This window comes from Alteromonas sp. MmMcT2-2, assembly GCF_022348305.1.
Taxonomy (GTDB): Bacteria; Pseudomonadota; Gammaproteobacteria; order Enterobacterales; family Alteromonadaceae; genus Alteromonas; species Alteromonas macleodii.
Genome location: NZ_JAKRFA010000001.1, coordinates 230,687 through 288,357, shown reverse-complemented (window position 1 = coordinate 288,357; position 57,671 = coordinate 230,687). Strand labels below are relative to the sequence as shown.

Genomic DNA, 57,671 nt, shown 5'->3' with positions numbered 1-57,671 from the left:
AATCTACCGTCTATGGCGCTTCCCGAGCCCGCGTTGACTGGTGTTAAAAACAAAAAAGCTAATGATGTAGAGCTAGTTGAAACTGCGACAACCCTAATCTTAAAACTCAATAATATTGCAGCGCATGTTGATAAGGCGACGCACGTTATCAGTTACTCGGTAAACGGCAAAGTAGTAGCAAAAGAACAAGATGGGCTAAACATTTCTGATAACGGCGTCAGCCTGTCGTTTGCGTTAGATAAAAACGAAAAACTCTATGGTGGCGGCCAGCGCGTCTTAGGTATGGATCGTCGTGGTCATAGCATGCCGCTATATAACAAAGCACACTATGGCTACACCACGTCTTCAAATCAGATGTACTTTGGTTTGTCGGCTGTGATGTCGTCAAAAAATTACAGCGTATTGTTCGATAACACCGCTTCTGGAGAGCTAGATATTGGCAAAACGAACAGCGACGAGTTGCTATTTAAGGCACAAGGCGGCCGTGCAAGCTACATCATGGTGTTAGGTGAAAATTTAGAAGATACAGTAAGGTCTACCGTTGCAGTAACGGGAAAACAGCCGCTTCCTCCACGCTGGCTGCTGGGTAACTTTGCATCTCGATTTGGCTATAAATCACAAAATGAAGTGATGGATGTTGTTGATGCCTTTAACACGCAAGATATTCCCGTTGATGCCGTAGTGCTCGATTTATATTGGTTTGGTAAAGACATTAAGGGGCACATGGGGAACTTAAGTTGGGACGCCGCCACTTTCCCTGAGCCCGAGAAAATGATTAGTGAGCTACGCGCTCAAGACGTGAAAACCGTGCTGATAACCGAGCCTTTTATTCTTACGACGTCAAAGCAATGGGATAGTGCCGTTGCCAGTAATGCCCTTGCTCAAAACGATGATGGTGCGCCGTATACTTTCGATTTCTATTTTGGCAATACCGGCCTTGTCGATGTGTTCAGTGAAGCGGGTCAAAATTGGTTTTGGCAATATTATGAAAAGCTTGCTGCACAGGGTGTTGCCGGCTGGTGGGGCGACTTGGGCGAGCCTGAAGTGCACCCTGATGATATTCAGCACATGTGGCAGTCTACAAAAGTAAGCGGCGCAGAAGTGCACAATGCCTATGGTCACCAGTGGGCTAAAACCGTATATAACAACCTAACAGAGCTTCAGCCTGATACGCGCCCCTTTGTGCTGATGCGTTCAGGCTTTTTGGGCAGTCAACGGTACGGAATGGTGCCGTGGACAGGCGATGTGAGTCGAAGCTGGGGCGGACTTAAACCTCAGGTAGAGTTGGCACTTCAAATGAGTGTTTTTGGAATGGCGTATACCCATTCCGACTTAGGTGGGTTTGCTGGAGGCGAAACCTTTGATCCCGAGCTTTATACAAGATGGCTTCAGTTCGGTACCTTTTCACCGGTATTTAGGCCTCATGCTCAAGACAATATTGCGCCGGAGCCAATTTTCCACGCCGACCCCGTAAAGTCTATTGCGCGCAAGTTTATCCAACTTCGCTATGACATGCTGCCTTATAACTATTCATTGGCCTTTGAAAATGCGCTTTACGGTACGCCATTAATGCGTCCGTTAGCTATGGCGTACGGTGAAAGCGATTGGTTTGAAAATGCAGACAGTTATCTGTGGGGCGATGGTCTGTTAGTTTCGCCTGTGACGAGCGCTAACCAAACGGTGTGGCCGACCAAGTTACCCGAAGGCGTATGGTTTGATTTTTTCTCTGATACGAAATACCAAGGTGGTCAAACCGTTAACTACCCGCTAAGCCAAGATAATTACCCAGTGTGGGTAAAAGCGGGAAGCTTTATGCCAATGACTAAAGGGCTTAGCCGCACAGAGCAGTTTGATGCCCGTAAAATAGAAATGCATTACTGGCATGACAATTCAGTGAATTCATCTTCATATACTTATTACGAGGATGACGGCAAAAATCCAGCGTCTGTCAAAAAAGGCTTGTACACCAAACTACTGCTCAGTGCGTCATTAGACGAAAAGGCCGCATTAACCCTGACGCTTGATAGCGAAGGCAGCTATATAGGTATGCCTAAGCAGCGAGACATCACTTACGTCGTGCACGGTTTAAGCGAAAAACCACAGAGTGTTTCACTTGATGGCAGGAGCGTGCCTGTAATGTGGGATGAAAAAGGGAAAACGCTTTCACTTGCAATTTCTTGCGATTATCAGCAATCTGTAAAGGTAGTGATTATGTGATAATTAAGGGCTGCTGTTCTTTCTTGCACAGTAAAGGTCAGCGCCCTCAAAAGGTTCACTTTGTGGTCAAGGGCATAACTACGCTGTGCCCTCACGCCTAAATCGGATGTCTTTCTACTGATATCAGCCATGGAGCCTAAATGAGCCGACTTCCTGCCACCATCGTTATTTTCGCTGGTTTTTTTCTAATTGGTAAATTGTTTCTCTTGTGGGGAATATTACTGCCAGATATTGCAGCCGATTTGCAAATGTCTGAAGTAGTCAGTGGCGCACTTTTTTCGCTCTTCTCTGTAGGCATGATGTTAGGCGCTGTGATTGGTGGCAAGTATGCCAGTCGCTTTGAGTATATGCCGCTATTAGCCACGTTATTCAGTATGAATACGACGCTGTTGCTGCTTGTGTCAGTACTTACCGCTTGGCAGTGGTTTTTGGTGTTAGCGGTATTAATCGGTGTGGTGAGCTCAACAATATTTACTATTGGCCACACGCTTATTGCACGAATGTACGCAGAAAAGCGTTTTACTATGATGGGCTTAATGGACTTTATGTTCAGTTTAGGTACGTTTGCGGCGTCGTTCTTTGTAACACTGTTATACCTTGTTGAGCACAACTGGCGTTTACCTATTCAGGTGTTGGCAGGCGTTATGATTGTGCTTTCGTGCTATGCATTTATTGCGGCGCGTTCTCAGGCAAAAGTGCTTAAAGGTCAGCCTAAAGCGCCTAAAAAGACCTTGGCATTTGGGGTCATTATTAAGCAGCCTGTTTTCATATTTCTCACTTTGCTTACCTTTGGCTATGGTGCTGTAGAATTTGGTAACGCGAACTGGTTTGTGAGCTATGCGCAAAACGGCTTAGGCTTTACCGGCGAACAGTCGAGAAACTTACTGGCATTTTTTACCGCTGGCATGGTGATTAGCCGCCTTACCTTCCCGTTTTTACTGCGATTTGTATCGGTGCACCGCATGATTGTAATCATGGCAACAGCCTCGCTAGCGGGTGTATTTGCACTGAAACTAATGCCTTCATTTTATGGGATTGGCGCTGGTAACTTACTGCTTGGCTTAGGGCTAGGTGGGCTCTTCCCGTTAGCACTTTCTGCGGCAATGAATATCGACAGTGACAACGGCCCAGTACTTTCTGGTATTTCTATTATCGGTAACTCTACTGGCGTGCAAGTGGCATCGTTTTCTACCGGACTATGGGCGAACTTCGCGCCACTTACTACGGCGTTTTGGGTGATCCCACTTGGCGGCTGCGTGCTGTGGTTGGCGTCTTATGGATACAGCCGAAAAATTAAGTACCACAGAAGTTAATACCAATCCGTGTAGTGTTTTTGGGCTTAATGGGTTTGATAGGGTAAATAAAACTCTGCGACCAAGCCCTGCTGAGGATGATTTCGCAACGTCACCTCACCATCGTGAGCTTCTACAATTCGCCTTATTATGGCAAGGCCAAGGCCTGAACCTGACGAATTGCGGGCTTTGTCGCCTTGTGCAAACGGCATGAATACACCGTCGAGCTCCGCTTCCGGTATTCCCGGGCCAAAGTCGCGTACTTTGCAATACACGCGCTTTTCGTGACGATTGTAAAAGCTGCTAATTGCAATATCGTCCGAGCCGTACTTGAAAGCATTTTCGATGAGGTTGTCGATCACGCGTTTCATTGCAATTCGCCGAAGTGACAGCGGAGGAATGGCGTTGAGTTTGAGTTCGATGTGGTGCTTGTCGTCTAAATGTCTGGCTTGTACCAGCTCTGCAATAATCGCGTTTAAATCAGTTTCTTGAGTGACTTCTTCGGTGTCGTAGCGCGCATAGTCAATGAACTGATCGATGATGGCGTTCATGTCTTCTATGTCATTTACAATACCGTCTTTTATCCAATCTTGATCTTCCGGTAGCATTTCTGAGGCTAGGCGAATACGGGTAAGCGGTGTGCGCAAGTCGTGAGAAATACCTGCTGTCATAATATTTCGGTCATTCTCAAGCTGCTTAATACCCTGATTCATACGGTTAAACGCCCGAGTAACCTGAATCATTTCGGTGCTGCCTTGTTCGCGAAGCGGCGCCGGGTGCTCGCCTTTACCCACCGCTATTGCTGCTTTTTGCAGGGCTGACAACGGGCGAGTCATGCGTCTTACAAACAACCAGCCCCCGGCCACACTCAATATGCCAATTACCATCAAGTACATAGTCAGAGGGGATATATTTGCTTCGTTAAGTCCTGAAATAGGAATAGAGATCCACGTATCTGGGTAGCGGTTCAGAGATATCCAAACAATGTATGGTGCATTTTCGTCGCTGGCCTGCGTGGTGGTGCTAATGCGCACATCTGCAAGCTGCTGGAGCTGCTCGCTAACCTGAGAAGAAATATAGCTATAGTATACGGCGCTCTCTAATCCATTCTGTTTGGCAACGCTTTCGTCAAAGACCTGTACCTGGGTTTTTTGAAAATAGCGGTCGCGGGTTTCTTGGTTAGTCACCAACAAGTCGTTGGCGAGCACAGATTTCACTTGGGTGGCCAATAAGCTGTTAATTTGTTGGTAGCTGGGCTGAATAAAGTAATAGGTAACAGAGATGTAGGACACAATCTGATTAATAAGCAACAGCACGCCAATAAGCATGACGGTTTGGCCAAATGCACTTTTGGGAATTAAACGCATAACATGCCGTCGCTTTGAATCATAAGCCAGTGTTTGGAATGGCAGTAGGTAAACGCATAATTAGGGGTCATGAGTAAACATACTTCACTTGCGCACTGGCCAGGACGGTAGAGCCCGCCGTATCAGTCATAGGTGCTAAACTTGTTCGCCATCAGGCACGAATACGTAGCCCAATCCCCATACAGTCTGTATATAACGAGGGTTGGCAGGGTCTTCTTCAAGCATTCTTCGTAAGCGTGAAACCTGAACGTCAATACTGCGTTCTAAGGCGCTGTAGTCACGACCACGCGCTAGGTTCATCAGTTTGTCTCGTGACAAAGGCTCACGTGGATGAGTAACCAAAGATTTTAATACCGCAAACTCGCCGCTTGTCAGGGTTAAAGGTGTATCACCAGCTGTCATCTCGCGGGTGGCGAGGTTCAGCTTGTAATTGCCAAATTCCACAATTTGCACGTCTTTAGACGGCGCGCCCGGCGCTTCGCTGCTGCGTCTGCGCAATACCGCTTTAGCACGTGCTAGTAGCTCGCGTGGGTTAAATGGCTTAGGCAAATAATCGTCTGCACCCATTTCAAGGCCGATAATGCGGTCAACTTCATCGCCTTTTGCAGTAAGCATAATAATGGGCATGTCGTTTTCTTGCTGGCGCAATCTGCGGCATATAGATAAGCCGTCTTCACCAGGTAGCATAAGGTCCAAAACCATAAGGTGAAAATTCTCGCGCTCTAGCAGTCTGTCCATTTGTTCTGCGTTAGCCGCACTGCGAACTTGATAGCCCTGCTCAAGCAAATAGCGCTCTAATAGGCTGCGCAGACGCATGTCATCATCAACAACGAGAATTTTAGAGGTTTCCTGACCCATACTCATACCTTTCGTTTTACTTTTGTTTCACTATAACCACAAGATGTGAAATACAAAAGCGAGAAAAGCGTAAAAGGCTGGGGATGTTTGTTACAAATAGTGTCTAGGCCTGTCGAACTTGCATGTAAAGAAAGTTCCAGAAAGAGCCAGCAAGGTCTAGTAAAAGCCCAGCAGACTCCAACGAGGAGGCAGCCATTACGCTTTTCTCCCCACTGAGCTTATAGTGAACTACGTATTGGTGAGAAGCGTTATAACGTAGGCAGTGCAACAACACACCAGCAGTTCAAGTTGTAATCCTTAAGAGGCGCTAATCAAAAGTGACGACGTTAAGGGCTTTTGTTTGCGCCGAGCCATTAAGCGTTTCTAAATATAACTGCGTTATAGCATCAGCTCCGCGGTGCGATTGCTCATAAAACTGATCGCTCATTTTCTCTGCGAAGCGTTTCCATGCACTGGCGTATTTTGCCAAAAAGGCCTCGTGCCCCCATTCATGTTGGCGCAGTTTCACGCGAGCTGGCGCGAAGAATATCTCTGCATTGAGCAGTTTGGGGTTGGGCTTCTCTCGGGCTTTCCAATCTGTCGCACCAATGAGTGTAACGTCGCTCAGGCTGTCGCCAAGCTGCTTGGTAAGGTCATTAATCAACGTACCGTTGGCAGCGAAATCAAGCAGCCAGTAGCGCGCATCGCTGCTTTTACTGCTATTGCCTTCGCTACTTAGGGCTGAGAGTTCGTCATAACTATACACTTCATCGTAGCAGCCGGTCGCTTTTACCAAATCCACGTTTTGTTTCGAGGTTAGCCCAACCACCTTGTAGCTTGCGTTTCGAGAGGCCTTTTGGTCTTTAAGTAGTTGCGCTGTACCCAGTGCGGTTTTACTCGAAGCGCTCGACAACAGTAAGGTTTCATTGTTTGCTTTCTCTGCCACATAGTCATCGAGCACAAACGAAGTCATATAAAGGGGTCTAAAATTAAGCTGCCATGCTTCGCGGTTTTTGTCGTAGCCGGGGTCGGCGGCACAGCGAAGATATTGATCGTAAACAGGGCTAATGCTTTTCCGTTTTTCGTGGATGTCTGAAAAGCCGTGAGGGGCAACTTTGCCAGCTTTTATCACCCAATGGCTAGCCATAGGCAGGTAGCCGAACACCTTTTCACCTACTTTGATATCGCTATGACAAGATGCCTTAACGGTAGCAAAGCCCCAAACGGGCACAATGCCGAAGCCATGTGCTTCATCAACGTCATTATCACTCTTTGCAGGGAAAAAGCCCCAATAGCCCATTTTAAAACCCAGTGCAGCATAGGTGATGTTGTTGGCAGAAAAGCCAAAGCTGTCTGTCTCAAGCAATACTTCGTCTTGCTGTAAGTCGCTGATGTTTATATCGCGGGTAACAACGTTAGTGTTGGCAAGGTTTTGCTGGTCTACCCAAATTTGTTGGCTTTTAATTGTGGTCATAATAGGAGCCTGCTGTGTCAAAAACTAGGTCGAGAAACTAAATCAAGAAACTAAATCAAGAAAGTTTCCGAATAGAACCTAGATTGACGCAGGGCATGAGCCATTACGACTTACTGTTTTAAATATATGCCTATAGAAGCGATGTATATTGGGCTCACTCGTCGCTGCTCAACCAATCCATCTGATGACCAGCTCTACGCTTTTTATTTAAGATGTCTTCAAGGAGCGGAGTTAAAATGAGCTCCATGGCTAAGCCCATCTTTCCGCCGGGTACAACCAAGGTGTTGATGCGAGACATAAACGCGCCGTCGATCATTTGAAGGAGGTAGGGGTAGTCCACAGTCTTCATTTCCCGTCTAAAGCGCACAACCACAAAGCTTTCATCTTGGGTTGGAATTTCCCGTGCACTGAAGGGGTTGGAGGTATCAACGGTTGGTACGCGCTGGAAGTTAACGTGGGTGCGTGAAAATTGTGGCGTGATGTAGTGGAAATAGTCGTCCAGTCCTCGCACTATGCTGCTCATTACCGCTTCACGAGAATGTCCTCGGTCAGTGGTGTCGCGTACAATTTTTTGAATCCACTCTAAGTTTACAATCGGCACCATGCCGACCAGTAAATCTACATGTTTTGCTACGTCATTTTCTTCCGTTTTTACACCGCCATGTAAACCTTCATAGAACAGCAAGTCAGTGTTTTTGGGTAAATCTTGCCAAGGTGTAAAGGTGCCGGGCATTTGATTAAAAGGCACGGCTTCATCGAATGTGTGAAGGTATTGTCTAAACTGTCCTGTACCCGAGCTGCCGTATTCCCTAAACAGGGATTCCAGTAGCTCAAAGTCGTTGGCTTTAGGGCCAAAGTAGCTGATATGTCTGCCTTGTTCTTGGGCTTTGCGAATTTCCACTTCCATTTCCGGGCGGGTAAAACGGTGAAAACTATCGCCTCCTACAACCGCAGCATTAACACTTAAGTTCCTGAAAATATGGCGTATAGCGTTGGTCGTGGTAGTAGTACCCGCGCCAGAAGAACCTGTTATAGCAATAATAGGGTGTTTGACAGACATAGGAATTCTTTTTGGAAATGACGGGTACTAGTTATAAGCTGATGTGAGCTAAGAATCAAGGGGAGGTATAAGCGCTTATCACTCGATTCTTAGAAGTTGCTTTCGCTCCAGCCTGCGTATAATCAATCATCTAGCCGTTTGTGATGGTGCTGCAATAGGCGCACAATTAGCTTTGCCTCTTCTTCATCTAAATCAAGAAGTGCGCGAACATGTTCTAGGTGATGCACATCGTGCTCACTCAACTTTCCGTCGTCCAAAACGCTTCTTACTGTGTCTTTAAACCTATTGCGTTTTAGCTGCATCTGTGACGTGTAGCTAGAAGATAAAATACCCGCTGGTAAGGCGTAAAAACAGATACCCATAATAGTTATGAGGCCGCCAAATATTTTACCCAATGCAGTTATAGGAACGGCGTCACCATAGCCCACTGTGGTCAGCGTGACGAGTGCCCACCACAATGAGGCAGGAATACTGCTGAAAACATCCGGCTGAGCAGCATGTTCAATGTAGTAAATACAGGTGGCGGCAATAATCGTGAACAACAAAAGTACGCTTAATGCCGCAATAAGGCTGTGAGACTCGTTGCGCAATACGGTAATGAGAGTTTGCATAGAGCGTGAATAGCGCCCGATTTTTAGAATTCGCATTACCCGAAATATTCGCAAAATACGTAAATCGAACGCCACGAAAACGCTTAAGTAAAAAGGCAGAATTGCCATTAGGTCGACGAGCGCCATGGGACTTTTCAAATAGGACCAGCGCTTTTGCCATGTCGTTGTACGTTCGTGATTAGGGCGGTTTGGGGCCGATGCGCTGCCGTATAAACGAAGAAAGTACTCAACGGTAAATATCAGTACTGAAACCACTTCGATTATATGAAGTTCGTACTGCCAAATGGCAGGGATACCCGGCACTGTTTCCAGCATCATAGCGACAACATTTACAATAATTAACGCGATGAGAAATACATCAAATATTTTGCTGAGCTTTTTGTACTCGTGAGCCTCGCTAGCAGGCGCAAGGATGTGATAGCACGCGTTTTGAAATGACATAGCCATAGTAGTGAGGGAACGAATGTCCTTTTTATACCAATTACCGTTGCAAATTGGTAATGCTTCTAAAAAAGAAGAGGGTGTTTGGCGCTATTTTCAAGCGCGGATGGGGTCAAAACATGGTAGTTTAAAATACAAATAAGCAAATAAAGAGCGTATCCAATTGAAAAGTACAAAACATTTAGGGGCAGCACTAACCTCGGCACTGCTTGTGGCTATGTCTGTGCCCACAGCACAAGCTAAGTCTGACAGCGTACTTTTTTCATCAACGCCACCTGTTATAGATGGCGTAGCCAACGATGCGGCATGGGAAGAGGGCGACTGGCATGAAATGACGGCTCTTATGTGGGGCTCAGCTCCTGAGTCCGGTGATTTTTCTGGTCGATATAAACTGCGATGGAACAAGGATGCGCTGTATCTGTTGGCAGAAATACAAGACGATCACCTTTCAGATACCTATGCCAATCCCCTTGAACGTTATTGGGACGATGACTGTTTAGAGATTTTCATTGATGCGGATGCCTCTGGTGGCGATCACCTTAATAATTACAATGCGTTTGCCTATCACTTGGCGCTAGATAATCAGGTTATTGATATAGGTCCAAACGAAGCAGGAGAGGCTGTACCACAACTCTACAATGATCACGTAGAGAACAAATGGCAGCGAGATATATCGGCGCCGCATAAGATTCATTGGGAAGCAGCGGTACGTGTATTTGATGATAGCTATCAACACGGAAAAGATAATTCGCCAGTTACCTTAAAAGAAGGTATGACACTGGGCTTTATGCTTGCCTATTGTGATGCGGATGGTGGCGACAGAGAGCACTTTTTAGGCTCTCATGAGATCACCCCAGTAAACGGCGATAAAAACTTGGGGTATAAAGATGCGTCGGTGTTTGGAAAGGTGAAGCTGACAAAGTAGCGAACCATAATTTGTCGCTACTTTAATTGATTGACTTGCTGCGCGTAATTGGAAGGAGTCGCAGAAATGCCACTCCTTTTAACCTGCAAACACTCTCCTTGGCTAAAAGCCATGGCATTTGGCGATAAGAAAATGTGCAACAGAGCTCGTCACGCTCTAGCTGGTTGAGTTAATTGGCTTCGCCCTCCTGCTTACTCAGATCTAACTTGTCCAGCACTGCAAGTTTATTAAAACTGATCATCTCACGTATTTCTTTTCCATATTCATCGCCACGCTCAGAATACTTCCCTAAGCCATAGCTAAGCGCAACCCCAGTGACAGCCTTGTCGTCTTCACGTAAGGATTGGCGAATGTTACGCAATGGTTTGTAAGCATCGTGGGTGTTTAAATTTAGCATGTAGCTTTCTACTGAGTCGGCAGGCGAACGGAAATCAGCAACTTCATGATTTTTATCAGCGTCCCGCGATTTTGGAACGATACCGCAGCCCTTAGAGAAACACCACTGACCAAAAAAGTTGTTCCCTAATTTTGCAAAACGAGAGGTGCCCCATGCACTTTCATTCGCTGCTTGTGCAATAGCTAACGACGCAGGAACAATGTCGGCACGTCTTAACAAAACCTCGCAGGCTGACTCTTGTTCAAGGTCTGCATCGTCAACACGAAACTTTGTTAGGAACTGGTCTAGATTGTCTGCTTCATCCGCGTTGCATGAACTTTGAATTTGCTCCCTGTCGGTGGCTAGCTCTTTGTTCACCTCGACTACAATAGGAGTGAAATACTCAAAAAATGCCGCTTTTCGGTCAGGGCCTGCGGCATAAGCAGTAAAGTCTGGAGCAGATTCTTTGGCAAAAAAGGCGAACCACGCTGCGGTACTCGCCACTACTGCTACAAGCAACACAGCAATAAGTTTAGTGTTCGACATCAGGTGATACCTCTTTTATTAGAATGAAATAATACGCTTTTTAAGCAGACTACCTGAGCTTATTAAATCTCGCTAAGTGGTTAATCATCTATGCGGATTGATATTAATACCATACAGGTTCTTGTATGTGCTGCAACATATGGAGAGGGTCAGTAAATTAAAGATTTATAATGTATACAGTACTATCGGCAAGTACCAAATCAGACTCAATGTGAAATTCAATACCTTATTGCTTATGTACTGAGCGCGAGTTTTCTTTTGTGTTGAGCGTTAGTATAAGGTTAAACAGTGATATGTAGCTGGGAAAATTACAATTTATGCGTTTACTGCACGTTAGCATGGTGAGTAAGTGGTAAGTGGTAAGTGTAGAAGTGGGGGGTGAAGAATTCACACCCTGGCTTTATGTAATTATGTAAGAACGCAGCATTAAGCTGCGTTCATTTAGCACTTTCTATGAGGCTTTCGGCTACTTGGCCTCAGCTTCACGCGCAATCGCACGGTGCGCAATATCAGTGCGGTAGTACACATCTTTAAACTGAATGGCTTTAAGTAGCTCGTAGGCTTTTTGCTGCGCTTCGGTAACGTTGTTACCCAAAGCTGTAGCGCAAAGTACGCGGCCACCTGCGGTTACCACTTCGCCATCTTGAAGGGCGGTGCCTGCATGGAAAACCTTTCCGTCTAACTTAGCGGCTTCTTCGAAACCAGTAATCACGTCGCCTTTATCATAGCTGCCTGGATAGCCGCCAGCGGCAAGCACAACACCTACCGACGCGCGCTCATCAAACTCAATCGTTTTGCCAGCAAGTTCGCCTTTGCACGCTGCTTGGCAAAGTGGAACCAAGTCAGACTTTAAGCGCAGCATGATTGGCTGAGTTTCCGGATCGCCAAAGCGGCAGTTGTACTCAATTACCTTTGGAGTGCCATCGGCCATAATCATAAGGCCAGCATATAGAAAGCCCACATAGTCGTTACCTTCAGCAGCCATACCGTTAACTGTTGGCATAATCACTTCTTGCATAATACGGTCGTGAATGTCTGGCGTTACAACCGGAGCCGGAGAATATGCACCCATTCCGCCTGTGTTCGGCCCTTTGTCACCGTCAGCAGCACGCTTGTGGTCTTGGCTGGTGGCAAAAGGTAGTACGTTCTTACCGTCCACCATAACAATAAACGACGCTTCTTCACCGTCTAAGAACTCTTCAATAACTACGCGGCTGCCGGCTTCGCCAAACGCGTTACCTGCCAGCATGTCGCGGATAGCGTCTTCCGCTTCTTCAAGGGTCATCGCAACAATAACACCTTTACCCGCAGCAAGACCGTCAGCCTTTACTACAATCGGCGCGCCTTTCTCACGCACATAGGCAATAGCTGGGTCAATTTCTGTGAAGTTTTGATACTCGGCCGTTGGAATGTTGTGGCGAGCCAAAAAGTCTTTGGTAAAAGCTTTAGAGCCCTCAAGCTGCGCGGCAGCTTGAGTGGGGCCAAAAATCATTAAACCAGCGTTTGTGAACGCATCAACAACACCTGCAACTAGCGGCGCTTCTGGGCCTACAATAGTAAGCTCAACATCGTTACCCTGAGCAAAAGAAACCAAGCCAGCAATATCATTTACATCGATAGCTACGTTCTCAAGCTTAGGTTCTGTAGCTGTGCCGGCATTGCCAGGTGCTACAAATACTGTTGAAACATCAGAAGACTGCGCTGCTTTAAACGCTAGCGCGTGTTCGCGGCCACCGCCGCCAATTACAAGTACGTTCATTAACTGTTCCGTTTTGAGTGTTTAATTTTATGATTTTGGTTTGGTGAATTTTAGCGTCATGCGATTGCTCTCGCCAATCGCCATGTATTTTTCGCGATCTTGATCATCTAGCGCCAAACGTGGAGGTAGCGTCCACACACCTTTCGGGTGGTCGGCAGTATCCATTGGGTTAGCGTTGACATCGCTGCTTGCTTCAAGCACAAAGCCTGCTTTTTCGGCGGCAGCCACAACGTAAGAACGCTTCATGTAGCCACTTTTCTTCATTGCTTCATCATCTGCGCTTTCAGGAAGCTCATGTTCCACTACGCCCAGTACGCCACCTGGCTTAAGCGCTTTGAAAAATGCGCCAAATGCATTGTCGATACCCTCGTCACCGTGACGCATATACCAGTTGTGTACGTTGCGAAACGTCAGCACCATATCGGCACTACCTGCGTCGCTAATATCTAACGCTTTGATTGGGTCGAATGCAGTAAGCTCAGCACCTTCGTACTTCATGCCCGGCTTCATTTTTTCTTTGAAGCCTTCTACCGACTTTTTGTAATAGCCGCTGGTTTCATCGTCAACATAGAAGTGAGCAGCTACATACTTACCGTTATCTTTTACAACAGAATAAAGGATGTCGGCGTACCAACCACCACCGGGAGAGATTTCTACCACAGTCATGTCTGGGGTAAGGCCAAAAAAGCGCAGTGTTTGCTGAGGATTACGGTACTCATCGCGTACTTTTGCACTAGCAGAGCGGATATCGCTCATTGCGGCATCAGAAATCGCATCTGCGCTGGCATAAGTAGCACTTACACCTAGGGTTGCGGCTAACACATATTGGGCTAACTTTTTCATTCTTATTTCCTTTTTCTGTCGAGGGTAGGCGAATAACATAACACTATTACTACAAATTACCACGGGTCAGATCAAGCCTATCAGCTAACCCCTATTTGCACTTACGCCTTAGCAGAATAATTCGCAACTCTGTCGCTTCGATGAGATTTCATTACAACCAAGCAAATGACCTCGAGTCTGCGTATTTAAAAGGGTTAAGGAAAAATAACAAACACACAGTAAAGCCACTAAATGCCACTTTACTGCGTGTTTAACTTAGGTGTTGGTGTCCCTCACTAAGCCTGCACTAAAAGGTATTGCGTAAATACTTATTAGTGACGGAAGTGGCGCATACCTGTGAACACCATAGCAATGCCGTGCTCGTCAGCGGCATCAATGACTTCTTGGTCGCGCATAGAGCCGCCTGGCTGAATGACTGCTTTAATACCTGCTTCAGCCGCAGCGTCGATACCGTCGCGGAATGGGAAGAATGCATCAGACGCCATTACAGAGCCTGCAACTTCAAGGTTCTCATCAGCTGCTTTAATACCCGCAATTTTTGCAGAGTAAACACGGCTCATTTGGCCTGCGCCCACGCCTACCGTCATACCGTCTTTGCAGTAAACAATCGCGTTAGACTTCACGTACTTTGCTACCTTCCAGCAGAACATAAGGTCGCGTAGTTCATCTTCGCTTGGCTTACGCTTAGTCACAACTTCTAGGTCTTCCATTTCAACCATGCCGAAGTCGCGCTCTTGTACTAATAAACCGCCGTTTACGCGCTTAAAGTCATAACCTTCAGTTAGCTGACCAGCCCAATCGCCACACGCTAGAAGACGTACGTTTTTCTTCGCACTTACTACTTCTTTCGCTTCATCGCTTACTGTCGGCGCAATAATTACTTCCACAAATTGACGGTCAACAATCGCTTGCGCTGTTTTCGCATCAAGCTCGCGGTTAAATGCGATAATGCCGCCAAATGCAGACGTAGGGTCAGTTTTAAACGCGCGGTCATAGGCACTTAAAATATCTTCGCCAATCGCTACACCACATGGGTTAGCGTGCTTAACGATTACACATGCTGGCTCTTCGAATTCTTTCACGCACTCTAGCGCCGCATCGGTATCAGCGATATTGTTAAACGAAAGTTCTTTACCTTGAAGCTGGGTAGCAGTGGCAACAGACGCTTCTTGAATGTTGTTTTCAACATAGAAAGCCGCTTCCTGGTGGCTGTTTTCACCGTAGCGAAGGTCTTGCTTCTTGGTCAGCTGCATGTTGTAGGTACGTGGGAATTCACTATGCTGATGATCACAGTCTGCTTCACAACCTGTGCTATCTAAACGGGCACCAAAGTAGTTTGCAATCATGCCGTCGTATTCAGCTGTGTGTTCAAACGCCTTAATCGCAAGGTCAAAACGGGTGTTGTACGTTAATGAGCTGTTGTTGTCGTTCATTTCAGCAAGTACGCGAGAGTAGTCAGACGCATTAACCACAATAGTCACATCTTTATGGTTTTTTGCAGCAGCGCGCACCATCGTTGGGCCACCGATATCAATATTTTCAATTGCATCTTCTAGCGTACAGTCTTCGTTTGCCACGGTAGCAGCAAACGGGTAAAGGTTAACCACCACAAGGTCGATAGGCGCAATGCTGTGTTCTTCCATCACTGCTTCATCGGTACCGCGACGACCAAGGATACCGCCATGAATTTTCGGGTGAAGGGTTTTAACGCGGCCAGCCATAATTTCTGGGTGACCTGTGTGATCCGACACTTCTTTAACAGGTAAGCCAGCGTCAGCGAGAAGTTTAGCAGTACCGCCCGTCGACAGAAGTTCTACGCCAGCGTTATGCAGCGCTGTCGCGAAATCGAGGATACCGGTTTTATCAGAGACACTAAGGAGAGCACGTTTAATTGGTTTTGGTGTTTGCATAAATTTTAAGTTTCTAATGTTGTAGTGTTGAAACAAAAAGAGCACCGATTGGTGCTCTTTGGTGGGCAAAGCCCTTGGAATCTTAGTTCATGCCGTATTGCTTAAGCTTCTTGCGAAGTGTGCCACGGTTGATGCCCATCATGATGGCAGCGCGGGTTTGATTGCCGCGTGTGTAAGTCATGACTTCTTCTAGCAGCGGCGCTTCAACTTCAGCCAGTACCATTTCGTACAGGTTATCGATGTTTGCGTTATCCAATTGCTTAAGGTACTTATTAACCGCTTGCTTTACAGAGTCACGCAGTGGCTTTTGAGCTTGCGTTTGTGAAGGCGTAGTTACTGTAGTAGTAAAAGGTGAAGTCACGTTTTGATCGAACATAATACTGTGTTGCTCTTAAGTTAGTCATCACTATGCTGCGGGAGAAATCTGTCGGGTTTCTCGTGTCTGCAGCGCTTGAAAATATGCATTTAGTGCATCGAGTTGCTCATTCGCATCATCGATAGCGTTAAACGTTTTACGAAACTGACGATCCGTATCGTGCTCCGCGAGATACCAGCCCACGTGCTTACGGGCAATTCTCACACCGGCTATGTCGCCATAAAAGTCCTGCACATTGGCTACGTGCTCATGCAAGAGTTCATATAACTCTGACAGCGGCGGTGCTGGTAGGTTCTCGCCCGTTTCAAGATAATGTTGGATTTGCTTAAATATCCAAGGTTTACCTTGCGCGCCGCGACCTATCATTACGCCATCTGCACCGGTGTAATTCAGCACCTCTTGTGCTTTCTCTGGAGAAGTAATATCACCATTTGCAATAACAGGAATTGAAATTGCCGCCTTTATTTGACGTATGGTGCTGTATTCAGCTTCTCCTTTATACATACAAGCTCGTGTTCTGCCGTGAACAGCAAGCGACTGTATGCCGTTTTGCTCTGCAATGCGGGCAATCTCTACCCCATTGCGATTTTCTGGGTTCCAGCCGGTACGAATTTTTAGTGTCACGGGTACATCAACAGCATTAACTACTGCTTTAATAATCGCTTCCACTGTGTCTGGGTATTGAAGCAATGCAGAACCTGCTAGCTTCTTATTAACCTTTTTAGCAGGACAACCCATGTTGATATCGATGATTTGCGCACCGTTCTCAACATTAAATTGTGCTGCTTGAGCCATAAGCTCAGGATCAGCCCCAGCTATCTGTACAGAGCGAATGCCTTCTTCACCCTCATGATTCATACGCGCTTGTGATTTAGCTGTGTTCCAAACTTTCGGGTTACTCGAAAGCATTTCTGAAACAACAAGCCCTGCACCTAAGCGCTTACAAAGTTGGCGAAACGGTCTGTCTGTTACGCCAGCCATGGGGGCCAACATCAAATTGTTTTCTAACTCGTAAGGTCCAATTCGCATTGTAAAATGTATAGCTCGCCATCTAAAACTGCACAGAAAATATACACCCGGCTAAAACGGGGCGCTAAGTGTACGTGTTTTCGCAAGGCTTGAAAAGGCTAAAAATCGCACAAAATTTCACTCCGTGGTCTTGACAGTGAAAAAAATCTGTCACATTAGTAAGCTAACGTCGATTTTTAGTTTAAATATTGTACGAAAGTCTTACAGCCCCCGATTTGAAAGGGCTGTAATGTGAAAAAAATTAACAATTAATTAGGCGGTAACGTGCTTTTTCGTACAAATTTTCGTCGCAATTTTGAGGTGGTTGACCGAAAACACACTATTCTGACTGGGCGTAATATTCACCGACTGGTCGGTTTATCGCTCAAACTTATTGTTTTTTGCCCGACACTCTCGCCCATTCACCATCAATGGCACTGGGTTCAAGAGTAATATCGTTAGCGTACGCTTCTTCTATGCGCGTAACTTGCTCCGCCAAAATGCCAGAAAGGACTAACAAACCGCCTGATTTGCAGTAGTTTGTAATAACGCTTTGAAGTTCTAGTAATGGACCTGACAAGATGTTCGCCATCACCACATCGGCTTCAAGCTCAGGCTGGTCTTCAGGAAGGTATACATCCAAACGGTCTTCGACGCCGTTGCGTCGTGCATTTTCTTTTGTTGCTTGTAGCGCTTGTGGGTCGATATCAATGCCGATGACGCGTTTAGCACCCAACTTCAGCGCAGCCAGCGCTAATATTCCAGAGCCACAGCCAAAATCGACAACGGTTTTATCTGTCATATCTATGCCGTCAAGCCAGCGCAAGCAAAGCGCTGTGGTAGGGTGCGTGCCAGTACCAAAGGCAAGCCCAGGATCTAGCATTACGTTAACGGCGTTTGGATCGGGAACATCGCGCCAGCTTGGGCATATCCACAAGCGCTCGCCAAATTGCATGGGATGGAAGTTATCCATCCACTCTCGCTCCCAGTCTTTGTCTTCAAGTGGCTCAAGCTTATATTTAAAATCAGGGCCTAAGATTTTGGCTTTACCCAAGCGCTGAAGGATGCCTTTCATATCGGCATCAGCTTCAAATAAGCCGACGACTTGTGTATCGGGCCACAGTAACACTTCACCCGGCTTGGGCTCGTACATAGGGGTGTCTTTCGCATCCACATAGGTCACTGCTTGTGAGCCGTTGGCCGTTAGCATGTCGCCTATTGATTCTGCATGTTCAGAGGAGGTATTAATTCGAAGTTGTAGCCAAGCCATATTTATCAATCGTTGAGACCTTTACTCATTATTGTACCTTTGCTTGGCAGTAAACAAAATGCAGGCAAGCGAAAAGCTTTCAGTAAATGAGAACGCGATGCTTACAGAGGCATGATCAAATCTAACCACTTTGGTTCTCAACAGGCTCTCAAGTACCCAATAAAACTTGGCTGCTCAATTGATTACGTAAGCCTCGAGAAAAACTAACCTTTTGTCGACTGGTGAAATTCTAATATAAGTTTATATTATGAGAAGGGTATCGTTTAATTTATAGTTTGGTTCATCTGTTGTATGCGCGCACCTTTATCTGCTGTTTGTTTACTGTGTTTTATCATACCGCTTAGCGCGAAAGAGCTAGATGTGGTTGTGGGCTGGAACAAGCCTCCATACGTTATTTCACAAGAACACACCGGCTTTGAAGTTGACTTGGTGCGGGCGATCCTTGCTGAAATGGGATATGGATTGTCGCCTATTTATGTTCCTTTCGGGCGTACGGCAAGGTTATTAAAAGATGACGCCGTTGACATTGGACTTACCCTTAATCCTGCACACATAGTCGATCAAAGCATTTTATCTGAGCCATATATTATCTATCAGAACGTCGTGGTAACACGCGCAGACAGAGAACTGACGATAGACAGTATCGACGATTTGAAAGGTAAAAGCGTCATTGCTTTTCAAACCGCTCAATCGGTATTAGGTGAGGACTTTGGGCGAACTCTCGCATCGCAAACTACCTATATAGAAATGGCACGACAAGATCGTCAAGTGGACATGCTGATGCGCGGCAGCGTCGATGTTGCCATTCTCGATAGAAATATTTTCAACTACTTCAAATCTGCAAACAGTGCTTATGCCGAAGACGCAACCGTCTTTCATGAGCTTTTTCCTATATCGCCTTACAGTGCTGCAATCCCCGACCCAGCGCTAAGAGCCAAGTTTAACGCCACCCTTCGGCTATTTATTGAAGATGGGCGGTATCAGTTACTGCTTGATGAATATAAGCTTGATAACCTCCTTCATAAGCTTCCCGTTGCGGAAACGGCAAAATAATTCTTAGACAGTGAACTATTTCTGATTCAACGTATAAGAAACTAACATTACGTTACCTTCTATTGCCGTCAAACGCTGCATAATAAGAAGGAGTAACAGGCGCTAGGATCATACGTTAAGGAAAGGTTTATGTTGAAACAGGGTTTTTTGCTGGCCGTAGTCGTGCTTTGCACTGCATGCGTGTCTCAAGCAAATCATACAGATAAGATTGAGCAATGGTTAGATAAGCCTGCTCACGTTCAGGCGCAAGCTATTGCGAGTGGCGACACGACATCTGCTGAGCTCGTTAACGGTTATCTTGCGCGAATCGAACGGCTAGATGAAAAGGTAAATAGCGTTTTAGCGTTGAACCCTAACGCGCTGACCGAAGCGAAGGCCATCGATAAACGACTAGCGAACGGCGAGACGCTTGGCCCTCTGGCAGGTATTCCCGTGCTGCTAAAAGATAATATAGAAAGTAAAGAGATGCCCACCACAGCTGGCTCAATGGCGCTTATTACTAATGACACTGGTCGCGATGCGCCTATCGTAGAAAAACTGAAAGCGGCAGGGGCAATTATTTTGGGTAAAACCAATTTGTCTGAATGGGCAAACTTTCGCTCTGAATCCTCTATCAGCGGCTGGAGTGCAGTTGGCGGGCTTACCCGAAACCCCCATATGCTATCAAGAAGTGCTTGTGGCTCGTCATCGGGCTCGGGCGCTGCCATGTCACTTCGCCTCGCGTCACTTGCCGTGGGCACCGAAACCAATGGCTCTATTATTTGTCCGGCATCCATAAACGGGGTAGTCGGCTTTAAACCAACCGTGGGCTTGCTTTCCAGAACTCACATAGTGCCTATTTCTTTCAGTCAGGACACCGCAGGACCAATGACGTCTAACGTTCAAGACGCCTGGCTGATGACGGCAATAATGGCGGGCCCTGATGCGGGCGATAACGCGACACTAGACGCTGAGTCTCACCGTCCAGCTATGCCCGCATCGTCCATGCTTGCTACCGATTTAAAAGGCAAGCGTATTGGTGTGGTTAGGTACCGCCAAGGCGATAACCCTCATGTGCTGGCTGTTTATGAAAGCGCGTTAAAGCAGCTTAAAGCGGCGGGCGCGACGCTGGTGGACATCAGTGACTTCTCTCAGCCAGATTCATTTTGGGCCGACTCTTATAATGTTCTGCTGAGCGAGTTCCATCATAGTATTAACGAATATTTATCGGGGTCGCCGGCAGAGCTTCCTGCAAGGAACTTGTCTGAGCTTATCGATTTCAATAACAAAACAGAGCGCGAGTTAGCGCTATTCAATCAAGACATTTTCGAAAAATCGCTCGCGTCGGCAGCCATTGAAAGCGAAAAGTATCAAAATGCACTGCGCCTTATCCAAGACACAGCGGGCAAAAATGGTATTGATACGTTGTTAGCAAAGCACAATGTTGATGTACTAGTTGCGCCCTCAAACAGCCCTTCTTTTTTAATAGATGGCGTATATGGTGACCATTCGCCTGTCGGTTTTATCGGTATCGGGTATTTGGCCGCAATTGCAGGATATCCGCATCTCACAGTGCCCGCTGGACAGGTGAAAGATCTTCCTGTGGGAATTAGCTTCATTGGCGGTAAATGGCAAGACGAAAGCGTGTTGAAAATAGGTAGAGTTTTTGAAGCAAAACACGGCTTCTTCATTAAGCCTGGCCTTCTGCCTACACGTTTTGACAACCCAGCGCTAAAAGGTATCGAAGACGGAATTGACGTAGTTCGCTAGCGGGAAATGAGGATACATAATCGTATTTCGCCTCAACAGAAACGAAAAAAGCCCTTGGTTTAACTCAAGGGCTTTTGAACGTCTTTTCTTTCGATTGGTTAGCCAGGCTTTTTCACCCAAGCGCTACACCAGCCATCAGCGTTAACAAGCTTATTAGGGAAAATGTTACAAGGGCGGTGTTGTTCGCCATCGGCGCCCTGCACGTACATGCAGTTTGCGCATTTTGCACCTTCAACAGTTGACGACGGTGTGTAGTTCAGTGCTTTTGCAGTAGGGTCATCAGCGCTCAATTGTTCTTGAGCCTGAGCACGTAACGCTACACCACCTAATGTAAGACCGATAACTGTCGAGCCAGAAAGCTTTAAAAAGTCACGGCGATTTACAGATTTCATAACATTCTCCTTAAGAGATAGAAACGATAATGATTCTTTTTTATTCAGTGCCTTAAACGCAAAAACCTGCCCAAAGAGGCAGGTTTTGTTTCATGCTTAAATACTATCTCTTTTTGAAAAAAGATCGAACGAAATCTCGCTTTTTCGCTTGATCCAGATTAAATAAACTTCAGAGTTACAACCTTAAGTATTGAATGTAAGACCGCTGGACAGTTTATTAGTTCATTTCACGGTTAACTTTACATCGGGCTTTGCATACGCAAATTGTGCAATTCGTTGTGTGCTGTGGTAGCTGTCTAGGCCTGAGATACAGGCCGTTTGCGCTTGTTCTATATCAGCATAGCCGTCGGAATCTATTATTTGCTCAGGAACGTAGAGCTCTTGGATTTCGCCGATAACCATTTCGGTTTCATTAAGCAAAGTAAAATGCTGTGCTACTTTTAAGCCCATTTTAATTTTACTTTCTTTGACATACGGCGCACTGAAGGACTCACTGATCTGCGCGGTTAACCCAACGGCTTCAAATTCACTTTCTTCTGGCGCATAGCGGGCTGATGTTTGGTGGGCTTTGTCGACCCAGTCAACAGCCACGTGATTTAGCGTATAAAAGCCCTGCTGTTTTATATTGCTTAACGTATCTCGCGTGACGGTATGTGGACGCATGATCATGCCAATGAGAGGCGGGTTTGCACCGACATGAACAATTGAGCTCACTATAGCCAAATTATTTGTAACGCCGTTTGTTGTACCCACCAAAGTCGCCGATTTAAAACCAGACAAACTATTAATTAGGTTTGCGCGGTAGCGCTGTGCAAGGGCGTCTATATCACCGCGGGTAAACTGCTTAGTCATTCTCTCTTTCTGCCTCTATCTGAATGTCATCACCGTGCTGATAAGCAGTAAGCTCAATGGGCTGACAACACACTTGGCAGTCGAGCACCTGTACTTGGCCAACATCGTTAATTTCATCTATTTCAACATCATTTGGGGCCATACAGTAAGGACAGGAAAAGCCCATGGAACGAGTTAAACTCATATTTAAATGCCTTTGTAATCACTAATGCTATTTGTTACGTAATGCAAAGACGAGTGGATTTTCTTTTAGACACGCCCCTTGTATCTGATTTTAAGAGAAAAGGACAAGACTGCCATTTGACGCTTATGAGTAATCAGAAAACTGGGTGCACAAATAATAGATGTGATAGACGAAAAAGGTGACCTTGTGGCAAATAAAGTCGGTCAATGCCCGTGCTGTAATAGAGAAACTCGCCTTACTTACCATCATCTTATACCGCGAAAAATGCACAGGCGTACCTATTTTAAAAAGCACTTTAGCAAATCGGAGCTTCAGGACGGCATTTACATTTGCAGACAATGTCACAGCGGTATACATCGATTTTATGATGAGATGACGTTGGCCAAACACTACTTCAATTTGCAGCGTTTATTGGCAGATGCGCAGCTTTCTTCGTTCTTTCATTGGGTGTCTAAACAGCGCGTACGCGTGTAAAAGTACACGCTATGCACTATTAGCAGCAGATGTGATAACCAATCGCGGAGGATTTAATTTGATTCGCGTGGCTGTATAAATATACACTGCTGGTGTTTTCATAGCCAAAGATACCTCATGCGAAAAGATTTACCGCCACGTTATTACCTTACACACTTTCACGAGTTCCTTGGGTTCTTTGAGGGTGCTAGCAGGGCGCTTCTAAGTGACGAAGCCACTGACTTTGTTAGGCGTTTTAAAGCGTTAGACGATGACAAACAGTGTATTGTTGTGCGCGCTGCAAATCGCAAGTACGCAGTGATTGACAGGACGCAGTTCAATTATAGCGAAATCGCTGTGCCACAAGAGCAAATAGATTGGCTTACCAACAACGGCTGGTTTGGTGACCTTACCCACGCTTCGCTTAATGACATCGCAGGTGTCTTGACCAAGAATGCTCTGCTTGAGCTACTTGCTGAATACGGCAGTATTAAGGGGCTCGCATCTCTCACCAAGCCGAAACTCGTCACGTTACTTAATGAGCATATTGGTGCTAAGGGCTGGCCCGAGAGCTTTTCGCTAGACAATTATTTAGTGTGCTTATTTGACGGTGCACTTCGCTACTTACTTTTTATTTATTTTGGTAACACCAAAAGCCGTCTAAATCAGTTTTCTATGCGTGATTTGGGCGTAATGAGAACCCGCTCTGATTCTGTAACCGATACGGCGCGTTTTGACACTAAAAGCGATGCCCAAGCTTCATGGTTTTACGCTAACCATTACAGTCAATTAGCCTTTTATAACGATGATATGTTGCTTGCCATAGCCGAAGGTGAACTCCCAGCGACTGAGGGGGTGTCGGCCAGCTTTTATCGCGACCAGTTACTGTATGCGTTAGGCCTTAAAGTGTTGGCTTTTAATAGACCGAAAGGACTAGAGGTGTTGAAGCTAGCTCAAAGCGATAAGGCAAAAGAGAAGTGGCTAAGAGAGAGCTACAAAGACGGAGATGAAGATGGCGTTAAGCAAGCACTTGAAGAAATAATTGATAATCCGCCATCGGATACACTATTAGCTTTTGCGGAAGATTTTTACGCCCGCAAATACCATAAAAAGCGCACCAGTACGGTTACTGATATGCTTCGTAATGCTAGCCGTACACTGGATATTGACGTAAGCCAAAACCAACAGGTTGAGCGTGGGGTATTGGCGCACTATGCTCGGCACGGCATTGAAGGCTGGCGCACGGAAAATCGACTATGGCGTAGTTTGTTCGGCCTTACTTTCTGGAAGCAGCTTTATGAAGAAGATACGCTGGTTACAGAGTTTGATCGCAGGCCGTTGTCGCTTAAGCAAAATAACTTTTACGCAAAGTTTGAGCACAGTATTGAGGCATTGTTACAGGCGCTTGATAGCAAAGAAAAACTGCGTTTTCATATTCACAAAATGGCCACGATGCACTATGGCAAAGTGAATAGCCTGTTTATGTGGTCTAGTCATTTGCTTACGCCTATAGAAGCGCTAATTGAGCATGGTTCGCTAGATTCGATTTATGCTTTACTTCGCATGATGTGCAAAGACTTTGAGAGCCTCCGAGATGGCTTCCCCGATATCATGGTATTTGACGGCGCACTTCGCTTTGAAGAAATCAAAGCGCCTGGCGATCAGCTTCGCCGAAATCAGCTGGTTTCAATTCAACGTTTGCAGCAAGCTGGATTTGACGTTGCGGTAACAACAGTGAAATGGATACGCGACCCAGCACAGCCTTATGTTGTGGTAGATATAGAGACCACTGGAGGAAACAGCAGCTACAACCGGATTACCGAAATAGGTATGGTAAAACTTGTTGGTGGGAAAGAGGTAGACAGGTTTCAAACCCTGTTAAATCCGCAGCGCCGCATTCCTAGCAACATTACCCGCCTTACTGGAATTTCGGATGACATGGTGGCAGATGCTCCGCTTTTTGCTGAAGTAGCGGAGCACGTGGCAAATTTCACCGAAGACGCTGTGTTCGTTGCTCACAACGTAAACTTTGACTACGGGTTCATTAAGCAAGAGTTTGCAAGACTAGAGCAGAGTTTCAGGCGACCCAAAATGTGTACCGTTCGCGAAATGCGTCGCACCTATCCTGGGCTGCCTTCTTACTCGCTGGCAAACTTAACAAAGCATTTTCACATAGAAATGGAGCAGCATCACCGTGCGCTGAGCGATGCCAAAGCCGCTGCCGAGTTGTTAAAGCTAGCGTTTGAAAAAGACGATGAGCTGGTGGGTATTTCGTCAAATACGTAATTGTCCTCGTGTTATTTTAGACTGGTGTACTGAACAAAATGCGCGTTAGCTTAGTATCTAAAGGGTTAAAAATGCATATTGAGAAGTAAGAGATGGCATTAACTGAAGAACAAGAATCACGAATAATTGAAATGGCGTGGGAAGACCGCACGCCGTTTGAAGCCATTGAGCGTTTATACGGGCTGCCAGAAAAAGACGTAATAAAGCTTATGCGCAAAAACCTCAAACAGAAAACTTTCAAAAACTGGCGAGAGCGTGTATCGGGCAGAAAAACAAAGCACGCTAGCTTGCGACCTGAAGGTGTAGACAGAGGGTATTGTCCTTCACAGTATAAATACAAAAGTGCCAATAAGTAGTGTACCCAATCAGCGCGTGGGGTCTGTAGAGCCCCTTTAGCGAAGGCTGCACTACATTACTTCTTAGGATGCGTCATTGTTGTTATCGGTAAGAGGAATGCGGTTAGCTGCTGACGTAACGGCGTAGGGAATATGATGGTATTACTAGATTGGGTAATGCTTTTTGCGTGATGGACTTGGCGCAGTAAATTCTGATAGGTTTCATCACTTTGCTGAACGGCTTCCACTTTTTTCATCATTAATTCAATGAATTCTGCTGGTGAAAGGTCATTATGCTGCCTTATTTCAAAGGCCAGCGCCTTGATCACGTACGCTTCCCATTCTTTCCTGTAACTGTCTTTCAGGCGTTCAGGGTAGAGCGTTAAGTCAGATATATCCTGAGCTAAGTCTACTATATCTAGGGGATCATCAAAGAGGACACGAAACGCTAGAAGCGCTTCATCTGAGAGTCGAGAAATGGGAAGTTTTTCTTTGAACTGAGCGTAGCGGCTTGGCACAAAAACACCTTTTCTTAACGGGTAAAACCTTGAAATAAAATGAAGATAATTCCTATCAACACCGCCAAATTGTAATAAAACCTAAATATCGTTGAAAGTTGTTAAGATTAAAAATACGTAATCTGCGATAACTGAACTCTGTTTGTCGATAAACCGTAACTCACTATGCACTGTTAAAGTGTGTACGCGTTCTTGCTGTTTGGCCCATCGTTTGATGGGCCTTTTTTATGTGGTGTAGGCGCTTTGTTTCATTCAACTATCGAAGGAGAGTTTTACTCCTGCCAGTAATCGACTGACACTATCTACCACATCAGCTCTTATAAACCACTCAACATCATGCTTCTCCGATAGCACGCCACTAAATTCCAGAGAGCCGCCGTGACCAGTTCCTAGGAAGTCTTCAATTAATTCAGCGCGCTCACCAAAACTACTGTCTATATAGGAATAGTAAGCAAAATATTCGATAGGATATGATGTGTTAAAAGCGCTTGCAGCGAATTCGCCGCTGGTGCCCACTACTATTTTCGCAGCACTTTCGTCGGTGCGCTGAACCAGTTCAACAAAAGCAGTGTCTTCTTCATTTATTCGGAATCGATATTCAGCGCGGGCGAATGTGCCGTTTAGCATTCGCTCAAAACTGGCTTCATAGCTATGTCGTCCCCCCATCTTTGCCGAATATTCAATCTCAAAGTATTCATCTTCTTCACCAACGTTAAACGCCTCGGAAGCTTCGGCATTCGCCAGTTGCCCCACCACTATTTCAAGAGCAGTGTTGTTTTGCAGCTTTCTCACGTGGCGAATGCCAGTAATCCATCCATCTTTGGACAAGCCTGTTGAAGAAACTCGCCCTTTATAAGTGGGAATAATGCCTAGTTCAGTTTTGCCCGCATTTGTTTCATGCCTGAGGTACAGTCGTCTTGCATAAAGATAATCGGTTGTGTCGCTACCAAACGTATTGTGGCTAGATGAAAAGTCATCGCCAGTAACAATAAAACTGTTTACCGACCATGTAGAAGTGAGGGCGAGCGATGGATAGTAACGCAATCGATATTGTTCACGGCTAGGGCGATTGGAGCGATTATCGTAACGCACTTGGATATCGAGTTTCTGTGAGAACGAAGGCGTGATGTCTTCAGCACAAGCCTCGGAGAGCGAGCCGCATAAGAATACACAAATAAAAATAGAGATTACCCTCACGCAATTTCCCTTCTCATTTCCAGTTAATCAGTTTATACATCAATCATAACTTTTTCGGACAGATAAATTTCGCTATGTAGATAAAAAGCGAAAAAAAAGCCGGCAGGGATGCCGGCAATAAGTGGAGTGGGACTCCAATGAGGGTAAAACACACAAAAGCATTAAAACTCAGGGAGATGTCTTAAAACTTGTATGCAGTATAGAACCAAGTTTTAAATAGGAAAATCGTTAAAAATTGATTGTAGTAATCGGAAAATTAGAATGTGCTGAATAGCGAATAGCGAATAGCGAATAGCGAATAGCGAATAGCGAATAGCGAATAGCGAATAGCGAATAGCGAATAGCGAATAGCGAATAAAGAAAATTGGGCTACACAAAAAACAGCGTGTAGCCCAAAGGGGGGATTAGGCTAAACCTAGCTTCTTCTCTAGGTAGTGGATGTTGGTTCCACCCGCGAAGAAGTTTTCATCGGCCATAATGGCACGCTGAAGAGGGATGTTCGTTTTAATTCCTTCAACCACAATCTCTTCAAGGGCATGGCGCATACGAGCAATCGCTTCGTCGCGGCTTTCACCATAAGTGATAAGCTTACCAATCATTGAGTCGTAGTAAGGAGGCACGTGGTAGCCCGCGTAAATATGCGACTCCCAACGAATACCTAAACCACCTGGCGCATGGAACATATCAATAGGACCAGGGCTAGGAATAAAGGTTTGTGGATCTTCTGCGTTAATTCGACATTCAATAGCGTGGCCACGAATTTGAATTTGCGACTGATCAATTGACAGTGGCTGACCGGCTGCAATGCGAAGCTGCTCTTTAATAAGGTCAACGCCTGTGATCATTTCAGATACAGGGTGCTCTACCTGAATACGGGTATTCATTTCAATGAAATAGAATTCACCGTTTTCATATAGGAACTCGAAAGTACCTGCTCCGCGGTAGCCAATTTCAATACAGGCTTTGCGGCAGCGATCGCCAATCTTGGTGCGCATTTGCTCAGAAATACCCGGTGCAGGCGCTTCTTCAACCACTTTTTGGTGGCGACGTTGCATTGAACAGTCACGCTCACCTAAGTGAATGGCGTTACCTTGGCCATCGGCTAATACCTGAATTTCAACGTGACGTGGGTTCTCAAGGAATTTTTCCATGTAAACCGTTGAGTTACCAAATGCAGCGCCAGCTTCTGCTTGCGTTGTTTCAATGGCTTTAATCAACTCAGCTTCGCTGCGCACCACGCGCATACCACGACCACCGCCGCCGCCCGCAGCTTTAACGATGATTGGGTAACCAATGCGCTTAGCAATGGCTTTGTTGCGCTCTACGTCGTCAGTTAGCGGGCCGTCGGAACCGGGTACACACGGTACGCCTGCTTTTTTCATGGCGTTGATAGCAGAAACTTTGTCACCCATAAGGTTGATAGTTTCAGCTTTAGGGCCAATGAAAATAAAGCCGCTTTTTTCTACCGCTTCAGCAAAGTCTGCGTTTTCCGCTAGGAAACCGTAACCTGGGTGAATTGCAATAGAGTTAGTGACTTCTGCAGCAGCAATAATGCGAGGAATGTTCAGGTAGCTTTCGGTTGCCGATGCTTTACCAATACAAATCGATTCGTCAGCCAGCAACACGTGCTTCAAGTTTTTATCCGCAGTAGAGTGCACTGCTACGGTTTTGATGCCTAGTTCTTTACAGGCTCTCAAAATACGCAGGGCAATCTCACCACGGTTAGCAATAAGTACTTTATCTAGCATAGTTAAGCACTCGCTTATTCAATGATGAACATTGGCTGGTCGAACTCTACAGGATCTTGGTTTTCAACCAAGATTGCCTTAACCACGCCTGCTTTATCTGCTTCAATTTGGTTCATCATCTTCATCGCTTCAACGATACAAAGCGTGTCGCCAACTTTTACTTGCTGACCAACTTCTGCAAACGGTTTTGCCGTTGGTGAAGATGCACGGTAGAACGTACCTACCATTGGAGACTTAACAACGTGACCCTCTGGCTGTGCTGGCTCAGCTGGCGCTTCAGACGCAGTGGTAGCTGCCGCTGCTGGAGCTGGTGCCATTTGCGGTGCTGCAAAGCTGTAGTTCATTGGCGCTTGAACACCCGTTGGACCACGGTGGATGCGTACAGACTCTTCGCCTTCAGTGATCTCTAGCTCGGCAATGCCAGATTCTTCCACTAGTTCGATGAGTTTTTTAATCTTTCTAATATCCATGTTCTGTCTCTGCTTTATTTTTGCGATTTCGGTAAATTGATTGCTGCAGTAAGCGCGAGCGAGTAGCCCATGGCACCAAGGCCAACAATGACGCCAGCTGCAACATCAGAAAAATAGGAATGGTGACGAAACGGTTCACGGGCATGAACGTTCGACAAATGCACCTCAATAAACGGGATATTGACACTTAATAATGCATCGCGAAGAGCGACGCTGGTGTGCGTGAAGGCAGCAGGATTAATAATAATGGCATCAACAGTACCCATAGCAGCGTGCACGCGATCGATCAGTTCAAACTCCGCGTTTGACTGAAAATGCGTTAAGGTCACGTTGCTTGACGCAGCCTGCGCCTGCAAATCATCTACGATGTCTTGCAAGGTTTGTGTGCCGTATTTGTCGGGTTCTCTTTGGCCTAACATATTCAGGTTAGGGCCGTTCAATAACAAAATATTCATCTAGTTTGCTGCTATCTTCGGGAAAAAGTCACGGTTATTGTCATTTCAACAAACTTTTGTGACAGTTGCACGAAAAAAAGCCAATTAATTTGCTCGTTTATTGTGTTAAATGCTGATTATAGTGATAGATAAAGATTTCGCAGCAAAATACTGGTCTAATCAGGTGTTTTCGGCGCAAAGTTTATTGGGAAGTTTGCTTGTTGGCTGCCTGTGAAACCGCAGCATGCTGCACTCTCAGAAGGCGTTAGTGGGGGATGAGATGGCAGTTTTAACGAAAAGTATCAGTATGTATTGCTATAAATGCTAAGGCGAGGCCTTGGTTAGGGCGCTGTCGAGGGAAAACGGCACACTCACGTACTTACCATGGAATTTGGCTACATAAATGCCAAAGTGAAGGTGGGGTAAGGAAGAAAACCCCGTATTGCCGGTATAACCGATAAGCTGCCCGCGCTTTACAGTTTGCCCTCTTGTTACTACAACACCTTTATATTTCAGGTGGTAGTATTCGCCGGTGGTTCCGTCGCTATGAAGAATAACAACGTAGTTAGCGTATTTTGCAAACTTCGGCGTTGGCCCGCCTTTCGTGCCGTCATCTTTCGTGTCGATCACTACGCCTTCCCGGGCGGCTAAAATAGGTGTACCTACAGGCGCGGCAAAATCGAGAGCATACCTTGACGCCCCAGAATGACTAAAATTGCCGTTAAAGCCTTGAACAATACGGTATTTGCTAGCTGGTTGTAGCGGTGGCAGGTACGTATAGGCGTTGTCGTGTATCGCGTCTACGCGCCCCACCGTCCATTTAACGCGCATAGATGCCCAGAATGCGTCGGCATTTTTTACTACGCCAAGGGGCACTTGGTCATTGGTATCTAAAAATGCGTTAACGTGGGCTTTCGATTTAAGCTCCCCATTGCCTGTGGGAATGTCTTGCATAACATTGGAATACAGAGTTAGCGCTACGGGCAATTCTACTTTTCTCTGTACTGAGACTAAATAAAGAGAAGAAGACGAAGGCGTAAGCTCAAAACAAAAGCGTTTGTTATCAAAGCACCCCGTGGTTTTCGCCGTTATTGATAGGGAAAAAGTGAGCGAAATAAAAAAGAAGGCCAGCATTGAAGCCACCCTTCTTTTCTGAAACCCGTTTCTACCCAAGATAAAGAGAGCGGCGCTTCGCACCGCTCGCCATATGAGAAGAGGAAAGGCCTTGAATCGAAGCACCTTAGTCCAAGCGACCACTTTGACCGTCATTAGTGTCAGATCCATTGTTAAGCCACTCGTTTACGTGACCGGCAAAGGCGTCTGCTTTCATAAACCCGGTGACACGGGCCTTGGTTAGCTCGTCGCCGTTTTCGTCAAAGAACAAAATGGTAGGCAGGCCTAGCACAGTAAAGGTGTCAAAAATCTCCTGACGTTCTGGTGTGTTATCGGTAAGATCCATTTGCATCCATACTGTATTGCTAAGCGCAGATATCACTTGCTCGTCTGGGAAGGTGTACTTTTCAAATTCCTTACAGGCAACGCACCAGTCGGCATACAAATCGACCATTACCGTTTTACCTTCAGCGTTAGCGGCGGCTATTTTATTGCGTAGATCTGCTAAGTCACGGGCAACAACAAATTCTGGGTGACCCACGTTAACACCATCAGCATGCTCGCCCCAAAGGTCTGTGTTTAGCCCTGCTTGATAAGTAAGGCCTGCACTGCCCATGATGCCTATCGCAACTAAAACAGCACGCACAAGCTTCATGAGCGAGTTTTTGCTGGCGCGATTGAGTACCCAGTAATAACCGAATAAACCAAAGCCAAGCAATGCCCATAAGAAGCCAGTAGCAGGGCTGTTGTATAGACGCTCAATAAACACAATGGCCACGGCAAGCATCATAAATCCGAAGGTCACTTTAACCACATTCATCCAGTTACCTGCTTTAGGTAGGAGTTTTCCGCCTGTCATGCCAAACAGGATAAGTGGAACGCCCATACCAATACTTAACAGGTAAAGAGAGATAAAGCCCAGCGTCATGTCACCAGTTTGGGCAATGAATAGCAATATGCCGGTGAGCGGCGCAGTGGTACAGGGCGAAGCGATAAGGCCAGATAGTACACCCATAACAAACACACCTGCGAAACTGCCGGGCGTTTGGTTGTTACTCATGTGAGTGAGCTTTTCTTGATACTTTGCTGGCAGCTGAATTTCAAAACCACCAAACAGAGCAACGGCGAGCGCCACAAACAGCACAATGAATACGCCCAGCACAACTGGATGTTGCAAAGCAGCCTGAAATTGCGCCCCTGCCACCGCGACCACCAAGCCAAGCAACGAGTAAGTAATCGCCATACCTTGTACGTACACAAAGGTTAGCCAGAATGAATGCGATGCGGTTTTAGGCTTGCCCTGACCAATCACAATGCCCGACACAATGGGGTACATAGGAAACACGCAAGGCGTAAAGGCGAGGCCTACGCCTAGGGCAAAAAATAGAGCTAAAGTGAGAGCAAGGTTATCTTTATCGATTAGCCTTTGCGCTAAATCGAACTGCTCGCTTTGTGAAAACGACGAGGTGGACGCGCTATTTGATTCTGTTGTCGCATCAGCGTTTGCTGCCGTATTGCTTCCGACTTCATTTAAATACACTACTTTTACTGTGGGCGGGTAGCAAAGGCCGGCATCAGCGCATCCTTGATAGCGAATTTTAACTACGCCGTCACTGAGTGCTGACTCAATGGGTAGGGTAATAGATACGCCGTTGTAAAATACTTCAGACTCACCAAAAAACTCATCTTCAATCATTACCCCGCTTGGGTAAACAGGCTCGCCAATTTCGGCTTGTTTAGCCACAAACTTAAACTGTTTAAGGTATAAGTAATAGCCGTCAGCAATGTCGAAATTTAAAGTAAGCACGTTATCTTTTTGACTAAAGTCAAAAGCAAACGCTTGGTCAACATCGAGAAATTGGGGCTCATTTGTAAATGGATCGTCAAAAGCACTTGGCACTTGTGCAAACGCAAACGTAACTAACAGCGACATTAAACAAAGCACTGACACTACGGACGCAATAAAGCGACGAAACAGCGAAGCCAACGATAGGCAAGGCGAAGGCAAAAGGGTAGTCATAAGGTTGTCATTCATTTTAATCTATTTTTACGTCTTAGTTATTCTTGTTAAGAAAATACGGGTTCAGTTAGCGCTGCAGTGTGTTTTGTAGCCAATGCCCATAAGCGCTGCTGGCTTCAGCGTTAAGTTCTAACCATTCTGGTACGTCATAGGGGTGAAGTTCACTCACCTTATCAAACGCCTGCAAAACGTGTTGTGTATTTGTTTTAATGAGTAACTGACATTCGGTGTCGGTTTCTATTTTTCCCTGCCACTCATACACAGACTCAATACCTTTAATAATGTTAACGCAGGCAGCAAGCTTGTCTTCAACAAGCGTACTGGCAATTAATTGCGCTGTCTTTTCATCTGGCGTGGTACATAATACAAGTTTTATTGTCATAAACTTTTCCTACTTATCTCGCGCCTGTTACTTTGCTAATGGGTCGATGTGTAATAGACCTGAAAGCCCGCACTATTCTTTCACAGCAAAAGTATATCACGGTCGTTATCGGTCGCTTTACGTGGTTATTTAAGCGAAAGGGTGGGCACCTTTTCTTGTTATTACGTACAAAGACCCTATAACAGGTTAGGAATACATGAAAGAGGAAGCATTTTGCGGGTTTTATTTATACTGTTTGCCCTATTACCTATTTTAGAGATTGCGTTGCTGATTAATGTGGGCAGCGTGATAGGTGGTTGGAATACCGTTGGCTTGGTAATTCTCTCTGCCTTTATCGGTGCTTACTTTGTTAAGCGCGAAGGCGTAAGTACGCTGCAGACGGCACAAGAAAAAATGCAGCGAAATGAAGTGCCAGGAAAAGAGTTGGTTGAAGGTTTGATGCTGGTGGTTGCGGGTGTTTTACTTGTGACGCCAGGCTTTATTACCGATATTTTCGGCTTCTTATTGGCAATGCCAGGCTCTCGCCACTTTTTTGCAGCTCAAGTTAGTAAGCACATGAAAATGCGCATCGTCACACCTGGTATGGGAGGGGGCACAGCTGGCTTCGGGCAAGGTCAGTCGCCATTTGGGCAAAGTCCTTTTGGTGATCGCCCTAACTCGCCCAATAGTGATGGTGATGTGTTCGAAGGCGAATACACCGATCACACCACCAACGACCCGGATAAGCGCTTAAAATAACTATCGACCGTTGATCTTTGATGTATAGCAAAGGTCAACAGGCTCTAGCCTCACTACAGATCCCATCAGCTTATGAGCGCCGATTACTACGATAAACGGCGTTTACATATTTAATAAAAATAAGTATTTAGCGAAAAAATCAATTTTTTTACATTTTTTTGCTTAAAAACCCTTGAAGTTATCTGGGTACTACCCCATCTATCCGTGCAGAAACGATTTTAACAGCTCAGTAATGAGCAACCTTAAACACGCGGCATTTAGATTGTCTGAATGTCGATAATTACATTCATTTGAATAGTGGAATTTTCAGGAGACTTGAAAATGGCAATTCGTCCTTTACACGACCGCGTAATCCTTAAGCGCGCAGAGCAAGAAAGCAAATCTGCAGGCGGTATCGTTCTGACTGGTTCTGCAGCAGAAAAATCTACACGCGGCGAAGTAATCGCAGTAGGTAACGGTCGCATTCTTGAGAACGGCGAAGTTAAAGCGCTAGACGTTAAAGTAGGCGACACCGTTATTTTCAACGACGGTTACGGCGTTAAAACAGAAAAGCTGGATGGTGAAGAAGTACTAATCCTAAGCGAAAGCGACATTCTAGCGATTGTTGAGTAATTACAACTAACGTTAAAACGAATTTTAGAGGAATTTAATCATGGCAGCTAAAGAAGTACGTTTTGGTGATGACGCTCGCAGCAAAATGCTAAAAGGCGTAAACACACTAGCTAACGCAGTTAAAGTAACACTAGGTCCAAAAGGCCGTAACGTTGTTCTAGACAAGTCTTTCGGTGCACCTACTATCACTAAAGATGGTGTGTCTGTAGCGAAAGAAATCGAGCTTGAAGACAAGTTCGAGAACATGGGCGCTCAAATGGTAAAAGAAGTAGCGTCTAAAGCGAACGACGAAGCGGGTGACGGTACTACTACTGCTACTGTACTTGCGCAAGCAATTGTTACTGAAGGTCTTAAGAGCGTTGCAGCGGGTATGAACCCAATGGATCTTAAGCGCGGTATCGACAAAGCAGTAGCGGCAGCAGTTGAAGAGCTTAAAGCCCTGTCTACTGACTGTGCAGACAGCAAGTCTATCGCTCAAGTAGGTACTATCTCTGCAAACTCTGATGCAGAAGTTGGCGACATCATTGCTCAGGCAATGGAAAAAGTAGGTAAAGAAGGTGTTATCACTGTAGAAGAAGGTCAGGCACTTCAAAACGAACTAGACGTTGTTGAAGGTATGCAGTTCGACCGCGGTTACCTATCTCCATACTTCATCAACAACCAAGAAAACGGTACTGTTGAACTAGACAACCCGTTCATCCTATTGGTTGACAAGAAGATTTCTAACATCCGCGAACTACTTCCTACCCTTGAAGGTGTAGCGAAAGCGGGTAAGCCGCTAATGATCATCGCTGAAGATGTTGAAGGCGAAGCGCTTGCTACACTAGTAGTTAATAACATGCGCGGTATTGTTAAAGTTGCAGCGGTTAAAGCACCAGGTTTCGGTGACCGTCGTAAAGCAATGCTTCAAGACATCGCTATCCTAACTGGCGGTACAGTAATCTCTGAAGAAATTGGTCTAGACCTTGAAAAAGTTCAGCTTGAAGACCTAGGTACTGCTAAGCGCGTAGTTATCAACAAAGACAACACAACAGTTGTTGACGGTAACGGCGACCAAGAAGCGATTGAAGGCCGTTGTGCTCAAATCAAAGGTCAAATTGAAGACTCTACGTCAGACTACGACAAAGAGAAGCTTCAAGAGCGTCTAGCTAAGCTTTCTGGCGGTGTTGCAGTAATTAAAGTTGGTGCAGCAACTGAAGTTGAAATGAAAGAGAAGAAAGACCGCGTAGAAGATGCACTACACGCAACTCGCGCAGCGGTTGAAGAAGGTGTGGTACCTGGTGGTGGTGTAGCACTAGTTCGCGCAGCAGCTAAACTTGCTGACCTTACTGGCGACAACGACGACCAAACAGTAGGTATTAAGCTTGCACTACGTGCAATGGAAGCGCCTCTACGTCAAATCTCTATCAACTCAGGTGCAGAAGCATCAGTAGTAGTTAACGAAGTGAAGAACGGCGAAGGTAACTACGGATACAACGCAGGTAACGACACTTACGGCGACATGCTAGAGATGGGTATTCTTGATCCAACTAAAGTAACGCGCTCTGCACTACAGTTCGCATCTTCAATTGCTTCACTAATGATCACAACTGAAGCAATGGTAGCTGAACTACCTAAAGAAGACGCACCAGCAATGCCTGATATGGGCGGCATGGGCGGAATGGGCGGCATGATGTAATCATCCCCCAAGCTTAACGCTTAAAAGAAAGGCGCTGCTCATAGAGCAGCGCCTTTTTTGTTTGTGCTAACTCTTTTGGGAGTTAGTTTAACGGAGGAATGTCATCGGCATTCTGGTTGATCTTACCTACGCCCGAGTAGTTGATAACTCGCTGCTTAACCACGTCGGCATCATCTAGTACGTAGTCGTACGGCACTTCGTAGCTGGATGTTGGCGTGGCATCAGGTCCTGCTACAACGTCACCATCAGCTGGCGTTGTCCACGTTACGCCTTCGCCAAACAGGTTGCCTGACGTGTTCCAATATCCAATAACGTCTGAGTAGAAAGAAACAATTGGGTTTTGCGTGTTCTCAAACACATTGTTTTCTACCTGTAGCTCTGCACCAATTCTTGAATTGATTGCCGTAGAGGATATCTGATTGTAATAGTTGTTATACAAGTGACCGTGACCGTAGCGGAATAACGGTAAACGTGACTCGATATTCTCAAAGCGGTTGTGGTGGAAGGTAATTAAACGCTCGGTATTATCACTGTCTACATCATTCTCAGTGTGGCCGTGTAACGAGGCTTTCCAATGATCATGAAGGTAGTTGTAAGAGATAGTGATGTTTTTCGCGCCGCGTTTACTATCTACTAACCCGTCGTAGAAATCCTTGTCCACAGACAATGTGCTGTAAAGCTCATTGTGGTCAATCCAAATGTTGCTGGTGGTAGAGCCGTCGTTATCACCTTCAATAGAGATAGCGTCTTTACCATCAGTAAGCACGTGGTGGATTTTCAGGTTTTGAATAATCACGTTATTTGCACGTCGAATTAAGATGCCAATGCCGTCGAATTCGCCCCTGTCTGCAACCCCGATAATTGACACATCGTTCATGTCTTTTATTTCAATCGGTGAGCCCGTACCGCCATTGTTTGCGTCGGTAATGGTGCCATCTACATAAACCGTCACTGGGGTGTTGCTGTTCGCTGCGCTATCTAGTGCCGCTTGCAGGTCTGCGCCGTTATCTACGGCGACTACTGTACCGCCAGCACCGCCGGTTAATGCATAGTTGTATTGCGCAAAACCGTACGCATCAAGCGTTGGAGCAGGTGCTACATTCGGTAAGTTAGGCTCGCTTGGCACCCAGCCTTCGCCGTTATTAAAGTGAGAGAATATTGCCGTTCTGCTGGTAAGTTCAGTCACTTCGCTGTCGATAAGAATGTGGGCAAACTGACGGCTTGAAAGATCAAGCGGGTTACCCTGCATATCCATGCTGCCGTATTCACGCCATCCAGCTGCTGCGGTTGCAGGGCTAGGGTTTGGTGCAGGTTGGTCGCGTACTCCTTCGCCCGCCCAGCCGATAGTGGCAATGTGGGTGTCGAAACGGTTATTAATAAGCGTAATATTGTCGAAGTAGCTCGCGCTGCCGCCACTTCTTGCAATATACGTAGAGTCGTCGAGTACACCGTTACCAATAGGGCCTGGGCCATTGGTGAAGCTGCTGTTTAAGAAGATAAACCCTTTATAAGAAATATCAGGTACGCGAGCTTGTAGAATGTAGCCGCCCGCTGTGTCTTCGTCAGGGTTACCATTTTTAGAGTCGCCAATGGTGCGAATTTCGCTGTTTTCAAACAGTGCGGTATTTACGTAACCCCAAATGAAATCAACGTTGCCGGCAATCAATGAGTTGTAGAACCAACTAAAGCCTTTTAACAGCAGCGTATCTTGTTCACTCACAAAGTTCATATCAACGGCAGTTAGACGACCTGAATCACTGTTAAAGTAAATCGTCTCAGCTTGGTTAGAGTAGTCGTTGCTTCTGATGTGTGAGTTTTTCAAAGTGAAGTTCGTTAGCGTCAGGTTATCTACGCCTTCCACTAAAAACACGCTTCTTCCGCCAGATGGCGTGCCCGCCGCAGGTGCTTCGCTCTTGCCGCTACCGCTGTTAAAGCTCTCAAAGTTATCGTAGTACACCACGGTATTGTCTCGGCTCTCGCCTTGAAGCGTGACATTGTTGTTACCGCGAAGGAACAGCATTTCCTGATACTCGCCGTCACGAATCGTAATGCGAGATGGCGTATCGCTGCTTACGTTTTGCATCACGTAATTAAGCGCACCTTGCACCGTGCGGAAATCCGCTTCGCCGTCATCATCTACGGTAACATTCGCGCCAGAAGGTGCGGCAGCTCTTGTTGCAAAGCGCCAGTTCGCACTCTTGCCAATACCACTAAAGCTTTCACCATTTAGCGTTGCGCCGGTTACCGCACCATCGCTAATGGCTACGTAATACGACTGACCATATTGAAGGGCGTTTGTATGAGGCTTAATCACCAATGTGTTGCCTACAACTGATGCTGGGCGGTAAGCCACTTTGCGCTGTCTGTCTTGGCCTTCAAAGCCAATAAAGTCTTCATCCGCTGCAATATTGATAACGTCTACCAGGGTGTCGTCTGTCGCATTGTAAATGCGCACTTCACCGCTACTTCCTAAGGTGGGTTCGCTGTCGAAGGTTAACGAAAGTAGGGTATCGGTATACGCATTGTTATTGCCCGAATACGGTGTGGTATCGGGGAATAAGTCGCCATAGGTGGCGGTAGGCATAGTAAAGCCTTCGCCAACATTAACGGCAATGTGTTTGCTTAATGTAGGGTCAGAGCCAGAGGTAAAAGTTACTATTGCGCTGCCGGCAGCGCGAGGGGTAATGGTAACTTGTGGACCTTGCTGCTCTACGCTGACCACACTCGCATCACTGCTGGTTATGGTAAACGTGTCTTCAGTTATACCGTCGTTTTGTACTGCTGTAACGTAAACGAATAACGGATCGCTACTGGTGGTGGTCTCCCACTCTGTTTCTTTGAAATCCAGAGTAAGTTGAACAGGTTTAACAGCGGGGTCACCCACTTTTAAATCGTCCAGCTCGAACGAGCGGTTATTAGTGAAGAGGCCAATCAGTCCCGCTGCGCTATAGGTCGTATCTTCTGCTGTACCCATGTTCTCGCCGTCTAAATAAACGGTGAGTTTCTCGTTTTCCATTTCAAAACGTACGCGATACCACGTGCCGTCTGTACCGTCTTTTTCACCCAGTACAATAGGTGACTTAGCTTGGACAGGGCGAGAAATACTACCTTCGGTACTTACCGCTACTTCCACTTGTGTACTGCTTGATGAGTTTTGTACATTCAAACCACCGCCGTACCAGTTTCCAGCGCTATCATAACGACCTAGAAGGAAGATCTGTTTGTTTCGCGTGGTGCTGTTTTGTCTTGGACGAATGCGCGCTTCAACAAAGTAATTTCCATTTTCTGGCAGGTTGCTTAGCGCAGACTCTTTAACCAAGAAAATTTCGCCACCTTCACCGCCAGCGGTGTAGCGCATCACTTTGTTGCCGTCATCTTCTACAATATCAAACGTGCCTTGTGGGCCGTTTGAGCCTGCGTCGTCTGAAATAAGCGTGAAGTTATCTAAAGAGCCCGATGCAAAGTCGTCACAGAAGTAAAGCTGTGGTTCATTTTCACAGCTAAATTTGCTGTCATCTGGCGCTTTACCCACATACGATATAACAAAGTTATCGATAACTACTTTGCCGCCACTTTCAGTACGTAGCTGTAAAAACGAGGTGGGTGTACCAATAAATCCATCGATAGTTAGCCGTTGCCCCGGCACAAGGTTATTAACCAGTTCACTGTAGAATTTAGAGTCGCCACCATGTATCGATTTGCTGCTACTGCTGGTGTTGTTATCTACATATATCTGGAAGTTATTGTCGCCTTCACTGTCTTCAACGGCAATGATATCCATACTAATGGTATATTCACGGCTTAAATCTAAAATACCCGTGGTTACAGTGTCATCAGCGGTTGTGTCTGTATCTGGGGTACTGTTGCCCATGGTAAAGCGTGCACTGTCGATAGCTAGTTGGCCTTCGGAGATCACTAAACCTGAGCCGCCGCCCGTTACGCTATAAAACGGTGTCGCACCACCATCGGTCGACTTGTATTCAGGGCTGAAGAAGGTGTCAGCGTCTGTTTCAAACGTCTCCTCTAACAGGGTGTTTTCATCAATATATTCAATGCGAATATTGTCGATGACCACAATAGAGCCACTTTCCGTTCTAAATTGAAGGTACGAGTTAGGCGTTGCTATCTGTCCTTCTACTGTCATGGTGGTTCCCGGTACTAAATCGAGCACAGGCTCATTAAAGAAACGAGAATCTGAACCTAGGTGTGAGTTGGCGCTGCCAGAAGTATTGTTATCCACGTAAATCTGGAATTTGTTGTCGCCTTCGGAATCTTCAGCAGAAATAACATCAAAGATAACATTGTAAGGACGGCTCAAATCCAGTGCACCGGTTGATGATGTATCGTCAGACGAGCTTTGGGTATCAGGTTCAGTATTACCAAGGGTAAAGCGTCCGCCGTCAAGCTGAATACCAGTGTCAATTTGCGTTACCGAGCCACCGGTAATGGTAAACATGGCGACTTGCTCACCCGCTGCATTTTCAATCGCGGCAAAGTTTGTCGAGAAAATATCCTCGCTTTCGCCTGCAAAGGTATAGGAAAGCGGCAGCGGTACACTTGGAATAACTTCGGGCTCTTCAGGCTCGGTAGGCTCAGGCTCAACCGGAGGCACTGGGTCAACTGCGTCAGCTACCGTTTCAATTTTTAAGTTATCGATAGTGATAGTGGCACTCGAATCTGTGCGCAATTGGAAGAAACTATTGGTTACCGAGCTGTCGAGAATTTTCGCGTCAGGTGCACTAGGATCGCCGCCACCAATATCGTCACCTGGCTCATAGGTATAGGTAAATCGCGTGCCGGGTACCATTGTGCCGTCCGCTAACCCTTCGCTTACAAACTTAGAAGCAGCACCGTGTACAGAGTTATCTTGCCCTGTGGTGTTGTTATCTACATAAAGGCTAAATGTACCGCCGCCATTGTGAGAAATAACGTCGAAGCTGATGGTAAAACCTTCGCTAAGGTTATAAATACCCATGCCTACCGTATCTGATGCCGACGTATTGGCACCTGGGTTGGCTGCAGCATTACCTATGCTGAATCGATCGCCTTCAAGGGTAAGTTGACCTGTGGTGGCGTCGACTAGTGGGCTGCCACCTGTTACATAATAAAGCGCACCGGCGTCTGGCTCTTCACTTAAACGCTTGTACGACGATGAGAAAAACGTATCGGTGTCGGTATCGAAATTCTCTTCAAGCGCCGCCTGGATAGAATTCGCTGCTTCCTCTAATTTTGCCAGTTCAACATCTGCTTGTTCCTGGGTAAATGCAAACAGGTAGTTTTGCGGGTCTTCGTTGGCAAGGCAGCTTTCAACATGAAGCACTAACGGCATAGACTGAGCGTTATCCGGAGATACCACGCACAGGCTGTATACCTCGTTAACCGTGTTGAAAGCACGGGAAATAAGATACTCAGTTTGCTCACCGTAGCTAAGGGCAATAACTTTTCGTCCAAAAGAGAATTCATAGCTACCTGTTGTGCTTTCCTCACCGTGCACTCTTACAAAAGTACCTGACAAGTTCGTTTCGTCGTCTGGCGTAAAGGTGTAAGTGGCTTGAGATACACTTCTGCCTTCCAGTGTTGGTGCGTAAATGTCGCCTGTGAAGCGGGTTACATCAAAGGTGTTAGGGAACAGCGTACCTAATTCGGCTTCAAGGTAATTTACGAAATGGCTGATAGCCTGTGCTTTATCCACAAGCGTAGCACTGGCTCCGCCAGCAGAACCAAGCCACACCTCTACATCGGCTGCAAAATCTGCATCAGATTGATTAAAGAAGTCTTCAATGGTTTGCCCTTCGTCTAGCGTAGCTACCGCCACATCGCCAGCACTGGCGCTTAGCGATATACCGTTACTTGGGTCGCCATCGGTATCAAGAGATTGTAAAAGTCGAAGCGTGTTTACGACCGACTGGTTAAAAGGGTTGTCAGTTGCGAACAGGTCAAGAGGAGAGATAACGCTTGATGCCGGTGTTTCTGGAAACGTCAGCTGACCTATGCTGAAAGCGAGCTGCTCGCCTCTGAAGTAAGAGTATTCACCTTGCGCATTAGTGGTACCGTTTTCCACAGAAGCAGAGGAATAATTGATTCCTTCAACGGGGCTATCAACAAATACGCCAGTAAGTGCTGGGTCGGGGGGGAGGGTTACATTGGTAGAGCTTTTCTCGCCACAGGCGGCAACGAGAATAACGCCGCCCATAAGGGCAGCAATTTTCGTGAGTTTCATGGTACTCAATCTCCATATTTTACTGGGCGTACTACCGCACTACATGTCCGCTCCAGCTTTATTATGTGGAAAAGGCCGGGTTTCCCCGGCGCAGACAATTAGTAGAACTTAATGTTTACACCCAGCTGGTAGCTGCGACCGTATTCTTCTTTTTGGTACAGAATGTTGCCGCCGCTTAACGCGTTACCTTGGAAGTAGCGAAGGTCAGACTCCTCGGTAAGGTTGATGGCGTCAAAGTACAATTGTGCGTACTCGGTAATGTCGTACTGAAGTTTAAAGTCTAAGCTTTTAACCGAATCTTGATATTGGTCGCCCCAAATCTTGCAGCCTTTCGGGTCGTTAAGATCGGCAGTAATTGGGCATGAGCCAATTTGTTCAAGAACTTCAGAACGCACGTTACCAATTAAGCGAGCAGAGAACGTTTCGCTCTCCCAACCAAATACAAGATTGAAGGTGGTATCAGCTTGGTCGGGCAGTGCTACCTTGCCTTGACGAATACTGCTATCCAGCGTGGCTTCACTATCTAGGATGGTGGCATTACTTTGAATGAATAGACCATTTTTAAAGTACTGGTTGTAGCTAAGCTCTAACCCGACAACCGAGGCTTTGTTGCCGTTAACGGTAATGTTTATCTCGTTAAGGTATAAGTCTTGTGGAATAACAAACTCAGTCACCTGGTTTACCGGAAGCGTTAGCGGCAGGTCATTAAGCGCCATGCCAATTCCGTTTACATCTACGATAAAGTTGTCGATGTCTTTATAGAAAACTGCCGCTTCCATAAAGAGGTTTTCGCTTGGATACCAGCCAATTGACGCATCGTAGTTAATAGATGTCATTGCAACTAGGTTAGGGTTACCCACATCTAGTGCATTATCAGAACCCAACACATACTGGCTTAACTGTTGAAGCGATGCGCCACCTTGACTGTCATCACAATCGTCAGAACCCGGAGGACAAAGCTCAATATCGCTGTCAAACACAGCAAATGCACGGGCTTGTTTAAACGACGGGCGAGTAAAACTCGTCCATGCTGCGGCACGCACTAAGACGTTTTCACTCGGTTCCCATTTAATGTGTGCACTAGGGAAAAACTCACTGTATTTAATAGACGCTTCTGGAAGAGGGATAGCAATATCCAATGCACCAGCCCCTGCGCCATTAAACTCAAAGTCATCGTTTTCTAAAGACAAAAAGCCGGTAGAAGAGAACTCGGTTTGTGTCCAGCGAACGCCGGTTGTTAGTGTGGCATCTGCGCCTAATGGCAACTCTGCCATTGCGTATACAGCCTGCGTATCTTCGGTAATGCTGTAGTCGCCCTTAGTGCTTTCGATCGACACTTCGCCATTTGTGGCAGGCTCAACCGTTTGACGAGTGGCATCAACAATTTGGTCGACAACTGCGCGGCTTTCAAACGGCAGCTGGAATGCGCTATTTGAAGGTATTTGGGTGTCATAGTCGGCAAGGGTAGAATTCACTGCGGCAATACATGCGTCGTCGCTACAGTCGCCGGCAGAAGGGTCGAAACTCCACCGGTCCTTGTCACGCACGTGATCGCGCTCGCTCACCTGCACACCAAATTTAATGGTGTTTAACCAGTCATTAAAAATGTCGGTTCGCAAGTTAAGGTTCACTGTCTTAATTTCATCAATTCGCGTTCCGCCTTCTAAAAACAGGTTATCGAATTGATAATTTGAAAGGTCAGAACCATCGCCACTACCCGACGTTCCAAAAATACTGTTTTCCGGGTCGTAGGTTAGACCTGCGATTTCAGCAGCTTCCTGTGGGCTTAAAATGCGGGCGTTAATGTTGTCGCGACCGCCTTGACCATAAACAATCAGGTCTCGTTCACGAAACTGAACGCGGCGGTCACCAGTGGAGTCTTCTTCAGAGCGAGATTGAGCGTATTCGTAGTCAAACACGAAGCGTTCAGCAATACGGTTTTCGCCCCCTAAGCTGAACGTTATGGTTTTGTTCTTACTTTCTTGTAGGAAATGCTGGTGGAATACGTCTATATCGCTAAGAATAAACTCTTTCGTAGCGCCGTTTACGTATACAATTTCATCGTTTCCGACAGAGCCTGCATCTTGAAAATCGTAAAATTCTCGCTGTGCGCGATCATCATCTTCAAACTGAGTAAACGTGCCTTTGGCATAATAGTAAGCGTCTGCAGAGGGCTTGTATTCAAGGTTTAGTGCTGCAGCTTGACGAGTTCTTCCTGCAATTTCGCGACGAACTTCTAACTGAGAAGGCGCAAGAATTTCGTCACCCTGGGCAATTTCTTCTTCTGTTTTACCCAAGTCGGCGGTGTAAAACTTCATTTCGTTGGTGCTGTGGTGGCGCGTTTCGTCTATCTGGGTTTTGCGGTCTTCGTGAGAGATGGCAAAGCCAATACCAAAGGTGTTGTCGAGGAAAAACTGGGTGCCGTCTAAGCTAAATTTTGGAGAGTGCTTTTCGCGGGCTTCTGAGTACGCGTCCTGAATACGCATTTTTAAAGTGTTTTTACCGCGATCGAAAGCTGAAATTGCTTTAACGTTGACTGTACCGCCGATGGAATTCAGGTTTTGGTCTGGTGTGAGGGTTTTAAGCACCTCAATGGTTCCTAGCAGGTCAGCAGGAAGTGCGTCTAAGCCCACTTTCCGTTCTTCGCCTGCACCAGACATTTGTGCGCCGTTCATATTTATGGATACGAAGCCGGGCCCTAAGCCCCGTACGGTGACAAACTTACCTTCGCCTTCAGAGCGCTGTAGCGTAACACCCGGCAGTCGTCGAAGGGACTCCGCCACGTTCTGATCAACAAAATTGCCTAAATCATCGGTAGAAATAACAGAGCTAAAGCCGCTTTTCATGCGTTCTAAGTCACGCGCTTTAAGGTCTGCCTGTTTAACACCCTTTACTTCAACTACTTCAATTTCGCTAGGGGTCTCATTTGTTTCAGTTTGCTCGGTATTTTCCTGAGCGGGTGCAGTTTGCGCCATGCTGGAAAACGCCGTGGACACGGCTAGAGCGAGGGCTGTCCATTGAAACACTTTCATGTTTTGAACTCCTAAATTCCAAAATCGACATAGCTGTAGTATTTGTATTTTGCTATGCCACCGGTGGCAGTATTGATCTTGTCAGATAGGAATGCACTAACATTTAACGTTTATTTCACAAATTATTAATATATGAATATTTAGTGATCACAGTGTTGGGATTCCTACGAGTACCCGCCATGAGTTTTCTTCATGAAAAGTAAGAGAGGGCGCGGGGTTGGCAGTAAAGTAGCTGCTGTAAATTGACCAGTCAACCACATCTAATTCACTATCAATTATCCCATTTTTGCTTGTGTACTGATTGCTTTGTATTTGCTTAAGTATGCGCGAGTCTACAGGGTCTAGATCTTTACCTGTGCGGGTGAGATTAGCACCTACGTCTTGGTTTTCAATCAAGCTTGTCCATGTTTGCTGTGCAGTAAGTTGCGCATCGCCTAATTTATCTATTTCATTCTGATGAAAAGGCGACGTTGAAAGGGAACGAGTGATTACGTCTTTTTCTTTCTTTGAACCGGTTTTGGCGCTCTTAACATCTATGCCTTTACTGTTGTCCTCAGACATGTCGCTATAGCCCTTCATCACGTTTTCAGCAACATACAGTCGAGTGAGTGATTCCTTATCGTCCCATAATTGGAAAAACCATAGCTTTTTCGTAGCGGGGCCTGGGGCATAAATATTCCCAACCAGATTTGCGGTGCCGTTTTCGCCGCCATAAGCTGAGTTTTTTTGCCAGTTGGCAATAACGTTATTTTTGATATCAACGAATTCTTGCTGCTGTGGGTAAGGCGGGTTCAGTCGCCATCCGTTAATGCGCGGGTTTCTACTCGTATGATTGGCCAATATATTGCGCAAAAAGCTAGCATTACTGCCACCCCAAATGCCGCCATAGCCATGGCTACCTTTGTGATGACCCGCGTTGTTTAAACTCTCTGATAGTATGCTGTATTGCAGTGTAAAGCGTTGGTTATTGTAGAAAGAGCCTACCTCGTCTTTTGACCAACTTAGCGAACAATGATCGATAATGACATCAGTGGTATTTCTAACGGTTACTGCATCGCCTTCTTCACTGCCTTTCCCCGGCCTAAAGCGCATGTGTCGAATAATGACCTGATTAGCTTCAACGCTTGTTGATGCGCCAGAAATTACAATTCCGTGGGGAGATGTCTGTCCTGCAATGGTGACGTTGCCATGTTTTATTTCTAAATCCTTTTCTAGCGCTATCACGCCAGACACATTAAAGACAATCAGTCTGGGATAGTCTTGCGCAATAGCCCATCGCAATGTTCCCTCTTGTGGGCTTTTGGCATTATCAGACAAAGAGCTAACAACTAACACTTTTCCTTGGTTTCCACCTTGTGTGTATTTTCCGAACCCCAGCGCGCCTTCAAACGCCAATGATTGTGCGTGACAGTTAGACAAAGCGAGAAACGCGACGAAAGCGACAATCAGTTGAATTGGAATATGTTTCATTACTGCATGTCCTGCTCGTAAGGGTGGGCACCGGTGGTTGGAAGGCGGGCGATGTCTTTGAGTTTAGCGCTCCATGCTTGGAGTACCTTAACGTCGTGGATCATACCTTCTAACTCTATTGCTAAAATTGATACAAGCTCTCCATCTCGCATGAAGACTGGCACGGCAACAAGCGTTACGTTGCGCGGTGCGAAGTGGCTGACGGCATAGCCTCTGGTACACGTTGTTGCTCGTAATTTCGCGGCTTGTTGTTCATCAAAGTTTGCAGGGTGTGTGCTGTCGTTCATGTTTTGATACTTGGGATGGTAGGCCAACATGACATGACCCGCAGCAGATTCAAATAAGGGCAGTTTTGTCCCTGGCCTAATTGTTGTTATTTGCTTTTCTCTGGCATCTAAAACGTCAATTACAAACGCGCAGTAGTCGCCTAATGTGCAGATGATTGCGCTAGCGTTGGTTGCAGCTATAAGTTTCGAAAGCGCAGGTGCAGTGATTCTCTGAACGTATCTGCTGCGCGAGTTAGCGGCGCTAATTTCGTAAATGCGTGTGCCATAGAAGTATTTTGTACCACGCTTTTCGACTACCCGTTCGCTGGTTAATGTTCTAAGTAATCTAAATACTGATGTGCGGGGAAGTTTAAGCGCTGACTCAATTTCAGAGGCACTTAAACCCGAGCGAGACTCGGCGATGGCTTGACATAGCTGCAGCGCCTGCATAACACTGGGAATAACATACCTTTCCATCTTTTTGCGGTCCCGAAATCAAGATAATATTGCTCGATATTAACACGAATTAAACAAAATGCTACCGGTGGCATTTTAAATTATTGATGATTTTTAAATCAATTACATTGAGAAAAGAGAGAAAACTGTCGTGCAACTCATCGCATCTATAAGAAGGTTAACGCTTTATCAACCGCATCCGGTAAGCGGTTTAATTCTGTATATTTAAAACAAAAAATTAACATGTGTAGGTGCTGTCGAGGTGCAAGTTGAAGACTCAGCGAGCGAAAAAGTGAATAAATGCGTGACATCTGTACTAAGGGCGACGATAAATCTGTGGAAGCAGAGTCTTACCTTCTGAATGTTAATAAAATAGTCATTTGTGTCTGGTGCTTTAATTACTAGGTCTTTTCAGCCCGTCGATAGGTGGCTTGTACTTGTCCTTATTTGAGATTACTCTGCCACGCCTGCTTTCTCATTCTCATTTGAAGCAGCGTTAAACTTAGAGCATTGTTCTTGTAAGGCATTACATTCTATATGGCACCACGTTCTTTCGTTTTTTTAGACGAACTGAATTCTTCGATTAGACCCGCAATAAACTACACCAGTGGTGTAGGCGCTATTCTGTGGTTGGCTAATCTGGTGTTACTGCTGAACATTGCGCTAGTTATCAGTGGTACCTTGGCTGACTCGGCAGAATTTGTCAGTGCGTTTAATGAAAGTTTGGTTGTAGAGCCTTTTTTCATTGCACTGGCCAATCACACGCTTTCGCAATTTATTGTTCCCACTATTGCATTAGTGTTAGTTGGTCTCTTGGTTAAAGCCACGGCTATAGCAAAGGCGCAAATAACAAAACAGCGCCGACCTATTCCTTACCTTTGCCCTACATTCCCCCAGCCTTTTGTTCAGACGGTTGGCAGTAGAGCGCCCCCACTTTTTAGTTAAACGTCTCCGATTTGATTATCTAACGCCGAAAGCGTTGCGCAATATGTGTGACAAAGCTTTACCGGTGTGTTTTTCGATGCTGTAACGCTGCCATTCTCTATTAAGCGGCCCAGTCATCGCCGTTTAACTTGTGGGTTATAGGAACTTGTTTTGTCTATTCGTAACCTTTTTACTTTAATTGTTGCTGGTGCAGGGCTGACGTTGGCCGGTTGCAGCGGTGGCGTGCTTGACCCTAAAGGGCAAGTGGGTATGGATGAAAAGAATCTGATTATTCTTTGCACCATCCTAATGCTGATTGTTGTTGTTCCCGTTATTTTTCTTACGCTTTACTTTGCGTGGAAGTATCGCGCTAGTCGCGATTTCGAAATTTATACCCCTAAATGGGCACATTCGACCAAAATAGAAGCGGTGGTGTGGTCCATTCCAATTCTCATTGTCGTGTCGTTGAGTGTGATCACCTGGCGCTCTACTCACGCACTCGACCCTTATGCACCGCTAGAAGGTCAAGGAGAGCATCTTACTGTCGAAGTAGTCTCGCTCAACTGGAAGTGGCTGTTTATTTATCCTGAACAAGGTATCGCAACGGTCAATGAATTGGTGTTTCCAGCCAATAAACCCGTTGCGTTTAAGATTACTTCTGAAAGCACCATGAATTCGTTTTTTATTCCTCAGCTAGGAAGCCAGATTTATTCCATGGCGGGAATGGAAACCAAGCTTCATCTTATTGCCGACGAGCCAGGTACGTACAAAGGCATTTCTTCAAATTACAGCGGTGCGGGATTCACTGGAATGAAGTTTAACGCTATTGCCACACCTACCGAGGATGACTTCGAGGCGTGGGTTGCCAGCGTTAAGCAGTCGCAAACATCGTTAACGTCAGGTGCCTACGAGCAGCTTGCTGAGCCAAGCGAAAACAATCCGGTGACCTATTTCAGCAAAGTCGATGACGGTTTATTTCATAACATTGTTATGAAATACATGAAAGATCACGGCTCTATGGATTTCTACAACAAGCCGGAAAATGCCGCCATGGGCGAACATCACGCCATGCCTGAAATGCAACACAGCCATCACCAAGAGGATGCACAATAACCATGTCTTTATTAGGTAAATTATCTATTGAGGCCGTGCCCTATCACGAGCCGATTATTATGGTGACACTTGCTGTTGTGGCAGTGGTGGGTGTGGTCATAGCCATGCTTATCACCAAGTACAAACAGTGGGGAACCCTATGGTTTGATTGGATAACGTCTGTCGACCACAAACGTCTTGGTATTATGTACATTGTGTTGGCTATGATCATGCTGCTGCGTGGCTTCGCCGACGCTATTATGATGCGTACTCAGCTTGCAATGGCAACCAATGGTGCGCCCGGGTATCTACCGCCAGAGCACTACGACCAAATCTTCACAGCGCATGGCGTTATCATGATTATCTTCATGGCGATGCCGTTTATGATTGGGTTGATGAATATCATTTTGCCACTACAAATTGGTGCTCGCGATGTGGCGTTTCCATTTTTAAATAACTTAAGTTTTTGGCTGACCGCAGGTGGCGCAATTCTAGTAAATGTGTCTTTGGGGTTAGGTGAATTCGCAAAAACAGGGTGGGTTGCTTATCCGCCGCTAGCCGGGTTGGAGTTTAGTCCCGGGGTTGGCGTCGACTATTACATATGGGCCCTGCAGATATCCGGGCTCGGTACGCTGCTAACCGCCGTAAACTTCTTAGTTACCGTGTTTAAAATGCGTGCGCCCGGCATGAAGTTAATGCAAATGCCTATTTTCACATGGACCTGTACGTGGGCAAACATTCTGATTGCTGCTTCGTTCCCAATTCTGACGGCTGTGTTAGCCATGCTGACGCTAGACCGTTATATGGATTTCCACTTCTTCACGAATGAAGCTGGTGGTAACTCTATGATGTATATCAACCTGTTCTGGGCGTGGGGACACCCTGAGGTTTATATTCTGGTACTGCCTGCATTTGGTATTTTTTCAGAAGTTATATCTACGTTTACCGCTAAGCGCCTGTTTGGCTACAAGTCGATGGTGTATGCGTCGGGTGCCATTGCCATTCTTGGTTTTATTGTTTGGCTGCACCACTTCTTTACCATGGGGTCGAGCGCCAATGTGAATGCCTTCTTCGGCATTATGACCATGGTTATTGCCGTACCCACGGGCGTGAAACTGTTTAACTGGCTATTCACCATGTATCGCGGTCGCTTAATATTGAGTGTGCCTGTACTGTGGACGTTAGGCTTTATGGTGACCTTCACCATTGGCGGCATGACAGGGGTGTTACTTGCTATTCCTGGTGCTGACTACGTACTTCATAATAGCTTGTTTCTCATTGCGCACTTTCACAACACCATTATTGGTGGTGCGGTATTTGGCTATCTGGCTGGCTTTGCGTTTTGGTTCCCGAAAGCCATGGGCTTTAAGCTTGACGAAAAAACCGGAAAAGCAGCCTTTTGGTGCTGGCAAATTGGTTTCCTTTTGGCGTTCATGCCCCTATATGTGCTTGGCTTTTTGGGTATGACACGCCGCTTAAATCACACCGACAACCCTGACTGGAATATCTGGTTGTACATTGCTGCATTTGGTGCGTTTGTTATAGCAATTGGTATTTTCTTCCAGCTACTTCAGCTGTTTGTAAGCTTCAAAAACAAAGAGAAGCTTAACGATACAACGGGCGACCCGTGGAATGGTCACACGCTAGAGTGGTCAACGGCGTCACCGCCTCAATTTTACAATTTTGCCAAGATTCCTCACATCAAAGACATTGATGCATGGACGGATATGAAGGAACGCGGCGAGTCGTATCAACGCCCTGAAAATTACGCGCCTATTCATATGCCAAAAAATACTTCAGCCGGAGTTTTCATGAGCATGAGCTTTACTCTAATGGGCTTTGCCCTTATCTGGCATATCTGGTGGCTTGCTGTTGTCGGTTTAGTGGCGGGAATAGGAGTATTTATTAAGCGTTGCTATACCTCGGATGTTGATTACTACGTGCAGGTAGATGAGGTTGAACGAGTTGAAGCTACGCACTTAAGTGCCAATACAGTGGGAGGTCGCTCATGAGTACTATTGCAACATCAAGCGCCGCATCAATGCCGCATGAACACGCACACGAAGAACATCATGAAAACAACACCGTGTTTGGTTTCTGGTTGTACTTAATGACCGACTGTTTGTTGTTTGCTTCTTTCTTTGCCACCTATGCCGTGCTGTTTATGAATACGGCGGGCGGTGTGTCTGGCAAAGATATTTTCGAGCTCAACTTTGTTGCAGTTGAAACAGCCGCTCTGCTTTTAAGCAGCATTACCTTTGGCTTTGCCATGATATGTGCTCACCGACAAAACAAGTCAGGCGCCCTTGCTTGGCTGGCGGTGACATGGGCACTGGGTGCGTGTTTTATTGGTATGGAGGTGTACGAATTTCATCACCTTATTGAGCATGGCAACGGGCCGCAGCAAAGTGCGTTTCTAACGGCGTTTTTCTCGTTAGTGGGACTGCACGGACTGCACGTTACAGCGGGCCTTATTTGGATGACAATCATGTTTATTGAAGTAACCCGCCGAGGTTTAGGTGAGCAAACCGTTACTCGACTTAGTTGCTTAAGTCTGTTTTGGCACTTCCTCGATATCGTATGGATATGTGTATTTACCGTAGTGTATTTAATGGGGGCAATGTAATGGCGTTACACGATGCAAAATTAGCTTCAAATACGGACGGTCACGCTTCATCGACCCACAAAAGTGATGACGCACATGGCGATGTGAAGTCTTATATTATTGGCTTCATTCTATCTGTGGTACTTACCGCTATTCCGTTCACTCTAGTGATGAATGGCGACCTATCTAAAGTTACCACGATTTGGAGCGTGGTAACTTTGGGCTTGGTTCAAATTTGGGTGCACCTTAAATACTTTTTGCACCTTAACTTTGTTACTGAAGAAGGCAGAGCCAATACGTTTTCATTCTTATTTAGTGCGCTTATTATTTTCATGGTGGTTGGGTTATCCGTTTGGATCATCTACGAATCAAACGCCATGATGATGTATTAGCAAATCTCTGTATATGCGTGGTCTAGCCTGACGATCATGTCAGGCTTTTCAATGTGTTTACTTCATCGCGGTCAGTACGTTAAGCCCTCATGTTTCGCCCTTCTATTGGTGCAACCTATTTTGGGGGGCAACATTCGGGCTTCTCAGTACACCTTGATACGTGTCTAAATGGGCGCGTTCTAAATTTGGATTTTACCCATGACCTCTACTTATAAACGTTACCTCTCAGTCACCAAGCCCGGCATTATTATGGGCAATGCTATTTCGGTAACGGGCGGTTTCTTGCTCGCGTCCCGTGGCGATATAGATTATTGGCTATTGCTCGCAACGCTCATCGGTTTATCGCTGGTGGTGGCTTCAGGTTGTGTCATCAATAACTGCATTGACCGAGATATCGACGGCAAAATGCAGCGCACGGCTAGCCGGGTTACGGTAACAGGCGAGTTGCCATTACTTACTGCGATGTTGCATGGTGCTGTGCTAGGCATTTCGGGGTTCGGCTTGTTAGCAGCTTACACCAACCTTACCGCGGTATTTTTTGCCGCTTTTGGCTACGTCATTTATGTGGGTGTTTACAGCCTGTATATGAAGCGAAATTCGGTGTATGGCACCTTCGTTGGCAGTTTGTCGGGGGCCGTTCCGCCCGTAGTCGGTTATTGCGCCGCGAGCGGTCAGTTTGATATGGCTGCGGCTATTTTGCTGGGGATGTTCAGCATTTGGCAAATGCCCCATTCTTATGCCATCGCTATCTTTAGATATAACGACTATAAGGCGGCTGGCATTCCAGTATTGCCTGTATCGCAAGGTATCGCGAAAGCAAAACGCCATATTGTTCTTCATATTGCGTTATTTGCTTTAGTTGTAATGCTGCTTCCACTTAGCGGTTATACAGGTATTGGCTTTTTAACAGTAGCTTTCGCAACAAGCCTTTGGTGGCTGTTAATGGCGCTGCGCGGATACAGACCCGACATCAACGTAGAAGGCTGGGCAAAACGTGTTTTTGGTTTCTCCATTGTGAATATAACGCTGTTATCTATCGCTATGTCATTGGACTATCATACGTCAGTAACGAGTCTGTTTGCGCTCTCGTTCTAATTGACGTGTTTCGACTCACTCGACGAGGTTGGCTTGAAAGCTTCCAATGCAGTGTGTGTATAGCAACGCATTCACTTTGGGCAATCAGGCCTGACCGAGTGCTTTTTGCCCTCTGTACAAGCGAATAATAGTGAAACTATTAACTGCCAGTAGCGTAGCTTCAAGCAGGGTGCCGCCAATAGAGTCGACAATAATATTGTTGGTTAGCCAACATATAGCGCCGCACAAAAACGCTAAACGCATGCGTATTCCTGACAAACAAAATAAGGCATAAGTGCCTATGCACGTGCCCAAAATAGGGAATAAATCGTACCAAACTTCGGCCAAATACAGCCCGGCTGCTAGCGATATCAATATAAACAGGTAGGCGACACTTCGGGAGCGAGTTTTAATTGAAATGCCTGTTCTTACCACTGAAAGCAAGGCACTTAAGCATGCGGTTACGGCACCAAGTAGCGCAAAATGCACAGGGCGTGATTTAAATTCATCACCACCATCATTATTCGCAGGTGCTGATCATCACGCTGATAAAAGCACAAAATGCCAAGCGCAAAACTCAACATTCCTATCGCTTGGGCCAAGTCGAATTCTGGTAACAAAAGGGAAGGCTCGTCAATGATTGATAAAGGTTAACGATACGCAGTTTTTAAACAGCAGAGTAGCCTTTACATCGCTTTTTTAGCCCAACACATCACATTGACTAATGGCAGGCGGGTTGTTCACTAGGGTATACTTAGCGTGCACGATATTATTCTTAAACCCCGAGACAAATTAGGTCCTTTCCATGGCAACGGCATCCGCACTTCACATTTTGGTTAAAACAGAGAAAGAAGCGCTTTCTATTTTAGAGCAGCTTAAAAAGGGTAAGGATTTTGCGACGTTAGCAAAGCGTCATTCTAAATGTCCGTCGGGCAAGCGTGGCGGCGATCTTGGTGAATTCCGTAGAGGCCAAATGGTAAAAGCCTTCGACGATGTGGTATTTAAAAAAGACGTGCTAAAAGTACACGGGCCGGTGAAGACCCGTTTCGGCTACCACCTTATTAAAACGCTTTATCGTAGTAATTAAAACCAGAGCCTTTTAAAACCAAAGCCGCTAAAGGCCGAAGTAAGCCCGATCCATTCAACAAGCGTTTAAAGTATGTCCTAGCTAATTACCTTGTTAATTGCCCGGCTCCCACTTTTCACCGCATACTGAATTTTTGGTAAATATGGCGTACGGGCTGTTGGTGTCGTGCAGTGAATTGCGTAGCGCTGCGCCGTGATCTACCGTAATAAAAGCTGTGTCAGAGGCCTTACCTTGTTCATCCAGCATAAAGTAGTCGCTGGAGTAGCTTGTTAGCATCATGCGATTGTCGTAACCCATATCGCTTAAGCGAACCCGGGTAATGGCTTTAAATTTAGCGTCGGGGTTAGAAAGGCCTACGATTTTCTTAAAAAAGTAGCCTTTATCAGACTGCAGCTGGGAAAAACCATTTAACGTGTTTATCAGGGTTTTTAAATCTATTGCTTCGCGCTGCAGCATGAAGTCGTGCTGAATGGCATTGCCATCTTTTCTAAGGCTGTCTTTCGACGGTGCTTTACCAGCAGTATAGGCCTGCTCTGCTTCCATTGAAGAAAGGTGCGCTTGCCCTTCCTCTGTATAGTGAATCAGTGCGCTCGTATTCATGTTTACGTAGTAGTCGCTGATCCCCGCAGGTACCACTTCAAATAGCATAACATCTGGGGTTACGGCGCCTCGCTCTTCGGGCGTTTGAGGGCCTTTAGCCACGCACTTGTCAGAAATGAAATAGTAATATTGGCCAGCTTCAATGGCGAAAGCTGTATTAGATAGCACCGCGCAGGTGGCCAGAAATAGTAGCCTGGAAGTGAAATGTTTAATTGCCGTTACAGCACTGCCTATTTGCATATCAAAGACGCCTTATTGTTTGATGCATTTATCTATCATACCAATGCATGCCGACTGGTATAAGGCGTCATTGTAAGGGGGAGTGGGTAAAAGCGCGAGTTAAGCTTTAGAACGCGCTTTACTCTTAGTTTGTAGCTCAATAAAGCTAAGTAAGAACTTATGAGCAAACCCACCGTTAACGGGGGCGAAGAACAATAGTGTCGCTAGAGTAGTCTGTAGATATCTGTAAATTGTCGGCAAGGGCGGCAATAAGCGCGTCTACATCATTGGTGTTGAATAGCCCTGCTACTTGCATGTTAGCAAGCGCAGCATCACCTAAAACGACCGTTTTATCCGTATATCGGCTTACTTCTTCAATCACGTCAATTAATGGCTCGCCGCGAAATACAATCTTGCCCTCACGCCAGCTTAAATCATTCGCGATATCTTCATCTGACACGGTCTCAACGGTGCTGTTAGGCAAAGATAAAAGCGATTTTTCACCTTGAACTAACGTCAGTGGCTGAGCCTGCGGTTTAATAATTGGATCAATAATGCTTTCGCCATTCGCTTTGTTAAGTGTATAGCTGGCGACTTCTACCACGCCTTCGGTAACTACCAGTTCAAGGTCGCCGCGGTGATATTGCACATTAAAAGCAGTACCAACCGCCTGTATGGCTTTACCGGCTGCAAGTACATTGAGCGGGCGTGATTTGTCTTTCGCCACTTCGATATGAAGCTCACCTTTGACAAGCTGAATAATCCGTGAGGTTTCAGTAAAAGCGATGTTCACTTGAGAGTTGGTATTAAGCCATAGTGTACTGCCGTCCTCTAAGCTAATACTCTTGTGCTCGCCCGGTTTGGTCGAAGCTTGTAACGAGTAGCTTGCCATTTGTGCAACAGGTTCGGTTTGGTTAGACGGCGAGAATATATTTAGCCCCTGATAACTTAACAGCCCAACCATTAAAAACGAGGCAGCAATGGCCAGCGGGCGCTTCCAAGTCACGGTGTTGTGTGCTTTTTGTTTGGCGCTAGGCTCAGGTGTATGAGGTACGATTTCAGCCAGTTCGCTAAGCACCGACATCTTGTCCCACAAGGCTACCATTTCGAGGAAGGTGTCTCGATGCAAAGGCGTTGCGAGCCATGTTTTTAGCGCTTGCATTTCTTCGGCATCAAGCCCTTCGTCGAGTTTCACTAGCCATTCGCTAGCGGCATCAAGCACACGCTCATCGCTATTAAACTGTACAACGTTGCTATTGGTGTCTGACTTAGCGTTTTTTGTTTCGTTTGTTGAACTATTCATGGGCGTCTCTCTTTACATCCGCCGTACTGTGTTGCCCACCATTTTGATAAGCGTTCGGCCGTGTATACGACGTTGTTTGTCGTCGCATAAATAAGGTGCATCTTTTAATCCCTTCAGCAATATGCTTTTCCACGGTTTTTTCGCTTATCTCTAATTCCTGGGCAATCTCTTTAAGAGAGTAGCCATACACTTTCTTCAACACAAATGCGCGCCTGCATTGTTTGGGTAGGGCGCGCACTGCATCACAAAACAACTTAAACTCTTGCTGGGTAGCGTTGTTGTGAAATGTTTCATCTTCAACACCGCTAATTGCACTTTCCAGCGCCGCCGCAACCTCTACGCTGTCGTCTACCATGCGCGTATCAGCACGCTTTAAATGATCGTAAGCCAAGTTTTTTGCGGTCT

48 protein-coding genes and 1 pseudogene (2 of these 49 running past the window's edge) are annotated in these 57,671 nt (G+C 46.1%); 18 read left to right on the top strand and 31 right to left on the bottom strand.

All coding sequences use genetic code 11. From position 1 onward, the window contains the following. Both MHM99_RS01190 and MHM99_RS01185 read left to right on the top strand, forming a co-directional pair. On the top strand, positions 1 to 2,217 hold the 3' portion of the coding sequence (locus MHM99_RS01190; protein WP_239217801.1) for a TIM-barrel domain-containing protein. Its footprint begins 207 nt before the window's first position; only the last 2,217 of its 2,424 coding nucleotides appear in the window; the start codon falls outside the window, past its left edge; it ends in the stop codon at positions 2,215 to 2,217. A 140-nt stretch (positions 2,218 to 2,357) separates the two neighbouring features. Next, positions 2,358 to 3,530 carry an MFS transporter gene (locus tag MHM99_RS01185; protein ID WP_239217799.1) on the top strand — a complete coding sequence of 391 codons (1,173 nt, stop codon included), beginning with the start codon at positions 2,358 to 2,360 and terminating at the stop codon, positions 3,528 to 3,530. Positions 3,531 to 3,556: 26 nt separating this feature from the next. Here the strand turns inward: MHM99_RS01185 and envZ are convergent, their stop codons facing one another. The 5 genes from envZ to MHM99_RS01160 form a co-directional block, all read right to left on the bottom strand. Beyond that, positions 3,557 to 4,876 carry a two-component system sensor histidine kinase EnvZ gene (envZ, locus tag MHM99_RS01180; RefSeq protein WP_239217797.1) on the bottom strand — a complete coding sequence of 440 codons (1,320 nt, stop codon included), beginning with the start codon at positions 4,874 to 4,876 and terminating at the stop codon, positions 3,557 to 3,559. Between the two features lie 135 nt (positions 4,877 to 5,011). Continuing rightward, positions 5,012 to 5,734: a two-component system response regulator OmpR gene (gene ompR / locus MHM99_RS01175; RefSeq protein ID WP_014951298.1), complete on the bottom strand. Its 723-nt coding sequence runs from the start codon at positions 5,732 to 5,734 to the stop codon at positions 5,012 to 5,014. 307 nt (positions 5,735 to 6,041) lie between these two features. Then, the gene (locus tag MHM99_RS01170; protein WP_049585473.1) at positions 6,042 to 7,187 is read right to left on the bottom strand and encodes a DUF2855 family protein; all 1,146 of its coding nucleotides are present in this window, start codon (positions 7,185 to 7,187) and stop codon (positions 6,042 to 6,044) included. Positions 7,188 to 7,341: 154 nt separating this feature from the next. Next, the gene (locus tag MHM99_RS01165) at positions 7,342 to 8,247 is read right to left on the bottom strand and encodes a phosphoribulokinase (RefSeq protein WP_014951296.1); all 906 of its coding nucleotides are present in this window, start codon (positions 8,245 to 8,247) and stop codon (positions 7,342 to 7,344) included. Between the two features lie 122 nt (positions 8,248 to 8,369). After that, positions 8,370 to 9,305, bottom strand: coding sequence for an ion transporter (locus MHM99_RS01160; RefSeq protein ID WP_049585475.1), 936 nt, complete (start codon positions 9,303 to 9,305; stop codon positions 8,370 to 8,372). A gap of 157 nt (positions 9,306 to 9,462) precedes the next feature. Here MHM99_RS01160 and MHM99_RS01155 point away from each other — a divergent pair, with 157 nt between their 5' ends. Next, positions 9,463 to 10,224, top strand: coding sequence for a sugar-binding protein (locus MHM99_RS01155; protein WP_049585477.1), 762 nt, complete (start codon positions 9,463 to 9,465; stop codon positions 10,222 to 10,224). Positions 10,225 to 10,393: 169 nt separating this feature from the next. Here the strand turns inward: MHM99_RS01155 and MHM99_RS01150 are convergent, their stop codons facing one another. The 7 genes from MHM99_RS01150 to prmA form a co-directional block, all read right to left on the bottom strand. After that, entirely contained in the window at positions 10,394 to 11,146 is a 753-nt protein-coding gene (locus tag MHM99_RS01150; RefSeq protein ID WP_049585479.1) for a glucosaminidase domain-containing protein, read from the bottom strand. Positions 11,147 to 11,612: 466 nt separating this feature from the next. Beyond that, positions 11,613 to 12,905, bottom strand: a complete 1,293-nt coding sequence (gene purD / locus MHM99_RS01145) for a phosphoribosylamine--glycine ligase (RefSeq protein ID WP_168533058.1) — start codon at positions 12,903 to 12,905, stop codon at positions 11,613 to 11,615. Between the two features lie 27 nt (positions 12,906 to 12,932). Beyond that, complete coding sequence (locus tag MHM99_RS01140) at positions 12,933 to 13,748, bottom strand: class I SAM-dependent methyltransferase (RefSeq protein ID WP_049585484.1); 816 nt, start codon at positions 13,746 to 13,748, stop codon at positions 12,933 to 12,935. 311 nt (positions 13,749 to 14,059) lie between these two features. Continuing rightward, the gene (purH, locus tag MHM99_RS01135) at positions 14,060 to 15,658 is read right to left on the bottom strand and encodes a bifunctional phosphoribosylaminoimidazolecarboxamide formyltransferase/IMP cyclohydrolase (RefSeq protein ID WP_049585742.1); all 1,599 of its coding nucleotides are present in this window, start codon (positions 15,656 to 15,658) and stop codon (positions 14,060 to 14,062) included. An 82-nt stretch (positions 15,659 to 15,740) separates the two neighbouring features. Next, positions 15,741 to 16,034 carry a DNA-binding transcriptional regulator Fis gene (gene fis / locus MHM99_RS01130; RefSeq protein WP_012520109.1) on the bottom strand — a complete coding sequence of 98 codons (294 nt, stop codon included), beginning with the start codon at positions 16,032 to 16,034 and terminating at the stop codon, positions 15,741 to 15,743. A 30-nt stretch (positions 16,035 to 16,064) separates the two neighbouring features. Further along, the gene (gene dusB, locus MHM99_RS01125) at positions 16,065 to 17,063 is read right to left on the bottom strand and encodes a tRNA dihydrouridine synthase DusB (RefSeq protein ID WP_014951289.1); all 999 of its coding nucleotides are present in this window, start codon (positions 17,061 to 17,063) and stop codon (positions 16,065 to 16,067) included. A gap of 370 nt (positions 17,064 to 17,433) precedes the next feature. Beyond that, on the bottom strand, positions 17,434 to 18,312 hold the full coding sequence (gene prmA / locus MHM99_RS01120; RefSeq protein ID WP_049585486.1) for a 50S ribosomal protein L11 methyltransferase: 879 nt from the start codon (positions 18,310 to 18,312) through the stop codon (positions 17,434 to 17,436). Positions 18,313 to 18,603: 291 nt separating this feature from the next. Here prmA and MHM99_RS01115 point away from each other — a divergent pair, with 291 nt between their 5' ends. Together MHM99_RS01115 and MHM99_RS01110 are read left to right on the top strand one after the other, a co-directional pair. Further along, positions 18,604 to 19,365 carry a transporter substrate-binding domain-containing protein gene (locus MHM99_RS01115; protein WP_239217795.1) on the top strand — a complete coding sequence of 254 codons (762 nt, stop codon included), beginning with the start codon at positions 18,604 to 18,606 and terminating at the stop codon, positions 19,363 to 19,365. A 129-nt stretch (positions 19,366 to 19,494) separates the two neighbouring features. Then, positions 19,495 to 21,114: an amidase gene (locus tag MHM99_RS01110; protein WP_239217793.1), complete on the top strand. Its 1,620-nt coding sequence runs from the start codon at positions 19,495 to 19,497 to the stop codon at positions 21,112 to 21,114. 98 nt (positions 21,115 to 21,212) lie between these two features. Here MHM99_RS01110 and MHM99_RS01105 read toward each other — a convergent pair whose 3' ends face one another. The 3 genes from MHM99_RS01105 to MHM99_RS01095 all read right to left on the bottom strand — a co-directional run bounded on the left by MHM99_RS01105 (position 21,213) and on the right by MHM99_RS01095 (position 22,542). Then, positions 21,213 to 21,506: a high-potential iron-sulfur protein gene (locus MHM99_RS01105; RefSeq protein ID WP_014951285.1), complete on the bottom strand. Its 294-nt coding sequence runs from the start codon at positions 21,504 to 21,506 to the stop codon at positions 21,213 to 21,215. A 222-nt stretch (positions 21,507 to 21,728) separates the two neighbouring features. Continuing rightward, positions 21,729 to 22,358 carry a flavin reductase gene (locus MHM99_RS01100; protein WP_239217791.1) on the bottom strand — a complete coding sequence of 210 codons (630 nt, stop codon included), beginning with the start codon at positions 22,356 to 22,358 and terminating at the stop codon, positions 21,729 to 21,731. Beyond that, a complete protein-coding gene (locus MHM99_RS01095; RefSeq protein ID WP_014980678.1) occupies positions 22,351 to 22,542 on the bottom strand; it encodes a CPXCG motif-containing cysteine-rich protein in 192 nt (63 codons plus the stop codon). The genes MHM99_RS01100 and MHM99_RS01095 overlap by 8 nt, the downstream gene beginning before the upstream one ends. 186 nt (positions 22,543 to 22,728) lie before the next feature. Here MHM99_RS01095 and MHM99_RS01090 point away from each other — a divergent pair, with 186 nt between their 5' ends. The 3 genes from MHM99_RS01090 to MHM99_RS01080 all read left to right on the top strand — a co-directional run bounded on the left by MHM99_RS01090 (position 22,729) and on the right by MHM99_RS01080 (position 25,637). After that, on the top strand, positions 22,729 to 23,016 hold the full coding sequence (locus MHM99_RS01090) for a hypothetical protein (protein WP_239217789.1): 288 nt from the start codon (positions 22,729 to 22,731) through the stop codon (positions 23,014 to 23,016). A 117-nt stretch (positions 23,017 to 23,133) separates the two neighbouring features. Next, the gene (locus MHM99_RS01085) at positions 23,134 to 25,281 is read left to right on the top strand and encodes an exonuclease domain-containing protein (RefSeq protein ID WP_239217787.1); all 2,148 of its coding nucleotides are present in this window, start codon (positions 23,134 to 23,136) and stop codon (positions 25,279 to 25,281) included. A 92-nt stretch (positions 25,282 to 25,373) separates the two neighbouring features. Then, a complete protein-coding gene (locus tag MHM99_RS01080) occupies positions 25,374 to 25,637 on the top strand; it encodes a TIGR03643 family protein (RefSeq protein WP_015000000.1) in 264 nt (87 codons plus the stop codon). A 56-nt stretch (positions 25,638 to 25,693) separates the two neighbouring features. On the opposite strand, the gene MHM99_RS01075 is transcribed toward MHM99_RS01080, so the two are convergent. The 8 genes from MHM99_RS01075 to cutA all read right to left on the bottom strand — a co-directional run bounded on the left by MHM99_RS01075 (position 25,694) and on the right by cutA (position 33,498). Further along, positions 25,694 to 26,134, bottom strand: coding sequence for a hypothetical protein (locus tag MHM99_RS01075; RefSeq protein ID WP_076011918.1), 441 nt, complete (start codon positions 26,132 to 26,134; stop codon positions 25,694 to 25,696). 252 nt (positions 26,135 to 26,386) lie between these two features. Then, positions 26,387 to 27,331, bottom strand: a complete 945-nt coding sequence (locus MHM99_RS01070; protein WP_187446222.1) for a hypothetical protein — start codon at positions 27,329 to 27,331, stop codon at positions 26,387 to 26,389. Positions 27,332 to 27,735: 404 nt separating this feature from the next. Next, positions 27,736 to 29,079, bottom strand: a complete 1,344-nt coding sequence (gene accC / locus MHM99_RS01065; RefSeq protein ID WP_039228980.1) for an acetyl-CoA carboxylase biotin carboxylase subunit — start codon at positions 29,077 to 29,079, stop codon at positions 27,736 to 27,738. A gap of 14 nt (positions 29,080 to 29,093) precedes the next feature. Next, the gene (accB, locus tag MHM99_RS01060) at positions 29,094 to 29,549 is read right to left on the bottom strand and encodes an acetyl-CoA carboxylase biotin carboxyl carrier protein (RefSeq protein ID WP_187447609.1); all 456 of its coding nucleotides are present in this window, start codon (positions 29,547 to 29,549) and stop codon (positions 29,094 to 29,096) included. Positions 29,550 to 29,563: 14 nt separating this feature from the next. Continuing rightward, positions 29,564 to 30,004, bottom strand: coding sequence for a type II 3-dehydroquinate dehydratase (gene aroQ / locus MHM99_RS01055; protein ID WP_061096173.1), 441 nt, complete (start codon positions 30,002 to 30,004; stop codon positions 29,564 to 29,566). A gap of 303 nt (positions 30,005 to 30,307) precedes the next feature. Continuing rightward, positions 30,308 to 31,117: a M23 family metallopeptidase gene (locus tag MHM99_RS01050; RefSeq protein ID WP_187447610.1), complete on the bottom strand. Its 810-nt coding sequence runs from the start codon at positions 31,115 to 31,117 to the stop codon at positions 30,308 to 30,310. Positions 31,118 to 31,223: 106 nt separating this feature from the next. After that, on the bottom strand, positions 31,224 to 33,116 hold the full coding sequence (locus tag MHM99_RS01045; RefSeq protein WP_239217785.1) for a protein-disulfide reductase DsbD: 1,893 nt from the start codon (positions 33,114 to 33,116) through the stop codon (positions 31,224 to 31,226). Between the two features lie 67 nt (positions 33,117 to 33,183). Beyond that, positions 33,184 to 33,498, bottom strand: a complete 315-nt coding sequence (cutA, locus tag MHM99_RS01040; RefSeq protein WP_061486802.1) for a divalent-cation tolerance protein CutA — start codon at positions 33,496 to 33,498, stop codon at positions 33,184 to 33,186. A 213-nt stretch (positions 33,499 to 33,711) separates the two neighbouring features. Here cutA and MHM99_RS01035 point away from each other — a divergent pair, with 213 nt between their 5' ends. The 3 genes from MHM99_RS01035 to groL all read left to right on the top strand — a co-directional run bounded on the left by MHM99_RS01035 (position 33,712) and on the right by groL (position 36,526). After that, the gene (locus tag MHM99_RS01035) at positions 33,712 to 34,236 is read left to right on the top strand and encodes an FxsA family protein (protein ID WP_239217783.1); all 525 of its coding nucleotides are present in this window, start codon (positions 33,712 to 33,714) and stop codon (positions 34,234 to 34,236) included. A 321-nt stretch (positions 34,237 to 34,557) separates the two neighbouring features. Beyond that, entirely contained in the window at positions 34,558 to 34,848 is a 291-nt protein-coding gene (locus MHM99_RS01030) for a co-chaperone GroES (RefSeq protein ID WP_012520088.1), read from the top strand. A gap of 40 nt (positions 34,849 to 34,888) precedes the next feature. Further along, entirely contained in the window at positions 34,889 to 36,526 is a 1,638-nt protein-coding gene (gene groL, locus MHM99_RS01025) for a chaperonin GroEL (protein WP_014980670.1), read from the top strand. Between the two features lie 82 nt (positions 36,527 to 36,608). On the opposite strand, the gene MHM99_RS01020 is transcribed toward groL, so the two are convergent. From MHM99_RS01020 to MHM99_RS01005, 4 genes are all read right to left on the bottom strand, one after another. After that, positions 36,609 to 42,746: a pectinesterase family protein gene (locus MHM99_RS01020; protein ID WP_239217781.1), complete on the bottom strand. Its 6,138-nt coding sequence runs from the start codon at positions 42,744 to 42,746 to the stop codon at positions 36,609 to 36,611. Positions 42,747 to 42,844: 98 nt separating this feature from the next. Continuing rightward, positions 42,845 to 45,778: a TonB-dependent receptor gene (locus MHM99_RS01015; protein ID WP_239217779.1), complete on the bottom strand. Its 2,934-nt coding sequence runs from the start codon at positions 45,776 to 45,778 to the stop codon at positions 42,845 to 42,847. Between the two features lie 147 nt (positions 45,779 to 45,925). Then, positions 45,926 to 47,248: a pectate lyase C gene (locus tag MHM99_RS01010; RefSeq protein ID WP_239217777.1), complete on the bottom strand. Its 1,323-nt coding sequence runs from the start codon at positions 47,246 to 47,248 to the stop codon at positions 45,926 to 45,928. After that, positions 47,248 to 47,991 (bottom strand): helix-turn-helix domain-containing protein, encoded by a 744-nt coding sequence (locus MHM99_RS01005; protein ID WP_231513126.1) that lies wholly within the window; start codon positions 47,989 to 47,991, stop codon positions 47,248 to 47,250. The genes MHM99_RS01010 and MHM99_RS01005 overlap by 1 nt, the downstream gene beginning before the upstream one ends. A 516-nt stretch (positions 47,992 to 48,507) precedes the next feature. Here MHM99_RS01005 and MHM99_RS01000 point away from each other — a divergent pair. The 6 genes from MHM99_RS01000 to cyoE all read left to right on the top strand — a co-directional run bounded on the left by MHM99_RS01000 (position 48,508) and on the right by cyoE (position 54,078). Beyond that, entirely contained in the window at positions 48,508 to 48,915 is a 408-nt protein-coding gene (locus tag MHM99_RS01000; RefSeq protein WP_168533097.1) for a hypothetical protein, read from the top strand. A 150-nt stretch (positions 48,916 to 49,065) separates the two neighbouring features. Continuing rightward, positions 49,066 to 50,007: a ubiquinol oxidase subunit II gene (gene cyoA, locus MHM99_RS00995; RefSeq protein WP_014951264.1), complete on the top strand. Its 942-nt coding sequence runs from the start codon at positions 49,066 to 49,068 to the stop codon at positions 50,005 to 50,007. Positions 50,008 to 50,009: 2 nt separating this feature from the next. Continuing rightward, complete coding sequence (gene cyoB, locus MHM99_RS00990) at positions 50,010 to 51,998, top strand: cytochrome o ubiquinol oxidase subunit I (protein WP_239217775.1); 1,989 nt, start codon at positions 50,010 to 50,012, stop codon at positions 51,996 to 51,998. Further along, complete coding sequence (cyoC, locus tag MHM99_RS00985; RefSeq protein WP_014977735.1) at positions 51,995 to 52,612, top strand: cytochrome o ubiquinol oxidase subunit III; 618 nt, start codon at positions 51,995 to 51,997, stop codon at positions 52,610 to 52,612. Before cyoB ends, cyoC begins: the two co-directional genes overlap by 4 nt. Further along, the gene (gene cyoD, locus MHM99_RS00980) at positions 52,612 to 52,983 is read left to right on the top strand and encodes a cytochrome o ubiquinol oxidase subunit IV (RefSeq protein WP_239217773.1); all 372 of its coding nucleotides are present in this window, start codon (positions 52,612 to 52,614) and stop codon (positions 52,981 to 52,983) included. Before cyoC ends, cyoD begins: the two co-directional genes overlap by 1 nt. A 198-nt stretch (positions 52,984 to 53,181) precedes the next feature. After that, positions 53,182 to 54,078, top strand: a complete 897-nt coding sequence (cyoE, locus tag MHM99_RS00975) for a heme o synthase (RefSeq protein WP_239217771.1) — start codon at positions 53,182 to 53,184, stop codon at positions 54,076 to 54,078. An 84-nt stretch (positions 54,079 to 54,162) separates the two neighbouring features. Here the strand turns inward: cyoE and MHM99_RS00970 are convergent. Continuing rightward, positions 54,163 to 54,641, bottom strand: a pseudogene (locus tag MHM99_RS00970) (YgjV family protein). Positions 54,642 to 54,862: 221 nt separating this feature from the next. On the opposite strand from MHM99_RS00970, the gene ppiC reads away from it, so the two are divergent. Then, positions 54,863 to 55,144, top strand: coding sequence for a peptidylprolyl isomerase PpiC (gene ppiC / locus MHM99_RS00965; RefSeq protein WP_012520075.1), 282 nt, complete (start codon positions 54,863 to 54,865; stop codon positions 55,142 to 55,144). A gap of 93 nt (positions 55,145 to 55,237) precedes the next feature. On the opposite strand, the gene MHM99_RS00960 is transcribed toward ppiC, so the two are convergent. The 3 genes from MHM99_RS00960 to MHM99_RS00950 all read right to left on the bottom strand — a co-directional run. Then, a complete protein-coding gene (locus tag MHM99_RS00960; RefSeq protein ID WP_187446354.1) occupies positions 55,238 to 55,984 on the bottom strand; it encodes a hypothetical protein in 747 nt (248 codons plus the stop codon). Positions 55,985 to 56,159: 175 nt separating this feature from the next. Continuing rightward, on the bottom strand, positions 56,160 to 57,266 hold the full coding sequence (locus MHM99_RS00955) for a FecR domain-containing protein (protein ID WP_239217769.1): 1,107 nt from the start codon (positions 57,264 to 57,266) through the stop codon (positions 56,160 to 56,162). Beyond that, on the bottom strand, positions 57,259 to 57,671 hold the 3' portion of the coding sequence (locus tag MHM99_RS00950) for a sigma-70 family RNA polymerase sigma factor (protein ID WP_239217767.1). It continues 178 nt past the right edge of the window; the window shows 413 of its 591 coding nt (coding positions 179-591); the start codon falls outside the window, past its right edge — the gene reads right to left on this strand; it ends in the stop codon at positions 57,259 to 57,261. Before MHM99_RS00950 ends, MHM99_RS00955 begins: the two co-directional genes overlap by 8 nt.

Coding starts and splice junctions, on each gene's coding strand:
- MHM99_RS01105 (WP_014951285.1), bottom strand. CDS start 21,506: ATGAAATCTGTAAATCGCCGTGACTTTTTAAAGCTTTCTGGCTCGACA.
- cyoB (WP_239217775.1), top strand. CDS start 50,010: ATGTCTTTATTAGGTAAATTATCTATTGAGGCCGTGCCCTATCACGAG.
- purH (WP_049585742.1), bottom strand. CDS start 15,658: ATGCAAACACCAAAACCAATTAAACGTGCTCTCCTTAGTGTCTCTGAT.
- MHM99_RS01030 (WP_012520088.1), top strand. CDS start 34,558: ATGGCAATTCGTCCTTTACACGACCGCGTAATCCTTAAGCGCGCAGAG.
- MHM99_RS01185 (WP_239217799.1), top strand. CDS start 2,358: ATGAGCCGACTTCCTGCCACCATCGTTATTTTCGCTGGTTTTTTTCTA.
- MHM99_RS01140 (WP_049585484.1), bottom strand. CDS start 13,748: ATGAAAAAGTTAGCCCAATATGTGTTAGCCGCAACCCTAGGTGTAAGT.
- cyoC (WP_014977735.1), top strand. CDS start 51,995: ATGAGTACTATTGCAACATCAAGCGCCGCATCAATGCCGCATGAACAC.
- MHM99_RS01160 (WP_049585475.1), bottom strand. CDS start 9,305: ATGGCTATGTCATTTCAAAACGCGTGCTATCACATCCTTGCGCCTGCT.
- MHM99_RS01010 (WP_239217777.1), bottom strand. CDS start 47,248: ATGAAACATATTCCAATTCAACTGATTGTCGCTTTCGTCGCGTTTCTC.
- groL (WP_014980670.1), top strand. CDS start 34,889: ATGGCAGCTAAAGAAGTACGTTTTGGTGATGACGCTCGCAGCAAAATG.
- MHM99_RS00960 (WP_187446354.1), bottom strand. CDS start 55,984: ATGCAAATAGGCAGTGCTGTAACGGCAATTAAACATTTCACTTCCAGG.
- accB (WP_187447609.1), bottom strand. CDS start 29,549: ATGGATATTAGAAAGATTAAAAAACTCATCGAACTAGTGGAAGAATCT.
- MHM99_RS01170 (WP_049585473.1), bottom strand. CDS start 7,187: ATGACCACAATTAAAAGCCAACAAATTTGGGTAGACCAGCAAAACCTT.
- ppiC (WP_012520075.1), top strand. CDS start 54,863: ATGGCAACGGCATCCGCACTTCACATTTTGGTTAAAACAGAGAAAGAA.
- ompR (WP_014951298.1), bottom strand. CDS start 5,734: ATGGGTCAGGAAACCTCTAAAATTCTCGTTGTTGATGATGACATGCGT.
- cyoE (WP_239217771.1), top strand. CDS start 53,182: ATGACCTCTACTTATAAACGTTACCTCTCAGTCACCAAGCCCGGCATT.
- MHM99_RS01050 (WP_187447610.1), bottom strand. CDS start 31,117: ATGCTGGCCTTCTTTTTTATTTCGCTCACTTTTTCCCTATCAATAACG.
- purD (WP_168533058.1), bottom strand. CDS start 12,905: ATGAACGTACTTGTAATTGGCGGCGGTGGCCGCGAACACGCGCTAGCG.
- MHM99_RS01020 (WP_239217781.1), bottom strand. CDS start 42,746: ATGAAACTCACGAAAATTGCTGCCCTTATGGGCGGCGTTATTCTCGTT.
- MHM99_RS01000 (WP_168533097.1), top strand. CDS start 48,508: ATGGCACCACGTTCTTTCGTTTTTTTAGACGAACTGAATTCTTCGATT.
- envZ (WP_239217797.1), bottom strand. CDS start 4,876: ATGCGTTTAATTCCCAAAAGTGCATTTGGCCAAACCGTCATGCTTATT.
- cyoD (WP_239217773.1), top strand. CDS start 52,612: ATGGCGTTACACGATGCAAAATTAGCTTCAAATACGGACGGTCACGCT.
- MHM99_RS01045 (WP_239217785.1), bottom strand. CDS start 33,116: ATGACTACCCTTTTGCCTTCGCCTTGCCTATCGTTGGCTTCGCTGTTT.
- MHM99_RS01085 (WP_239217787.1), top strand. CDS start 23,134: ATGCGAAAAGATTTACCGCCACGTTATTACCTTACACACTTTCACGAG.
- MHM99_RS01165 (WP_014951296.1), bottom strand. CDS start 8,247: ATGTCTGTCAAACACCCTATTATTGCTATAACAGGTTCTTCTGGCGCG.
- fis (WP_012520109.1), bottom strand. CDS start 16,034: ATGTTCGATCAAAACGTGACTTCACCTTTTACTACTACAGTAACTACG.
- MHM99_RS01080 (WP_015000000.1), top strand. CDS start 25,374: ATGGCATTAACTGAAGAACAAGAATCACGAATAATTGAAATGGCGTGG.
- prmA (WP_049585486.1), bottom strand. CDS start 18,312: ATGGCTTGGCTACAACTTCGAATTAATACCTCCTCTGAACATGCAGAA.
- MHM99_RS01150 (WP_049585479.1), bottom strand. CDS start 11,146: ATGTCGAACACTAAACTTATTGCTGTGTTGCTTGTAGCAGTAGTGGCG.
- MHM99_RS01095 (WP_014980678.1), bottom strand. CDS start 22,542: ATGAGTTTAACTCGTTCCATGGGCTTTTCCTGTCCTTACTGTATGGCC.
- accC (WP_039228980.1), bottom strand. CDS start 29,079: ATGCTAGATAAAGTACTTATTGCTAACCGTGGTGAGATTGCCCTGCGT.
- cutA (WP_061486802.1), bottom strand. CDS start 33,498: ATGACAATAAAACTTGTATTATGTACCACGCCAGATGAAAAGACAGCG.
- MHM99_RS01115 (WP_239217795.1), top strand. CDS start 18,604: ATGCGCGCACCTTTATCTGCTGTTTGTTTACTGTGTTTTATCATACCG.
- MHM99_RS01100 (WP_239217791.1), bottom strand. CDS start 22,358: ATGACTAAGCAGTTTACCCGCGGTGATATAGACGCCCTTGCACAGCGC.
- MHM99_RS01015 (WP_239217779.1), bottom strand. CDS start 45,778: ATGAAAGTGTTTCAATGGACAGCCCTCGCTCTAGCCGTGTCCACGGCG.
- MHM99_RS01005 (WP_231513126.1), bottom strand. CDS start 47,991: ATGGAAAGGTATGTTATTCCCAGTGTTATGCAGGCGCTGCAGCTATGT.
- MHM99_RS01110 (WP_239217793.1), top strand. CDS start 19,495: ATGTTGAAACAGGGTTTTTTGCTGGCCGTAGTCGTGCTTTGCACTGCA.
- aroQ (WP_061096173.1), bottom strand. CDS start 30,004: ATGAATATTTTGTTATTGAACGGCCCTAACCTGAATATGTTAGGCCAA.
- MHM99_RS00955 (WP_239217769.1), bottom strand. CDS start 57,266: ATGAATAGTTCAACAAACGAAACAAAAAACGCTAAGTCAGACACCAAT.
- dusB (WP_014951289.1), bottom strand. CDS start 17,063: ATGCGAATTGGACCTTACGAGTTAGAAAACAATTTGATGTTGGCCCCC.